Source organism: Vibrio sp. ArtGut-C1 (assembly GCF_002105475.1).
Taxonomy (GTDB): domain Bacteria; phylum Pseudomonadota; class Gammaproteobacteria; order Enterobacterales; family Vibrionaceae; genus Vibrio; species Vibrio diabolicus.
Genome location: NZ_NCTH01000009.1, coordinates 1 through 57,671, shown reverse-complemented (window position 1 = coordinate 57,671; position 57,671 = coordinate 1). Strand labels below are relative to the sequence as shown.

The following is a 57,671-nucleotide window of genomic DNA, read 5'->3' as shown; positions in this document are numbered from 1 at the left end:
GCGTGTGCTTGAGGAACAAACCGGTAAACACCGCGGCGACAATACCAAGTAGGTAAAGTGCAAACACAATGTTTTGACCAGAGCCTGGGAAGAAAGCGGCAGCAAATAAAGCGTACACAGGTAAGCGAGCACCACATGACATAAACGGTGCCATCGACGCAGCCAACTTGCGCTCACGCTCTTGGTCTAGCGTGCGCGTTGCCATGATTGACGGAACGTTACAGCCAAAACCAAGAACCAAAGGGACAAACGCTTTACCCGGCAAGCCGATTTTCTGCATCACTTTATCAAGCACAAACGCAGCGCGTGCCATGTAACCCGAGCTCTCAAGCACAGCAAGGAATAAGTACAAACACGCAATGACCGGGATAAAGGTCGCAACTGTTTGAATACCGCCGCCTAAACCATCAGCAATCACCGTAACTAGCCATACGGGGAGGTGACCATCTAATAAGTGGTGTCCACCATCAACCAGCAATGCGCCTACACCAATGTCAAAAAAGTCGATAAATGCACTACCGATGTTAATCGAGAACATAAACATCAAGTACATAACCACAAAGAAGAATGGGATCCCAATCCACTTGTTCAAAATAAATTGGTCGAGTTTTTCAGTCACGCTACGGCTTAGCTTGCCTTCGCTTCGGCGAACTTTTTTACACTGTTCATGCAGGTATGTGTACTTGGTATCCGCGACATGTAAATCGATATCCAAATCTAAAGTCGCAATGACTTCCAATACTTTGCTTCTATCAATATCGGAAAGGCTATTGAGAACCATCGTGTCTTTTTCAAGCGCACGAATCGCTAATGCACGATGGGCGACGGTTTGATCGTTAAAAAGTGCGGAAACAGTTTGAATCGCCGACTCCATCTTTTCACCGTAATGCAAAGATAACTCTTTAAGCGCGACCCCTTGAACGATGGACTTATGAAGTTTTTCTTTAAACTCTGCAACTTGAGTTTTATTGGTTGCAGATAAACTTACTACAGGACAACCTAACGTTTTCTCAAGCTCTGAAACGTTAATCATTTGACGTTCACGTTTTAGTGCATCCATTTTGTTGAGAACAACAATCATAGGACGGCCAAGTTCGCGAAGTTGTAACGTCATATATAAGCTGCGCTCTAAACTCGTGGCATCAACCACGTTGATAATGAGATCGGCAGGATGAGTTAGAACCGCACGCGATGCAATGGATTCGTCAATACTATTGCTATCATTACCACTGTCTAACGAGTAAATACCAGGAAGGTCAGTGAGCAAAAACTCGTCACCCGCATGTTTGAATTGTCCCGTTTTCTTTTCAACGGTGACGCCTGCCCAGTTACCAACTTGCTGTTTTGCGCCAGTCAAACCATTAAATAGCGTCGTTTTACCACTATTAGGATTACCTACGGTAAGCACTTGATATTGCATTACACTCGCTCCACTTCAATTTTCTGAGCAATGGTTTCTCGCAATGCGACAGACACACCACGGACTTCGACTTGTAAAGGATCGCCCATTGGAGCACGTCGAATCACTTTGACTTCTGTATTGGGAAGCAGCCCCATTACCATGAGTTTCTTTCTGATATCTGATGAAAGACCATCTAACAACCGAATCGTCACCGTATCGCCAGGATTAATCTCTGATAACTTCATAGTGGCCCTTAAGAGTATTGCTAATGAGAAATATTATTATTTAATAAGTTTAGGCTGCCAATATTACTCTCCTATAACCATTCAATCCTTGTGTGAAATCAAAGATTTCATAAATGTTTTCATGCTTTCAAACGTCAACTCCGTAAATTTCCTCTCGTTATTTACGTCAAAATTAACAATTAAAAATCACGACCAATGAAATAAAAATGTCACAAACAAATGGCAAAGATAAAAACTTGCATACAAAACAACAGGTTAGATTGCATTTAAAACTTGTCGTTTTTCTCATATCAACATGGCGTTATTTTTATAAGAAAAATAAGTAACCTCTCGTATAGTTACTCCATCGAGAGGGCAACCTCTCAAATGAATTCCAGAGGTGGCATGGCAACATGTCACTCCGGCAGCAAGCGAAGGTGTCATTGACACCCGTGGTATAGTCCCCCCGGCTATACCACGATATTTTTTTTCATCTCTCTAAACTCTTTATCTTATCCACCTTTTTAGCACAGTTCTGTTTTCACGAATTTCACATGCCCCCACTACTCAAATGAACCAACACACTCTAGATACAAAAATACAACCATTCATCTATTTGTCGCCGTAGGTAAATCCGTCCTCTTAAGCCATGTATGGTTATAGCTAAGAACAGCGCTACTAACAGATAGAGCGTGACCGTGCTTACGTATTGAGAATGGATTTGTAGGCTAGATGTGATGAAGAAGCAATGAGAATCACTGCATTGGTAGCTCTAGAATAGTAGAGCGCTATGAGCAGCTCCCCAGTCTTTTGAATATTCACTAGGGAGTGTGTAATGAGGGTTTTTAGTTGGTTTCTTGGCTTTCTTGGCTTTCTTGAGTCAAAGCAAACTTGGAAGGAGGCAAACCAAAATGCAATTTAAACTTTTGGCTAAAGTAAGAAGGATCATTAAAGCCGCAGTTAAACGCTACTTCGCTGATTTTCTCGCCCGCTAATAACTGCTCACACGCCGTTTCTAAACGAACTTCGGTTACATAATCTTTTAACGTTCTTGACGAGGCTGATTTAAAGCGCCTCTGTAAAGAGCGTTCTGACATGAACAGCATTTTAGCCGCTAAAGCAGTACCAAACTCAGGGTCATGGTAATGCTCAGCCACCAGCTGATAGACTTTTTGCAACCATTCTTTCTCTGGGGTCACTTTATCTTCGACGATAGGTTCAGACTCAAATTCTTGCAAAGATTCATCCACATAACTCATTTCCTTCGCAGTTGGCCATGTAATTTCGATTTTATTTTGAGCGTCGGAAGTAAACACCGCCAAGTATCCTCCACTCGTTGTCACTAACTGGGCAAGATGATCAATACTCAATTCAGAGTGGTTCATATTAGATGGACGCCCGGTCGTGACTTTATTAGGCAGTTGCGTCCCATAATCAAGAAAACTCAATGAAACAATATCATTGCCCTCTTCTAGCATGATTCTCACCGTTTGGCCTCGGAAAGAACGCTTGATGATATTGGCAAAAATGCTGTTGAAGATAACATCAAGGTTAAAGCTTTCCAGAGCAATTCGACTTGTTTTTCTCTCATCTTCAAGCTCCACCATAATCCCAGCCTTCGCAAAATCATCTTGCCATACATCAACCACCGATTGAGTTATCTGACTCAAATTGTAATTGTGACTACCGCCGCTAGCTTCGCCAGGAACACTTTTTAACTCATTTAATTGCCATGTCGTTTTCGCCAGATGATCTTCCGTAGCTGCATCCAAAGGTATGGGTAATTTTGACGCTATAAAATCCACACTGGACTTAATAGATTGCGCCACGTGATCAACCAACAGGTTTCTGACTTGAATCTGTTTACGTAGCTGTTGGTTACTCGTCAACAACACTCGGCTTTGATGCCTCAACTGGTTAGTTTTGAGTGTCACTTGCGCAGCTAAATCACGGTTAGCCTGTACAACATAGCGAGAACGCCAGTACATAAGTAGTGCAACCATGGCAATACTCGCGACCACAAAACCTAAAATTGCGAGTTGCGATAAATACCAAGGATTAAGCACAATAAAATACGACTCGAGCCCAACCAATCCAGCAGCGACTTGAGACTCATTACTTACCTGTAGGTGGTATTCACCGGAATTGAGATGCTCTAGAGTCAGTTGGCCTCCCTCTAGCGCTTGCCAAGGATCATCGCTATTCAATCGATAATACAAATTTTGGCTGTCTGGTTTTGGCATCACGCCAAATAAGAAACTTAGAGAAGAGCCATACGGTAATTTTATTCCATTCAAATCGGCGCTACCAACTTGTAGAACCTCGTTTTCAAGCACAACTTGGCTCACGATAAACTTCGACTCTGGAGGGTTGGACACAAGCAGCTTGGATGCTTCAGCTTTTACCAACCCGTATTTCGACCCTAGGACGAGCTCTCGCTCACCATCTTCTGTGTACTGTATAACACTGCAAATTCCTGGTAGAAACTCGTTGTTCATTAAGCCAGACGCTGATGAATAATGTTTCACTAATTCACCCGAAAGGTGGTAATAGCTTAGTCCGACAGAAGAGGCTAACCACACGCCTTGCCTGTCTCTGATCAAGCAAGCAGGTCGCGCGTTGGGCACACTCATTTCAATAACACGTTTCTCGTCACTTCCTTTAATCGTTTTAAAAACGCCGTAAGATGACGCAAACCACTGACTGCCATCAACCGCCGTGACCATGTCTAATGATTCACCAAACTTTTCGGAATAGCGGATGAACTGGATGTTTTCATTGCTGTATTGATAAACCCCATGATCGGTCCCTATCAATAGAGAATCTTCAGTGTCGTATAAACGCGTAACCTTAGCTGGTAAGTACTGACTTACTAGCCACTCACTTCCAAAGTTTCTTACGCTTTGCTTGGTTATATCAACATTGTAAAGATGGTATCCACTTGATACCCAGAGACGATCATTACCATCTACAGTCACGTGCTCCACTGCGTGTCCAGCCATAACCTGTAAATAAGGAAATGTCACTTTGTTAAGACCATTCAGCTCGAATATTTCGAGCCCTTTAGAGGTCGCAAGCCAAAGCATCCCACCTTGAAATGCAAATTCATTGATCTGCGAATCAAGCTCCAAGACTTTGATGTTGCCACTCTCACCTGTCCGGTAAAGCTTTCGGTCATCCGCGAACCAAAGCGCATCATCAGGTCCTGTGGAAGTTTGTCGAATTCGCCCTGATAAGGTTTGCGAGTCGTAACTACTGAAGGTTACTCGTTCAAACTTTTTACTAAACAAGGAGTAATAGCGAATGCCTTGGTTAGTCGCGATCCACATCCCTCCCATGTTGTCACTCAGTAGCGAATAGATCTTTGTATTATCCAGCTCCAGTTCAAGAAAGCTTGCAGGCTCGACTTCTGTCACTTCACCTGACAAGAATGAGTATAAATACAGACCATGCTCAGTCCCCACCCAGTACTCTTGATTTGTCTCAGCGAAAGTCAACACATGAGAGCCGCCAATCTTAATCACCTCTTTATCAGGTTGATAAATATTGAAAATTAATGCCCCACGCAACGTTCCTACCAGAATTTCTCTGCGCGTGTGTGAGTAGTAGATCTTTTCAATGTAGTTCTGACCTGAAGCGACTACATGGTCAAACTTATCTCCTTCTGAAAGATAAAAGCCAGAAGTTGTAGCAAGTGCCCACTTCTCTTCGAGCAGAACTGCATCGTTAATATAAACATAGCTATTGTTGCTATGTTGATAGAGCTGCAACAAAGAAAAGGACTTTAACTCGTTAGTATCGATGTTGTAAGTATAGAAATGTGCGCCATCACTAACCCAAATATAATCTTCAGAAGAACCGATTTTTCTTATTTGCGACCCGGGGTTTAAGCTAAAGACTAAACGTCTTTCTTGATTTGGATAAGTTTGATACACCTCATTCTCAACAAAGGTCCAGAACGAGCCTTCATGATAAGCCAGTTGCTTGGCAGACATTTGTAAAAAACTGCCTGATTTAGGTAGGATATTTTGGCCATCATAAAACAACACCCGCCCATGCACGTCGTGAATCCACAAGCCCCCTTGCTCACCCAAGAACAATTTTTTAGCCGCAATAAAAGTACCCTTAACCTGAGTCGGCAAAGGGTAAAAGATGGCATTCGCATTATGAAGAGCAAATGCTTGGAAAGATAGGAAAAAGCCCAACAAGACAAGGGCTAATTGGCGTAGCAAGACGAAAACCTTTTATATCAATTTATGCTCGGCGCTCACCGTCCATATCTTCTACAACATGGACTTATACGGTTATTTTGAGCTGCTAATTATTGATAATGATATCTCAATTACTGTTTGAGAAAAGGCTCGCCTTGCCAAAGGTTGTAATTCTTACTACTGGATCACGTTAAAAGGACTATTCCTACACAACAACACTACTTAATCCGTCTTTTGGCTCAAGCACTGCTCAAAATTATTCGCCATATTGTTGAGAAAAGTAAAGTAACTGCCCGGTTTTGCTTCAATTGTGCTCCCTAATGGGTCAAGTTCACCTTTGGCAACTTTGCTACCTCGCATCACGCTCTGAACGACAGCTGGAGTAAACTGAGGTTCAGAAAATACACAAGCCACATCTCCACCACTTAGCTTTTGACGAATTTGAATTAAGGTCTTCGCTCCTGGCTTGCGTTCTGGGCTCACAGTAAAATGCCCCATTTGATTTAGTTCATAGCGATCTTCGAAATAACCGTAAGCATCATGGAATACAAAGTAACCTTTGTTTTTTACTGGTGCCAGCTTCTGCTTTATCTGTTGGTCAGTGTCTTTTAGCTCGAGTTCAAACTTTTTGAGGTTCGCTTGATATTGAGCTGCATTTTTCGGATCAAGTGATACAAGTTGATTCACAACAGCCTTGGCCACTTGTTGTGCTTGGCTTACACCTAGCCAAAAGTGCGGATCATGTGAGCCATGATCGTGCCCATCATGGTCATGGTTGTGCTCACTATCAAATTCACGCAATTCTAGATTTGGAATTTGACTAATAGTTAAAGTATTCGATCTATCCGAAACAACTTTCTCTAGAAACGGTTCGAGATCATGTCCGTACCAGATAACCAAATCAGCCGAAGCGACCTTTTTAACATCCGATGGACGCAAAGCATAGTCATGGGGTGATGTGTTAGACTGCAATAGCACGTCTGGTGAAGTTACTCCTTGAGTAAGCTCTGTTACTAACAACTGAATAGGTTTGATACTCGTCAGTACCGTTACTGCCTGTGCTGGAAGTGTTAACATTGCTGAGGCAGCAAGAATTAATGCTCTTTTCATAGTTTTACTTGGGATATGGCGTGGAAAGTGAGATAATGTTACATTATAACATTATTGATTTGCAAATGAGTTTCATTCATGTCTTCCTTAGTCCATCTTGAGCAGTTATGCGTCGAGTTCGATGGCCGCAGAGTTCTCGATAACATTAGTATGGAATTAGAAAAGGGCAAAATAACTACCCTAATTGGTCCCAATGGAGCGGGAAAATCAACGTTAGTCAAAGTTATCTTAGGTCTTCAAAAGCCGACTAGCGGCAAGTTGAACCGACAAAGAAAACTGAAAATTGGTTACGTTCCTCAAAAGTTGAAGCTCAATGACTCCCTTCCATTGAATGTAACCCGCTTTCTAAATTTAGCAGGAAAATACAGTAAGCAGGAGTGCATTGATGCATTAAGGCTTGTTGGCGCTGAACATTTACTTAATAGTAATATGCATCGCTTATCCGGTGGTGAAAACCAACGAGTGTTACTGGCTCGTGCTCTGCTTCAACGTCCTCAGCTGTTGGTATTAGATGAACCAGCTCAGGGAGTGGATATCCAAGGTCAAATCGATCTCTATGACTTAATTGAGAGCATTCGTCACCGCTTTGATTGTGGCGTATTTATGGTATCGCATGACTTACATTTAGTGATGGCGAAAACGGACGATGTTATTTGTCTGCATCACCATGTTTGCTGCTCAGGTTCACCTGCCACTATTACTCAGCACCCTTCTTACATCGCACTATTTGGCAATGCTGCGAGGGAGTCTCTCGCGTTTTATCATCACGACCATGAGCACCATCATCACGATTTATCCGGAACGCCAGTAAGCGGTGATGCAACATCATGCTCCCACCATAAACACGGACATCACCATCATGATTGAGTTTCTCCTACCTTCTATTCTTGCTGGTATTGGTATCGCGATCATTGCCGGTCCACTTGGGTCATTTGTCGTTTGGCGTAAAATGGCTTACTTCGGAGATACCCTAGCTCATGCATCGTTAATGGGCCTAGCGCTGGGCTTCTTGCTCAACGTAAATCTCTACCTTGCGCTACTCGTCTGCTGTTTAGCTCTGGCCGTTTTGCTTGTCACTCTGCAAAAGCAACAACTTGTGGCTACAGACACGTTGTTAGGTATCTTGGCACACAGTGCACTCTCTATCGGTTTAGTATCGGTTAGCTTTTTGGAAAACGTGCGCGTCGATTTAATGAGCTACCTATTTGGGGACTTACTTGCCGTCTCTCCACAAGATCTGATGTTTATTTACGCAGGTGTTGTTGCGGTAAGTGCGTGTTTGTACATCTTCTGGCGCCCACTGCTTTCTAGCACTGTCAGTGAAGAACTTGCCGCTGTTGAGGGCGTGAATACAGACTTAGTTAGATTGGTGTTAATGCTAATGGTGGGTGTAGTAATCGCAGTAGGTATGAAGTTCGTTGGCGCGTTGATCATGACTTCACTCCTAATTATCCCAGCCGCAACAGCACGTAAAGTCTCTTCATCACCAGAGCAAATGGCATTGTTCGCATCCATTATTGGCTCAGTGGCAGTACTGATGGGGCTTAGCCTATCATGGCACTTCGATACACCGGCCGGCCCTTCTGTAGTGATCAGCGCAACATCCTTATTTATGCTGAGCCAGCTGATTAAAAGCAAAGCATAATCGCATTGAGCATTAAACGCGAAAGGCCTTGCTAACAACAAACATAAATCCACTGAAACGGAAAAAGAAAAGCCTGCGAAATCGCAGGCTTTTTAATACTTATTAAGCAGTGTGGTCGATTACCAACCCGTCACTTCACGTAGACCTTGGCCAATCTCTGCTAGAGATTTCACAGTTTTAACGCCAGCCGCTTCTAGTGCAGCGAATTTGTCTTCAGCAGTACCTTTACCACCAGAGATAATCGCACCAGCATGGCCCATACGCTTACCAGGAGGCGCAGTTACACCAGCAATGTAAGAAACCACTGGCTTCGTTACATTTTCTTTAATGTATGCTGCTGCTTCTTCTTCTGCAGTACCACCGATCTCACCGATCATAACGATCGCTTCTGTCTCAGGGTCTTCTTGGAACAGTTTTAGGATATCAATGAAGTTTGAACCCGGGATTGGGTCACCACCGATACCAACACAAGTAGACTGGCCGAAACCTTCGTCAGTGGTTTGTTTAACTGCTTCGTAAGTTAGAGTACCGCTACGAGATACAATACCTACTTTGCCTTTCTTGTGGATGTGACCAGGCATGATACCGATCTTACACTCATCAGGAGTGATAACGCCCGGACAGTTAGGACCAATCATGCGAACGCCAGTTTCTTCTAGCTTCACTTTCACGTCGATCATATCTGTAGTAGGGATACCTTCAGTAATCGTTACGATTAGCTCGATACCCGCGTCAATCGCTTCTAGGATTGCATCTTTACAGAAAGGTGCTGGTACGTAGATGACTGTCGCTGTTGCGCCAGTCGCTTCTACTGCTTCGCGTACTGTGTTGAATACAGGTAGACCTAGGTGAGTTTGGCCGCCTTTACCTGGAGACACACCACCAACCATTTGCGTACCGTATGCGATAGCTTGCTCTGAGTGGAAAGTACCTTGACCACCAGTGAAACCCTGACAGATTACTTTAGTGTCTTTGTTAATTAATACAGACATTATTTAGCCTCCGCAGCAGCAACAACTTTCTGAGCAGCGTCAGTTAGCGACTCAGCAGCAATGATATCAACATCAGAATTAGCAAGAACTTCGCGACCTAGGTCAGCGTTAGTACCTTCAAGACGAACAACAACAGGTACGCTTACACCTACCTCTTTAACCGCACCGATAATACCTTCTGCGATCATGTCACAACGTACAATACCACCGAAGATGTTAACAAGTACCGCTTTCACATTGTCATCAGATAGGATGATCTTGAATGCTTCAGCAACACGCTCTTTCGTCGCGCCGCCACCTACATCTAAGAAGTTAGCTGGTTTGCCGCCGTGTAGGTTTACGATATCCATCGTACCCATTGCTAGGCCTGCACCGTTAACCATACAGCCAACGTTACCGTCTAGTGCTACGTAGTTCAGCTCCCACTGAGCTGCGTGTGCTTCACGCTCATCTTCTTGTGAAGGATCGTGCATTTCACGAAGCTTAGGCTGACGATACAGTGCGTTTGAGTCGATGTTGATCTTACCGTCAAGACATAGCAAGTTGCCTTCGCCAGTAATCACAAGTGGGTTGATCTCTAGCAGAGCAAGATCGTACTGAGAGAACATAGTGCCAAGACCCATAAAGATCTTAACGAATTGTTTTATTTGGTCGCCTTCAAGACCAAGTTTGAACGCTAGCTCACGACCTTGGTAAGCTTGTGGACCTACTAGTGGGTCAATTGCTGCTTTGTGGATGAGTTCCGGCGTTTCTTCCGCAACTTTTTCAATTTCCACACCACCTTCGGTAGAAGCCATGAAAACGATCTTACGGCTAGCACGGTCAACTACCGCACCTAGGTATAGTTCGTTCGCAATATTTGAAGCTTCTTCAACAAGGATTTTTGTTACTGGCTGACCGTTAGCGTCAGTTTGGTAAGTTACTAGGTTTTTACCTAACCACTTCTGTGCAAACTCTTTAACGCCTTCTTTTGTATCGTGTAGCTCTACGCCACCCGCTTTACCACGGCCACCAGCGTGAACCTGACATTTAACTACTTTCTTGGCTGTACTGATACGGCCTGCGGCTTCAAAAGCTTCTTGTGGTGTATCACACGCGTAGCCTTCTGGCACAGGCAAACCGAATTCTGCAAACAGCTGTTTGGCTTGGTATTCATGCAAATTCATTTCGATATTCCGTTTGTTTTTCCCTTAAGGGATTTATTATTTCCATAACGCTGCAGTGTTGGCTGCTTGTACGTCTGTAGGGTCTTCTCAAATCAATCCCTCATCACGAGTACTCATGGTGTGGGATTCAAATGAAGGCCAGACGTTGAGCTAGTCTAGCCATTGAAATTTTTAACGTCTAGCTACCTACGATAACTAGACGTTTTAGCGATATTAAACGTCCAATAGGAGACGTGCTGGATCTTCTAGCAACTCTTTAATAGTCACTAGGAAGCCAACAGACTCGCGACCATCAATTAGGCGGTGATCGTAAGACAGCGCTAGGTACATCATCGGTAAGATTTCAACTTTGCCATCCACTGCCATCGGGCGCTCTTGGATCTTATGCATACCAAGAATCGCTGATTGAGGTGGGTTGATGATTGGTGTAGACATTAGTGAACCGAACACACCACCGTTTGTGATAGTGAAGTTACCGCCCATTAGCTCGTCTACCGTTAGCTTGCCATCACGACCTTTGATAGCCAGTTCTTTGATGCCTTTTTCAACATCAGCGAAACCAAGCTTGTCACAGTCTTTTAGGACTGGTGTAACTAGACCACGTGGCGTTGATACCGCCATGCTAATGTCGAAGTAGTTGTGGTAAACAATGTCATCGCCATCAATCGAAGCATTTACTTCTGGGTAACGCTTAAGCGCTTCTGTTACAGCTTTCACGTAGAAAGACATGAAGCCTAAACGAATACCGTGACGCTCTTCGAACTGATCTTTGTACTGTTTACGAAGGTCCATGATTGGTTTCATGTTCACTTCGTTAAACGTCGTTAGCATTGCCGTGTTGTTCTTCGCCTCTAGCAGACGGTTAGCGACTGTCTTACGCAGGCGAGTCATTGGAACACGTTTTTGGCTACGAGCCGCTGCCGGCACGTCAACCACTGCTGGTGCTTCTTCTTTTGGCGCAGCTTTAGCGTTCGCAAGATGCGCTTCAATATCTTCGCGCGTAATACGACCACCAACACCAGTGCCTTTCACTTGGCTTGCTTCTAAGCCATGCTCAGCCAATAAACGACGTACTGCTGGGCTTAGTGCATCATTGCTTTCTTCGCTAAGCGCAGCTTTATGACGTTTATCAGGAGATGCTTCCGTACCTTCTGTTTTGTCTGCGGTAGGCTCACCTGCAACTGCACCTGGCTTCAATTTAGCAATGATTTGTTTAGAAAGTACTGTCGCACCTTCTTCTTCAACGATAGCTTCCAAAACGCCTGCTTCCGGAGCTGGCACTTCTAGAACGACTTTGTCTGTCTCGATGTCAACCAAAACCTCGTCACGCTCTACTGCGTCGCCTGGTTGTTTGTGCCATGTCGCTACGGTTGCATCAGCAACTGATTCAGGTAAATCTGGAACCAGAATTTCAATTGTCATATCTGTTTCTTCCTTTAACTTCTAGTTCTTAATTCGAAGTTTTTGAGTTCACGTTCAGAGCGTCTTCAACCAACGCTTTTTGTTGTTTCAAGTGCACCGACATGTAGCCAACTGCTGGCGAAGCAGAAGCTGGGCGACCTGCGTATTTAAGATCTGCACCTGCAGGAATAGCGGCACGGAAGTTGTGTTGGCTACAGTACCAAGCACCTTGGTTCTGAGGCTCTTCCTGACACCACACGAAGTCTTCAACGTTAGTGTATTGAGCAATCGCTGCTTGTACTTCTTCCATCGGGAATGGATAAAGCTGCTCGATACGCACGATAGCGACATCGTCTTGCTCGTTGTTACGGCGCTGCTCCAGTAGGTCAAAATAAACCTTACCTGAACAGAACACGACGCGTTTTACTTTGCTTGGGTCTAAATCATCTACTTCTGGAATTGCAGATTGGAATGTACCGTCCGCTAAGTCTTCAATTGTCGAAGTACATAGAGGATGGCGCAGCAAAGATTTTGGCGACATAACAATCAGAGGTCGACGCATTGGGCGTACAACTTGACGACGAATCATGTGGTATACTTGAGCCGGTGTTGAAGGAACTACAACCTGCATATTTTGCTCAGCACACAACTGAAGGTAACGCTCTAGACGTGCAGAGGAGTGCTCAGGGCCTTGACCTTCGTAACCGTGAGGTAAAAGCATTGTGAGACCACATAAGCGTGCCCATTTCTGCTCACCTGACGAGATGAATTGGTCAATCACAACCTGCGCGCCGTTGGCAAAGTCACCAAACTGCGCTTCCCAGATAGTCAAACCACCTGGCTCTGCTGTTGCGTAACCGTATTCAAATGCCAATACCGCTTCTTCTGACAGTACTGAGTCAAACACTTGGAATGGGCCCTGATTGTCATGAATATTCGCTAATGGAATGTACGTACTTGCATCTGTTTGGTTATGAAGAACCGAGTGACGGTGGAAGAAAGTACCACGACCCGAATCCTGACCAGAAAGGCGAATACGCTTACCATCATCAACTAATGTTGCATACGCCAATGTTTCGGCCATACCCCAGTCGATTGCTTTTTCACCGGTCATCATTGCTAGGCGATCGTTGTATAGCTTATTAACACGGCTTTGTAGTTTATGGCTTTCTGGATACTGACAAAGACGATTACCCAACTCGATAAGACGCGTCTTGTCATATTTTGAATCCCACTCCATATCCCATTCATGCCCTAAGTAAGGGGACCAGTCCACAGAGTGCAACGCCATTGGACGCCATTCTTTAACCACCACTTCACCGCGGTCTAATGCGTCGCGGTACTCATTGACTAACTGAGTCGCTGTCTCGATATCTGATTCGTTTTTATCGATCAGAATATCCGCATACAATTTGCGTGGTGTAGGGTGTTTTTTGATTTTTTGGTACATCAAAGGCTGAGTCGCGTTTGGCTCATCGGCCTCGTTGTGACCGTGGCGACGGTAACACACCAAATCAATCACGACATCGCGCTTGAACTCGTTGCGGTAATCCAAAGCAATACGAGTAACAAAAGCAACCGCTTCTGGGTCATCGGCATTCACGTGGAAAATTGGCGCCTGAACCATCTTCGCGATATCTGTACAGTACATCGTTGAACGCGTGTCACGAGGGTTAGACGTCGTAAAGCCAACTTGGTTGTTAATCACGATACGCACCGTACCACCGACTTGGAAACCACGAGCCAGTGACATGTTGAACGTTTCGGCAACCACACCCTGACCAGCGATTGCAGAGTCACCGTGGATAGTGATAGGAAGCACTTTGCTACCTTGATTATCACCCAAGCGATCTTGACGTGCTCGCACCGACCCCATGACTACTGGGTTGACGATTTCTAGATGCGATGGGTTAAATGCAAGAGCTAAGTGAACATCACCACCTGGGGTAGCAAAGTCGGCAGAGAAGCCTTGGTGATATTTCACATCACCCGTACCCCAAGTTTCGTCGTGTTTACCGGCAAACTCATCGAACAGATCTTGAGGCTTCTTACCAAGCACGTTCACCAGCATGTTCAAACGACCACGGTGAGCCATACCGATAACCACTTCACGCATCCCACTAGTTCCCGCGTGACGGATCAACTCTTTCGTCATCGGAATCAGTGCGTCACCACCTTCTAGAGAGAAACGTTTTGCACCTGGGAATTTCGCCCCGAGGTAACGCTCCAAACCTTCAGCGGCTGTTAGCTCTTCTAGGAATGTGCGCTTCTCATCTTTGTTGAATGATGGCTGGCCTACGACAGACTCAAGACGTTGTTGGATCCAACGTTTTTGCTCTGTGTCAGTCATGTGCATGTATTCAGCACCGATGGAACCGCAGTAAGTTTTGTTGAGGGCTTCATAGATGTCTTTCAACTTCATGGTTTCTTGCCCAACAGCAAAAGAACCTACGTTGAAAGTTTCTTCGAAGTCATCTTCGGTAAGATTATGAAAAGCAGGGTCTAACTCCGCCACGGTTGGGCGTTGCCATAGACCTAGTGGGTCTAATTCTGCAGCTTCATGTCCGCGGAAACGGTATGCGTTGATTAGCTGTAGAACTTTTACTTGTTTTGCATCGACATCTGGGTCACTAACTTGGACATTGTAATGCTTTGTTTCTCTAGCGAGTCGACGGAAGTAGTCACGGACACGTGAATGTGGTTGTTCTGCCACTTCTTCTGACGGCTTAGGTAAGCCTTCAAAAACACGTTTCCACTCCTCACTTACCAGATCGGGATCACTTAGATACAGTTCGTAGAGGTCCTCTACATACGTTGCATTGGCGCCAGCCAAGTGTGAAGACTCGAGCCATGCCTTCATCACGCCGTTGTGCATATTTTCCCTTAACCAGTAGTTTTCACGTTTGCTTCGGTCTTTGCCGAGCTATAAGAGCCGACCAGAACTAGTCGGCAATTTTTGTATTCTTTACTCGAAATATTCTTGAAGCAGTGAAGCGGTCATATCGGGTGATCCGCAACACTGCGACATTCCTAAGAGCGAGTAAATTAAACCGAGCGATTAACCAGCATCGACTTAATATGGCCGATGGCTTTCGTCGGATTTAATCCCTTAGGACAAACACTTACACAATTCATGATGCCATGGCAACGAAAAACGCTAAATGCATCATCAAGATCAGACAAACGTTCATCTGTTGCCGTATCGCGGCTATCAATTAGCCAACGGTACGCCGCAAGAAGACCAGCTGGACCGATGAATTTGTCAGGGTTCCACCAGAATGATGGGCAAGACGTTGTACAACATGCACACATGATACATTCGTACAATCCATCTAAATGCGCACGATCATCAGGCGATTGTAGGTTCTCGCGTGATGGTGGTAATGCACCATCATCAATCAAGAATGGTTTAACTTTCGCATAGTTATCATAGAACTGCGTCATGTCAACGATAAGATCGCGCACGACAGGTAACCCTGGCAGTGGACGAATAACTATCTTATCGCCTTGTAGAGCAGATAACGGTGTGATACACGCTAGACCATTTTTACCATTCATGTTCAAACCATCAGAACCACATACCCCTTCACGGCATGAGCGACGGAACGCGATGCTTGGATCTTGCTCTTTTAGCAGAATCAATGCATCAAGCACCATCATGTCTGAGCCTTCGTCTACCTCAAGGGTATACTCTTTCATGTAAGGCTTGGTATCCACATCCGGATTGTAACGGTATAAAGAGAAGTTCAATTTCATAGTCGTATCCTCCCTTTAGTATGTACGTACTTTCGGCGGGAAAGCTTCACGATGCGTTGGCGTCATGTTCACATCACGCTTAGTCATCGCTTCTGTTTCCGGGTTGTAGATAGAGTGGCATAGCCAGTTCTCATCATCACGCTCAGGGAAATCGAAACGAGCATGTGCGCCACGGCTTTCAGTACGGTAGTTCGCCGCTACGGCTGTAGAGAATGCTGTTTCCATCAAGTTGTCTAGCTCTAGACACTCAATACGTTGCGTGTTGAATTCAGAAGACTTGTCCGCTAGATGTGCATCTTTCAGACGCTCGCGAATCACTTTTAACTCTTCTAGACCCGTTGCCATTGCATCGCCTTCACGGAATACCGAGAAGCTGTTTTGCATGCAAGCTTGTAGGTCTTTACGGATTTGAACTGGATCTTCACCGCCAGTACTATTTTCCCAACGCATGGTACGCGCTAGAGATGCTTCAATATCAGATTCAGTTGCAGGGCGTGCCTCAGCTTGCGCTGCGAGCGTTTCGCCAAGGTGCAAGCCAGTCGCGCGACCAAATACGACTAAGTCTAGTAATGAGTTGCCGCCTAGACGGTTTGCTCCGTGTACTGATACAGAAGCAATCTCACCACATGCATATAGACCTTGTACTTCCATCTCGCTGCCGTCAGCCTTTTGCTTGATTGCTTGGCCAGACACTTGAGTCGGTACACCACCCATCATGTAGTGACAGGTTGGAATCACTGGAATTGGCTCTTTCACTGGATCAACGTGCGCGAAAGTACGAGACAGCTCACAAATACCAGGCAGACGTGACTCAAGCACTTCTTTACCAAGGTGATCCAACTTCAGCTTAATGTGTGGACCCCAAGGACCATCACAACCACGGCCTTCACGAATTTCGATCATCATTGAACGTGCAACTACGTCACGACCAGCAAGGTCTTTCGCGTTAGGAGCATAGCGCTCCATGAAACGTTCGCCATCTTTATTTAGAAGGTAACCACCTTCACCACGACAACCTTCTGTTACAAGAACACCTGCACCAGCGATACCCGTTGGGTGGAACTGCCACATTTCCATGTCTTGCATAGGTACACCCGCACGCAATGCCATACCTACACCGTCACCAGTGTTGATGTGTGCGTTAGTGGTCGACGCGTAAATACGACCTGCACCACCTGTTGCTAGGATAGTTGCTTTCGATTTGAAGTAACAAATCTCGCCTGTTTCCATACAAATCGCAGTACAGCCCATTACGGCGCCGTCTTGGTTTTTCACCAAGTCTAGTGCATACCATTCCGAGAAAATGGTGGTTTTGTGTTTCACATTTTGTTGGTAAAGCGTATGCAGAAGCGCGTGACCTGTACGGTCCGCAGCTGCTGCTGTACGTGCAGCTTGCTCACCACCAAATTCTTTTGACTGACCACCGAATGGACGTTGGTAGATAGTACCGTTATCAAAACGAGAGAATGGAAGACCCATTTTTTCTAGTTCGATAACGGACTCAGGGCCATTCTTACACATGTATTCAATCGCATTTTGGTCACCGATGTAATCGGAACCTTTAACGGTATCGTACATGTGCCATTGCCAATCGTCTTTGTGCGAGTTACCCAGAGCAACGGTAATACCGCCCTGTGCAGACACAGTATGAGAACGTGTTGGAAATACTTTTGACAACAAAGCACATGATAGGCCTTGTTCTGAAATTTGTAGTGCAGCGCGCATACCTGCACCACCAGCGCCGATTACTACGGCGTCAAACTCACGAACTGGAATAGACACTTACGCACCCCACAGAATAAATAGACCAGAGAAGACATAGCCGAATAGCACGGCAATAACACCAAGTTGCAGTGCGCCACGCAGTTTCGCGCACTTAATGTAATCCGTTAATACCTGCCACAAACCGACCCATGCGTGGATCAGGATCGAGACAAGTGCCAACATGGTGAATACTTTAGTGAAGGTACCACCAAAGAATTGGGTCCAAGATGCGTAAGAGATATCTGAAAATGCACAGAAGCTAATCAGATAAATCGTGTATAGCGTCATAATGATTGCAGTTGCACGAATCAGTAGGAAATCGTGTACACCATTACGACCAAATGAAGATACGTGTTTTACCATACCAAGATCCCCGCCAATAATGATAATACTGCTGTTGCACCAAACGCGACTTTAGCGCTCATCGTGCCAGAATCTAGCTCTTCAAAGTGACCTAGATCCATCAACAAGTGACGGATACCACCTGCAATGTGGTAGGCAAGTGCAGTAAGAATTCCCCACAGGATGAATTTTACGAAGAAGCTATCGACGATGTCAGCGGCTTCCATAAAACCCATTGGGGATGACAGAGAAATGGACAGTAACCACAGTAGTATACCCACCGCAACAAACGTAATTACCCCAGACACACGGTGTAGGATGGATGCGATTGCTGTGATAGGAAAGTGGATGGTCTGTAAATCTAAATTAACAGGTCTTGACTTTCTTTCTTTCACGGGCTTGCTCACTCAGCTCCATTGAGCATTTATTGTTATAACCAATTTCAGCTTCCAAACGTACAAAAGTTAACATATATTTAACAAATATCGCGAGTAACCACCCAGATAATTGTAAACAACTTGTTAACAATCGGAGTCCAGCAACAAACCTCACTCTTTGTTTCTAGCCCCGAATTTATAAGGATTTAACTAAAATTTTCTTAGCCAATATACGGCGAGCAACATTCTAATACAATTGGTGTAACAAATTATGCTACATAGAACAGATTTTTAACGATTTTCATGAGAAAAATCATAACAAGTGCACACAAAGATGGAGAAAAATTGACTTTAAGCTTTAACAACAGTACAAAAATGGCACATAAACATCCTGGACGGATTAAATAATAAACAAAGGAGATTGTTATGGCGGATAAGAAAGCGACCCTTCATGTTGAAGGTCAAGCGCCAATCGAACTGCCAATTATGGACGGTACGCTAGGTACACCTGTAATTGACGTTCGTAAGCTGGGAGCCAATGGTTACTTTACTTTTGACCCAGGTTTTCTTGCCACTGCATCTTGTGAATCATCAATCACGTACATCGATGGCGGCAAAGGTATTCTTTTGCACCGCGGTTTCCCGATTGATCAATTAGCCAATAACGCAGATTACTTAGAAGTATGTTACATCCTTCTTTATGGTGAAGCCCCTACCCGAGAACAATACGAGCAATTCAAGACGACCGTAACGCGTCATACTATGGTCCACGAGCAAATCGCAAGCTTTTTCCATGGCTTCCGACGTGATGCTCACCCGATGGCAGTAATGTGTGGTGTAGTCGGTGCACTTGCAGCCTTCTACCACGACTCTCTTGACATCAACAACGACGAGCACCGTGAGATCGCGGCGTACCGTCTGCTATCGAAGATGCCGACACTGGCTGCAATGTGTTACAAATACTCTATCGGTCAGCCATTTATCTACCCACGCAACGATTTGAGCTACGCAGAAAACTTCCTACACATGATGTTCGCAAACCCTTGCGAAGAGTATGAAGTAAATCCTGTCGTTGCGCGTGCGATGGATAAAATCTTCACTCTACACGCGGATCACGAACAGAATGCGTCGACGTCAACTGTACGTCTAGCTGGCTCTTCTGGTGCTAACCCATTTGCATGTATTGCCGCTGGTATTGCATCACTTTGGGGACCTGCTCACGGTGGTGCAAACGAAGCGTGCTTGAGAATGCTAGAAGAGATTGGCAGCGTCGATAACATCCCTGAGTATGTAGACCGCGCGAAAGACAAAGATGACCCATTCCGCTTAATGGGCTTTGGTCACCGCGTTTATAAAAACTACGATCCACGTGCGACAGTAATGCGCGAAACGTGTCATGAAGTTCTCAAAGAGCTAAACATTCAAGACCCTCTACTAGATGTAGCAATGGAACTTGAGCGCATTGCGCTTTCTGATGAGTACTTCGTTTCTAAGAAGCTGTACCCGAACGTAGACTTCTACTCAGGTATCATTCTTAAAGCGATTGGTATTCCAGTTTCTATGTTTACGGTTATCTTCGCGATTTCTCGTACCATCGGCTGGATTGCTCACTGGAACGAAATGCACAGCGATCCACTGAACCGCATCGGTCGTCCTCGTCAGCTATACACTGGTGAAACACAGCGTGAGTTTTCTCCACTTCACGAACGTGAATGATCTTTTTAGTTAGAAGATAAACAAACAAAAGGGTTGAGATTTTGTCTCAACCCTTTTTTCTTTTCAGCGTTTCACGATATGAATAGCGAACACTAAACCGGATTATCAATATCGATAAACTCGACATGTAGGCCGTATTCATCCGCTAGCCATTTTCCTAAAGCCTGAACACCATAACGCTCAGTAGCATGATGACCTGCAGCAAAGTAATGAATGTCCATTTCTCGCGCAGTATAGGTTGTACGCTCAGAAATTTCGCCAGAGATAAACGCATCTAATCCGTGTTGTACAGCAAGCTCAATAAAATCCTGCCCTCCACCAGTGCACCAACCGACCGTCTCAATCATCTTATCGGTATTCTCTGGAGCAATATGCAGTGGTTCTCTATCAAGAACTTGATTGATCTTGCTCGCAAACTCAGCACCAGACATCGGTTTTTTCAAGCGTCCAAACATGGCTACTGATTGAGGATGTCCTTCAAGTCCACCTTCTACTTCGATTTCAAGTAAGCGAGCTAATTCGGCGTTGTTGCCTAGCTCTGGGTGAATATCCAGAGGAAGGTGATAACCATATAAGTTGATATCGTTTTTGATCAGACTACGAATTCGTTTACCTTTCATACCACGAATTGGCTCAGGTTCACCTTTCCAAAAATAGCCGTGATGAACGAGTAATGCGTCTGCATTAAGCTCAATCGCTTTATCGATTAAGGCTTGGGAGGCAGTTACGCCAGTGATAATACGCTTTACGGCTGGCGTCCCTTCTACCTGTAACCCGTTTGGTGCGTAATCTTTAATTAACTGCGGTGACAGTTTGTCATTAAGAATCTGTTCTAGCTTTAAGTTATTCATTATTACTTCCAATTTCTAGCGCATGTAAACCTAAATAACCTCTCGATGAAATCAGACCGAGAGTGTGCAACCTAGTTGATACAACAACGTTTTGACATCTGGCACCTTGATATCATTTAGGTACTTAAAGTGTATCTCGAACCCTAATATCGATGCTAGCCACCCTACCCTCAAAAGCAAATTTAGTTACAATAACAAAGCTTGTCGCCTCACCATACATATAGGGATACGGATGAACCAACTGCAACGCTTTTACCAATGGATCGCCACTTCACCTCCTCTTTTCAAGTTACGCCCTCCGTTTACAACCTTAGAGGATCTTTCGGTAACGCCTTTAAATAACGCTGAGCAATACAATGGTAATCCAAGATTGGGCTTTTTATATCAGCACTTATGCACTGCAGTTCTCTCTAGTTCAGAACGATATCAGGTTATCGCGGAAGAGGTTCAGTTAAACGACATCGAAGGTAAGACTATTGGTGCTATCGACTTGGTGTTGCGGAATACAGAATCAAATCAAATAGAACACTGGGAAGTAGCGATTAAGTTTTATCTTCTTTATAACGGCGTTTGGTATGGTCCGAATGCTCACGACCAGCTGCATACAAAACTGAATAGAATGCTTACTCATCAGTTGAAAATGAGCGATCGCCCGGAATTTCAAAAAATAATTCCGTTAAACGACGCTCCACAAGAACGTCTATTGATGCAAGGACGACTCTATATTAATCCGTTTACTCCAGAGCCAACTCCTAGCGAGTGCTTGGGTTATGAACTAAATCCAAGTCAGATTAGTGGTTACTGGTGCTACCAGAGCCAATGGGAGTTAATCGGTAAGCCACTTTATCATTTACACAAACCATGCTGGGCGATTGGTACGGACGATTTATCTCAACCCATTGAAAAGCCTTCAGACCGATTTGTACATGCACAAACGGAGGACGGTCAATTCTGGTTTGTGGTACCGGATTCCTGGCCCGGAAACAACTCAGTTCAGGAATATTAAAACGCAAAAGGGTTGATGCTTGCACATCAACCCTTTGTTTTCTAAATCGACTATTGAATGGTTTACAGGCCGGCAGCTGCAAACACTTGATTAACGATCTCTTGTGCTTCTGCTTCGATTTGTTTTAGGTGCTCTTCACCTTTGAAGCTTTCACAGTAAATCTTGTAGATGTCCTCTGTGCCTGATGGACGAGCAGCAAACCAGCCGTTGGCAGTCGTTACTTTTAGACCACCGATTGCAGCACCATTACCAGGCGCATGCGTGAGACGAGCCGTAATTGGATCACCCGCTAGTGTTTCAGCCACGACCATTTCTGGTGACAACTTCTTCAGTACGTCTTTTTGAGGGCCATTCGCTACAGCTTGAATACGGTTGTATTTCGACTCACCGTGTTTCGCCGCTAGCTCTTCATAGTAGTCTTGTGGGTTCTTACCCGTTACCGCAGTGATCTCTGCCGCTAGAAGACATAACAAGATGCCGTCTTTGTCTGTTGACCAAGGCGTACCATCTTTACGAAGAAAAGATGCCCCGGCACTTTCTTCGCCACCGAAGCCGAATTTACCAGTGTACAGACCATCAACAAACCATTTAAAGCCTACTGGTACTTCACATAGCTCACGACCTAGATCCGCAACAACACGGTCAATCAGTGCACTTGATACTAGTGTTTTACCAACAGCTACATCTTTACCCCATGCGTCACGATGGCGGTATAGGTAGTCGATACAAACGGCTAAGAAGTGGTTCGGGTTCATCAAACCTTTTGGCGTAACGATACCGTGACGGTCGTAGTCAGGATCGTTACCAAATGCTAAATCGTATTCGTCTTTCAGTGCCAATAGACCCGCCATTGCGTAAGGAGAAGAACAGTCCATACGTACAACGCCGTCTTTATCGAGAGACATGAATTGGAAAGAAGGATCAATCGCTTCACTTACTAGCGTTAGGTCTAGGTTGTATGCCTGACCAATTTGACGCCAGTAATCGATGCCGCTGCCACCCAATGGATCTACACCAATCTTCAGATTTGCTTTTTGGATTGCTTCCATATCGATAACGTTCACCAGATCATCGATATAGGGTTTAACCAAGTCCATCTCCACAAACAGATCCGATGCTTTTGCTTCTGCTAGTGGTAAGCGTTTAACACCTTGTAAACCTTCGGCAATCAGTGCGTTCGCACGATCTTCGATAGCTTGAGTCAACTCAGCTTCTGCTGGACCACCGTGAGTCGGATTGTATTTGATACCGCCGTCTTGTGGTGGATTATGAGATGGTGTAATCACAATACCGTCTGCTTTTTCATCGTGCTTGATGTTGTAAGTCAGAATTGCGTGCGAGATACCTGGTGTTGGCGTGTAGCCGTTATCCTGCTGTACGATGACTTTTACGCCATTCGCAATCAAAACTTCAATCACGCTAGAAAATGCAGGTTCAGACAAAGCATGCGTGTCTTTACCGACAAACAAAGGACCTGTGGTCCCTTGCTGGGCACGAACTTCTGCAACCGCTTGAGCAATAGCCAAAATGTGGTTTTCGTTAAATGTATGCTTATCAGCGGTACCACGGTGACCTGATGTGCCGAATTGAACCTTGTGATCGGGGTTCTTAGCATCAGGTTGAAGCAAGAAGTAATTGGCAACAAGTGCCGGAATATTATGAAGATCTTCCTGCTGCGCTTTTTGCCCAGCACGAGGGTGCATAGCCATGTTTGACATCCTTTCTTTAAATACAAATAAAATTAAAAAAGCCTCATAATATCCGCTAACTGCGACACATTATGAGGCTTCTATCAGGTTTCTTAGATTGAACCTGTTACTTTTTCTATTAAGTCAGGTTGGTACCCCATGTGTGTCATCACTTGTTCAACCATCTGTCTTTTACGACTGGTATTGTTGTTCGTGATAACCCAAAACGGTGTGCCAGGAATGGCTTTTGGCTTGGTCGTGTTGCCATTTGCCAACAAGGTTTCTTCATTATCTGCAAAGTACACGCGTTTGCGTCCCTTTACATTCGTAGCCTGCGCGAAACCTTCTGGATTTAATTTATGTAAGGTCGATAGTACTAACATAAAGCGATCAATCGCTTTTTTTAGACCGGCAAACTCATCAGAAATAAGCAGCGAACGCATTTCTTTCACTACATCAACAGATTCCGTTTTACCCGCATCTTTACTTACTACAATCCCTTGTGGCTTCTCTACTACAGGCGCGGCTTCAGCTTCCTGCAACTGACCATCAAGGTTTAAAAGGCGTCGCAAAATATCCGAGGCGCTTTCACCGATATGCTTAGTTTGGCTAGCAATGTAACGGTATAGATCCTCATCAACCTCAATTGTTTTCATTCGCTTTTCACATTCTCAATGTTTAAACTCTGGGGGATTATAACGAGATCCTCTCGGATACTCCACGTTAAACCCATCACGAATAAGATAAAATGTCAGCATTACTCAACTATAAGCAGGAAGGCCAAGGCCAAACAGTTGTTTTGATTCACGGATTGTTTGGTAGTTTAAGTAATCTGGGTCTATTAGCCCGCGATCTTATTAAAGATCACACGGTGATCAGTATTGATCTGAGAAATCACGGCCTCTCTTTTCACTCAAACATTCATAATTACGCCGACATGGCAAAAGATGTGGCACAACTCCTACAACACTTAAATGTTGATCCATCTATTATTATTGGGCATTCAATGGGTGGAAAGGTCGCGATGACACTGGTGGACATTGCTCCAGAGCTCGTCAAACAGTTGGTTGTACTCGACATGGCACCTGTCGCCTACACAGCAAACCGTCACGACAATGTGTTTAACGGTTTACACGCCGTAATTAACGAAAAGCCAGCAAGCCGTCAACAAGCGATGGATATCCTAGCTCAACATGTTGAGATCGACGGTGTAAGACAATTTCTCTCTAAGTCACTATACAAAAATGGCGATAAAATGGACTGGCGGTTTAACGTACTGAGCCTTTTTGAGAATTACGCACAAATTATCGGCTGGCAGGAAATTGCCCCAACAGACATACCCACTCTGTTTATTAAAGGTGGTGATTCCGATTACTTAATGCCAGAGCACCAACCTGCGATGCAAAAACAGTTCAAACAAGCAAAAGCACATATTATCGCTAATACTGGCCACTGGCTTCACGCCGAAAAACCGGCTGAAGTAATGAGAGTCATTCGGAAATACATTTCGAGTTAACAAATTCGAAAAGCAACAATAGATTATTGAAATAACCCTTCTTGTAGTGCATTAACTTTACCGTTTAACAGTGGTATAGTGCGCCCAAGATTTTTCGGCATGAAGGACTAAAATGCTTTACGACTATATGGATATGCTCGAGTCTATTGGGCTCGATCTTCTTTTTGCTGCTATCTTCTTTTTCATCGGGATGGCGATAAAAGATGTGCTAAAGCAAGGCAATGTACCTGTTTTTGGTCGTCGTATTGTATGGTTAGTCCTTTTCCTAGGCTGTGCTGGCTTTATTGCAAAAGGTGTAATTCAGCTAACTTGGGAAGGCTCTGGGTTAGGTTAAACCCTTAGTACCATCGCCAATAACAAACAATGTAAAGGTATAGACTCTATGGCAAGTGTAGGTATCTTCTTCGGTAGCGACACAGGTAATACTGAAGCCGTTGCAAAGATGATTCAAAAGCAACTAGGTAAGCATCTAGTTCACGTTCAAGACATCGCGAAAAGCAGCAAAGAAGACATTGATAACTTCGATCTTCTTCTTCTAGGTATCCCAACTTGGTACTACGGTGAAGCACAATGTGATTGGGATGACTTCTTCCCTGAACTTGAGCAAATCGACTTCTCTACTAAGCTAGTGGCTATCTTTGGCTGTGGCGACCAAGAGGACTACGCAGAATATTTCTGTGACGCGATGGGCACGGTACGTGATATCGTTGAGTCTAAAGGCGGCACAATTCTTGGCCATACTTCAACAGAAGGCTACGAATTTGAAGCGTCTAAAGCACTTGTTGAAGGTGACGACAGCCAATTCGTAGGTCTATGTATCGATGAAGACCGTCAACCGGAACTGACTGACGAACGTGTTGAGAACTGGGTTAAACAGATTTACGAAGAAATGTGTTTAGCTGAGCTTGAAGGCTAAATAAATCGAATTATACAAAGACCTCCGGTTGGAGGTCTTTTTGTATATTTTCACAAAGCATCGGTGAGCACTTCCTCTTCGCGATACTGAGGTTTCTTTCTTACATAAAGCTTGCGTTGAACCTCTGAAACCACATTCCCCTGCTTATCTTTTACATGGGTAATAAATTCAGGAAAACACTTTTCTCCATTCCGTGTCATTTGATAAATGTTTTCTAGCATTCCTTCAGTGACCTCAAATTCTGCAAATAAATCACTTTGCCCTGGCTTAATAAAGTTAATACTCGCCTCTTTATCCAACACGTAATACTCCTCGCGTAGAATCCCCATCAGCATCAACGAGTAAATGGGATCAGTTAAAGAGAAAATACTGCCACCATACTGAGTACGATTGGCGTTTTTATTCCACCAGCGAAGTTTCAAACGCACCTTGACGGTACGAAAGTCTTCAGAAATATGTAAGATTTTAATACCAGCGCCCCAAAAAGGTGGCCAAATATTGAGTGCGAATTTTACAATTCCTGGTTTGTATATCTTCGCAAGTCGCTTATTCATCGCAGTCCGTGCCCTCTCTAAGCTCAATGTTACATAATTGTAACTGGTCAGATCTGTAATATAATCGACCTATTTCTAATTTACAAAAAGATTCTATTAACCCTTTGAAGTTCGTGGTTTAATGTTCTGAGCGCTTATCCTATAATGGTAGGAAGATTGAATTCTGTTAAATCGCTGCAGATGATCCAACGGGAAAGTATATGTCAGATAATAATCAGGCGCTGAAGGATGCGGGTTTAAAAGTAACCCTTCCAAGGCTAAAAATTCTAGAAGTACTTCAGCAGCCAGACTGCCAGCACATCAGTGCTGAAGATTTGTACAAAAAGTTGATTGATCTAGGTGAAGAGATTGGCCTAGCAACTGTTTACCGAGTTCTAAACCAATTCGATGATGCTGGTATTGTAACTCGTCACCACTTTGAAGGTGGTAAGTCAGTCTTCGAATTATCGACTCAACATCACCACGACCATCTAGTGTGCCTAGACTGTGGTGAGGTAATTGAATTTTCTGACGATCTTATTGAAGAACGTCAAAAAGAGATTGCAGCTAAGTACAATGTCACGCTAACAAACCACAGCTTATACTTGTACGGCAAGTGCAGTGATGGTGGTTGTAAAGACAATCCAGATGCACACAAACCAAAAAAATAACGGTTTGTTGATTTAAAATAAACGTCAGCTCATGCTGGCGTTTTTTGTTTCTGAGGGCGATATCTTTCAATAGCTGAATTGCCGTACCAACTTTTGTAAAGCGTCGATTAGACTTACCAATTCAAACCTTAATAAACATCATTGTTTTGCTTCCAAACCGAACATTTATCAAACGTCCCTCGTTCTTAAGCAACTCCCTACACTACCTATAACCGCCGCATTACGATAATGAGAATAAAAAAATGCCAGCATTTGCTGGCATTTTTATCGATTTTTGCATTAATCGAGATTATTGGTTCTCAATTTTTGCCCAAGTATCACGTAGGCCAACCGTGCGGTTGAATACTAGTTTATCTGCTGAAGAATCTTTCGAGTCTGCGCAGAAGTAACCCATACGCTCAAACTGGTAGCCTTTTTCTGCTTCTGCTGACGCTAAGCTAGGCTCTACAAAACCATTGATCACAACTAATGATTCAGGGTTGATTGTAGAAGCAAAGTCTTCTGCTGCACCCGGGTTTGGAACCGTAAATAGACGATCGTACAGACGGATTTCCGCTGGTAATGCTTTATCAGCTGATACCCAATGAATCACACCTTTTACTTTACGGCCATCAGCAGGGTTCTTACCTAGTGTGTCTGCATCGTAAGAACAGAAGATAGTCGTGATGTTGCCTTCGGAATCTTTTTCAACGCGCTCTGCTTTGATCACGTAAGCACCACGTAAGCGAACTTCTTTACCTAGCACTAAACGCTTGTACTTTTTGTTCGCCTCTTCACGGAAGTCTTCACGCTCAATCCACAACTCACGAGTGAATGGTACTTCACGCACACCCATCTCTGGTTTGTTTGGGTGATTAGCGACCGTCAAGTTTTCTACTGCACCTTCTTCAAAGTTTTCGATAACAACTTTAACAGGATCCAACACAGCCATTGCACGCGGAGCGTTCTCGTTTAGGTCATCACGAATACAAGATTCTAGTGAGCTAAACTCGATCATATTTTCTTGCTTCGTTACACCAATACGCTTACAGAACTCACGGATAGATGCTGGCGTGAAGCCTCGACGACGCAGACCTGAGACTGTTGGCATACGTGGGTCATCCCAACCGTTAACCAGTTTTTCAGTGACGAGTTGATTAAGCTTACGTTTAGACATCACTGTGTACTCAAGGTTTAAGCGACTAAACTCGTATTGATGCGGACGGCTTTCGATCGTGATGTTGTCCAGAACCCAGTCGTACAGACGACGGTTATCCATAAACTCAAGCGTACAGATAGAATGCGTAATGCCTTCTAATGCATCAGAGATACAGTGCGTGAAGTCGTACATTGGGTAAATGCACCACTTATCACCAGTTTGGTGGTGGGTAGCAAAACGCACACGGTATAAAACTGGATCGCGCATAACCATGAATGAAGAACCCATGTCAATCTTGGCACGAAGACACGCTTTACCTTCTTCAAATTCACCAGCGCGCATTTTTTCAAATAACGCTAAGTTCTCTTCAACAGAACGGTCACGGTATGGGCTTGGTTTACCTGGCGCCTTTAGCGTGCCACGGTATTCACGAATCTGCTCTGGACTTAGCTCATCTACATACGCTAAGCCTTTGTTAATCAATTCAATTGCATATTCGTAAAGCTTATCGAAGTAGTTTGATGAGTAACATACTTCACCACTCCACTCAAAGCCCAACCAGTTTACATCTTTCTTGATAGACTCAACGTATTCGATGTCTTCTTTTTCAGGGTTCGTATCGTCGAAACGTAGATTGCATTGACCCTGGTAGTCCTGAGCAATACCGAAGTTCAAACAGATAGACTTAGCATGACCGATATGCAGGTAGCCATTTGGCTCCGGCGGGAATCGAGTATGCACGCTAGTGTGTTTACCATCCGCTAGATCTTTATCAATGATCTGGCGAATAAAGTTTGATGGACGAGCATCAGCTTCACTCATCTATAGCACCTCAAAAATATTAGTATTGTCAGAGAAAACGGAACTCTGCATCCAAGTATGGTTTTGCAGAGTACATTGTTTCTAATGATCCACAATTCTAAGCAATTAGACAACAAGAACTCGCGCTAAAACGACAATATTTATCGAGTTAGTGCGAAAGCACAGCAGATTCAAAGTGCCAAAACAAAAAAAGACCTCCCGAGGGAGGTCTTAGTCAGATATCAGTTCGATGTAATTAAGGCAGTTTTACATTCGATAGGTCTTCATTAGCACCGATTGCTTTCATTTCGCCAGCAACGATTTCAGCTAGAGGACCAAGGATAACTTGAAGGTTGTTTTCACCAAGTTTAACCACACCTTTCGCACCCAATTTCTTCAGTACTTCCTCATCAGCGACTGAACGATCTTTTAGCGTCAAGCGTAGTCGAGTGATACATGCGTCGATTGAAGTTAGGTTGTCATGACCGCCAAGTACTTTTAAGTATTGGCGAGCTAGGTCACCACTTTTCTTCTCACCAGCAGGCGCTGCTGCTTCGCTGTCGTCATCTTCACGACCAGGCGATTTCAAGTTGAATGCGCGGATTGCGAAGCTGAATGTGAAGAAGTATAGAGCACCAAAGCCAAGACCAACTGCACCAAGTAGTAGCGGTTTAGTTGCTAGACCGTAGTTCAACAAGTAGTCAATTAGACCAGCTGAGAATGTGAAGCCGTGTAGCGTACCAAGCATGTTCGCAACAACAAGCGACAGACCAGTGAACACTGCGTGAATCGCGTATAGTGCAGGCGCTAGGAATACGAACATGAACTCTAGAGGCTCTGTGATACCAGTTAGGAATGAACAGAATGCAACAGAGAACAATGCACCACCAACTTGGCTGCGTTTCTCAGCAGGAGCCGCTAGGTACATAGCAAGCGCCGCACCAGGTAGACCGAACATCATTACTGGGAAGAAACCGTTCATGAACACACCAGCGCTCTTATCGCCGCCGAAGAAACGGTGTAGGTCACCAGATTTAACTGTTTCAGTTACTTCCTTCACTGTTGCAGTGATTTCAGGAGTGACAGAGTTAGCGAATTCAAATGTATGAGTTTGACCAGCCACAAGCGTTTTCGCTAGCGCAGGATCAACACACAGTTGTTGTAGAGCAGGAAGCGCTTGACCCGCAGCATTTGCACCAGTTACTAGCACTTCTTGACAAGACCCCATACCAAACCAGAAGAATGAGTTAAGTACGTGGTGTAGACCTACAGGAATAAGGGCTCGGTTCAGTGTACCGTAGATAAACTGACCAATAGCGCCAGAAGTTGAGATGCCATGAGCAAGCGCATCTAGACCACCTTGAATTGTTGGCCATACAATGCCACCAACTGCACCAGCAACTAAAGCGAATAGACCTGCCATAATCGGCACTAAACGTTTACCAGAGAAGAAAGCAAGCCACTCAGGAAGACGTGTAGCATGGAAAGCGTTGTAAGAGTGGCCAGCAATAATACCTGCGATGATACCACCAAAGAACGACATGTTTACTGATGCATCAATTGTTGACGCTGTCGCTGTCAGTACAAAGTACGCAACTGCACCAGCAAGGCCAGCTGCACCTTGACCGTCTTTAGATAGACCGATCGCAATACCAAGGCCAAACAACAATGGAAGGTTAGAAAAGATTGAGTTACCTGCTTGTGCCATAAATGCGATGTCAAAAACATCCGGCTGGCCCAAGCGCAGTAACAAGCCTGCGATTGGCAAAGTCGCAATAGGAAGCATAAGAGCTTTACCTAACTTCTGCGCGTATCCGAGAATATTCACCTTAAGTTCCCCCTATAGGATTAGATGTTATGTTGAATGACTTATTTCAGTCGTCCAATTTAGTCATCCTCAGTTTATGACATTAATTTTGCTCCGCAAATTAAAAGCTCACCGTTTGTGATCATAATCACCACAATTTGCCCTTTCGGAAGGTTTTTGCTAGCGAGATCATAAAACTTATTTTATTATACGAAAAAATGGCGTTTTAAAGATAATATTCTCGCACTTTATGCAAGGCAGAATCAGTGTTATTTTGGTATCTAGGCGGGTAAATCACTGTAACTTTGCTCTGAAAAAGAATCATAAAAAACCATACAATTATTACTTTTCAGTTAGTTACTATGACAATAACATCGATAAAACGCGACTTGCTGTATGTGACTCGTTATCTAATTCAGTGATACAAACTAAGTACCCATATGACTAAAGCAGTCTCCACTTAGGTAACGATATAGAAATTGAATTCTCATCTATAAGGACTAGCTGACTATGTACGCGCTAAGTAACTGTAAAATTTATACCGGTAGTGATGTTCTTACCGATCATGCGGTCATCATCGAAAACGACCTTATTCAATCTATTGTGCCGGTTGCAGAGCTACCTCAGGGCATCGAAGTGAAAGACCTCGCAGGCGCAAACCTAAGTCCGGGCTTTATCGACCTGCAACTGAATGGCTGTGGCGGTGTAATGCTAAACGATGCAATCACACCGGAAACCATGCAAATCATGCACGAAGCAAACCTCAAGTCCGGCTGTACTAGCTTCTTACCAACGCTCATTACTTCATCAGACGAAGATATGCGAACTGCAATTTCTGCCGCTCGTGAATATCATAACCAATATCAAAACCAATCACTTGGTCTACACCTAGAAGGCCCTTATCTTAACGTCGCGAAAAAAGGTATCCACAACGTCGATTTTATTCGCCCGTCAGATGAAAGCATGATTGATCTGATCTGCGCAAACGCCGATATCATCGCTAAAGTAACGCTTGCACCAGAGCAAAACGATCCAGAGCATATTGCACGATTAAAAGCAGCCGGCATCGTAGTTTCTATTGGTCATACAAATGCGACCTACGCCGAAGCGCGTAAAGGCTTTGAAGCAGGTATTACTTTTGCCACACACCTATTTAATGCGATGACACCTATGGTTGGTCGTGAACCTGGAGTTGTTGGTGCAATTTATGATACGCCTGACGTTTATGCTGGCATTATTGCTGATGGTTTCCACGTAGACTACGCAAACATCCGAATTGCTCATAAAATCAAAGGTGAAAAGCTTGTTTTGGTGACGGATGCCACAGCTCCAGCAGGTGCTAACATTGATCACTTTATTTTTGTCGGTAAGAAAGTATATTACCGAGATGGTAAGTGTGTTGATGAAAACGGCACACTAGGCGGCTCAGCTTTGACAATGATAGAAGCAGTTCAGAATTCAGTTGAGCACGCGGGGATCGCTTTAGACGAAGCTCTACGAATGGCCACGTTATACCCAGCAACTGCAATTGGTGTTGAGGATCGCCTTGGCCGAGTTCGAAAAGGGATGGTTGCAAACCTAACCATTTTCGATCGTGACTTCAAAGTAAAAGCGACGGTTGTTAACGGACAATACGAGCAAAATTAAGCATGAATGGCGGACAGATTGGTAATGTAGATTTAGTAAAACAGCTTAACAGCGCTGCGGTATATAGGCTGATTGATCAGCAAGGTCCTATCTCCCGTATTCAAGTCGCAGATGTGAGCCAGCTCGCACCTGCTAGTGTTACCAAAATAACCCGCCAACTTTTAGAGCGCGGCCTTATTAAAGAGGTCGCCCAGCAAGCTTCAACTGGTGGTCGTCGTGCAATCTCTCTGACCACCGAAGTCAAACCCTTTCACTCTATTGCGGTTCGTTTAGGTCGAGATTACGTACAATTTTGTTTGTACGATTTAGGTGGCACTGCACTTGCGGAAGATCAACACGAATTGCATTACACCAACCAAGCTGACTTGATCGCTGGGCTTATCGATTTACTTAAAGAATTCGTAAACCGTTGCGAAGACAAAATTGATCAGCTCATCGCAATTGGTATTACGCTACCGGGCCTTGTAAACCCAACAACAGGCGTAGTTGAGTACATGCCGAATACCGATATCGATAATCTGGCGCTGGGTGAAATTGTTGGAGAGAAGTTTAATACCGCATGCTTTGTTGGGAATGACGTACGTGGCATGGCGTTAGCGGAGCACTACTTTGGGGCAAGCCAAGACTGTCAGGACTCCATTTTAGTTAGCGTTCACCGCGGTACTGGCGCAGGTATTATCGTTAACGGCCAGGTTTTTCTTGGTTTTAACCGCAACGTCGGTGAAATTGGTCATATCCAAATCGATCCGCTTGGTGAACAGTGCCAATGTGGGAACTTTGGTTGCTTAGAAACCGTAGCAGCGAACCCAGCCATTATCCAACGAGTAAAACAACTGATTGCTCAAGGCTATGAGTCAAGTTTGACTGACCTTGAAAACATCACGATTGAAGCAGTGTGTCAGCATGCAATGGATGGTGACGAACTTGCAAAGCAGAGTTTAGTGCGAGTGGGTAACCAGTTAGGTAAAGCGATTGCAATTACCGTTAACTTGTTTAATCCTCAGAAAATTGTCATTGCGGGCGACATTACTGCCGCACAAGACATAGTCTTCCCTGCAATTCAACGCAATGTCGAAAATCAATCTCTCAAAACTTTCCATAACGACCTTCCTATCGTGGCTTCACACATTGATAAGCAGCCAACGATGGGCGCATTTGCGATGATTAAACGCGCAATGCTAAACGGAGTTTTGTTACAAAAGTTACTTGAAGACTAAGTTTATACAACTAATTGAGTTACAATCTCGGGCTGTGTTTTCACAGCCCGTTTTTGTATATCAGGAATACAGCTCAACAGTATGGAAATTATTCTAATTACAACAGCTTTTTTAGCTGGCTTTATTGCGCTTAAATGTAGCCTCCCTCCCCTCGTTGGTTTTCTACTGGCAGGATTTGGTTTGCATGCATTTGGCTATCAAAGCAATGACGTTATCGTCACTCTTGCAGATCTTGGTGTCACTCTTCTTTTATTCACGATCGGACTCAAACTTGATGTCAAAACGCTACTGTCCAAAGAAATATGGGGAGGAGCGACCGCCCACAACATACTGTCTACCGCTTTTTTTGCACTAGCGCTATCAGGTTTAAAACTACTGGGCTTAACTTCGCTCGCCAGTATGGATAGCGGTCAAATCCTACTTTTAGCGTTTGCACTATCGTTCTCCAGTACCGTTTTTGCCGTAAAAGCATTGCAAGAAAAAGGGGAAATGAACGCGACCTACGGCACACTCGCGATCGGTATCTTGGTTATGCAAGATATTTTTGCCGTGGTATTCCTGACTGCTTCAACCGGAAAAGTCCCAGAATGGTATGCCATTGGTTTGTTCGCATTGCCTTTCCTTCGTCCACTATTCTATAAACTGTTAGATAAAGTTGGCCACGGCGAAATGCTGGTGCTGTTCGGTATTTTCTTCGCGCTTGTTGTTGGGGCAGGGCTATTCGAACTGGTCGGAATGAAACCAGACTTGGGCGCGCTGATTTTAGGCATGCTACTCGCTGGCCACCCTAAAGCTTCAGAGCTATCCAAATCGCTATTCAATATGAAGGAGCTGTTCTTAGTCTGCTTCTTTTTAAACATTGGCTTGTCCGCTTCATTGAGCGTCAATGGCGTCGTACTCGCCCTACTATTTATCTTACTGTTGCCAATAAAAGGGCTTTTGTACTTCGTCACGATTAATCACTTTAAGTTTCGAGTACGTACCTCTTTGCTCGCCTCTTTATCGCTGTTCAACTACAGTGAGTTTGGCCTTATAGTCGCAGGGTTGGCCTATAAAATGGGCTGGATGCCAAGCGATATGCTCGCTGCGATTGCGGTTGCGGTGTCTGTGTCCTTTATTATTTCTGCGCCACTTAACCGCCTTAGCCACAAAATTTATCAACACTCCGGCAAGTGGCTGCAAGAGACAGCCGCAGAAAAGCTTAACCAGCGTGACCAACTCATTAACCCTGGGCATGCCCAGGTATTGATCTTAGGCATGGGTCGCATCGGGACAGGGGCCTATGATGAATTACGTGCGCGCTATGGCAAAATTTCACTAGGCATAGAAATTCGTGAAGATGCAGCACATCAGCACCGTTCAGAGGGAAGAAACGTGATCGCTGGCGATGCCACAGACCCAGATTTTTGGGAACGAATTTTAGATACAGGTCATGTCAAACTGGTGCTGCTTGCCATGCCCCATCATCAAGGTAACCAAACCGCACTTGAGCAGCTTAAACGCAGAAAATATAAAGGGCAAATAGCTGCTATCGCCGAGTACCCAGATCAGTTAGAAGGTTTGCTGGAAAGCGGAGTTGACGCCGCATTCAATATATACAGTGAAGCAGGTAGCGGTTTTGCTCGACATGTGTGTAAACAACTTGAACCTCAGTTCACACCAATAAAATAAGCAACCATACTAATATTTTTTAAAAGCCTTTCTATCAATAGAAAGGCTTTTTTGTATGGTTTTTATACCAAACCTTGATTCCATTCACCAAACCAGCCATTAAATTAAATAATATTTATACAACAAGGCTTTTTATCATTTTTATAATCACAAAACGTTGCTTTTTTTACTAGTAATGGCAAATTGAAGCCATACCGATTAGAAATTATTTAGTTTAGTAAGGATGTAGTATGTGTTCAGTATTTGGCATTTTAGACATTAAAAGCGATGCAGCCGCATTGCGCCCTATCGCATTAGAAATGTCGAAAAAACTTCGTCATCGTGGCCCTGACTGGTCTGGGATTTACTCTTCAGAGCGTGCTATTTTAGCGCATGAGCGCTTGGCGATTGTTGGTCTAAATAGTGGTGCACAACCGCTATACAGCCCTGATAAAAAGCTCATCCTTGCAGTCAATGGTGAAATCTACAACCATAAAGAAATTCGTGCTCGTTACGAAGGAAAATACGAGTTTCAAACCGATTCAGACTGTGAAGTCATTCTTGCACTGTACCAAGATATGGGTGCAGATCTCCTTGAAGAACTAAACGGTATTTTCGCTTTTGTTCTGTACGATGAAGAAAAAGACGAATACTTAGTCGGTCGCGACCACATTGGCATTATCCCTCTTTATCAAGGTCATGATGAGCATGGCAACTACTATGTTGCATCAGAGATGAAGGCACTTGTTCCAGTATGTAAAACAGTGAGCGAGTTCCCTCCAGGTAGCTACTACAGTTCAAAAGATGCCGAGCCAACGCGTTACTATGTTCGTGACTGGAACGAATACGCTGCCGTTCAAGGTAACACCACCAGCAAAGAAGAACTGACTGAAGCGCTAGAAGCAGCGGTTAAACGCCAACTAATGACGGATGTTCCATACGGTGTTTTACTATCAGGTGGTTTAGATTCATCCATCACCTCTGCTGTGGCTAAACGTTTTGCTGCAATGCGAATTGAAGACGATGAAAAGTCAGAAGCTTGGTGGCCACAACTGCACTCTTTTGCTGTTGGCCTAGAAGGCGCGCCTGACCTGAAAGCCGCTCGCGAAGTTGCCGACCAAATCGGTACCGTTCACCATGAAATGACTTATACAATTCAAGAAGGTCTCGACGCGATTCGCGACGTGATTTACCACATCGAAACGTACGATGTGACCACCATCCGCGCATCCACACCTATGTTCTTAATGGGTCGCAAGATCAAAGCGATGGGCATTAAGATGGTACTTTCTGGTGAAGGTGCAGATGAGATCTTTGGTGGTTACCTATATTTCCACAAAGCACCAAACGCGAAAGAGTTCCACGAAGAAACAGTACGTAAGCTGCTTGCTCTGAACATGTTTGACTGCGCGCGCGCAAACAAATCGCTAGCGGCATGGGGGGTTGAAGGCCGAGTACCGTTCCTTGATAAAGAGTTTATTGATGTTGCAATGCGCCTAAACCCAGCAGATAAGATGTGTGGCAACGGCAAAATGGAAAAACACATTCTACGCGAGTGTTTTGAGCATTACTTGCCAGAGTCGATCGCATGGCGTCAAAAAGAGCAGTTCTCTGATGGCGTAGGTTACAGCTGGATTGATACGTTGAAAGAAGTCGCAGAGCAAAAAGTGACGGATCAGCAGATGGAAACGGCTCAATACCGCTTCCCATACAACACGCCAACCACCAAAGAAGGTTACGTGTACCGAGAAATCTTTGAAGAGCTGTTCCCACTACCTTCAGCGGCTGAGTGTGTGCCAGGTGGTCCTTCAGTAGCTTGTTCATCAGCGAAAGCGATTGAATGGGATGAGTCATTCCAAAACTGTGTAGACCCGTCAGGTCGTGCGGTGCAAACCGTCCATAACGACGCTTACTAAGCGACTAAGTAGGGTGTCATGCCCTACCTAATCGGTAATCATCGTTGTTTTGCTAAGCTCGCTAAACAGCGTCCCACTGCTGGTGATCACCAGCAAGATTAAAAAAGAGGTGCCAAAGCACCTCTTTTTTTGTTTGTACGCATTAGCTATTTCAAGTCTAAATCGCTGTTGTCAATGCTGACAGGCACTCGTTTAGTGATCATCTGCACTAACATGATTGAGCGTTTCTCACCATCTTGCTCTTGGAAGATAGCATCTATACCTGCAAACTGACCGCTCTTAACTCGGATTTGATCACCTGGTTTTGGCATACACTCAGAAGCGGTATTTTCATTACAGCATTTTTCTAGCTGCATCAATTCAAAGACTAAGTCACCTTGGACTTCTTTCGGTTGAGCACCAAAACGCACGAAATCAACAACCCCTCGAGTGGAGCGGACTGAGGTGAAGTTAGGTCCCTGTTCATAATCAAAGTAAGCAAACACATAACAAGGAAACAGCGGCTCTTCGACTTTTTGTCTTTTCCCGCGCAAAATCTTCTCAACTTCTACAGTTGGATAAAAGCACTCTACACCTTGGTTTTCAAGGTGCTGTTTCGCCCTAACCTGCTCCCCACGTTTACAATAAAGTAGATACCAACGTTTCATCTTTTTTACTAGCCAATTCTATTTTGTTTTTATCCTAGCATTAAGCCAAAGTTGAGTCATTGACATTCAGTTTATCTATAAAAGTATGATTATACATCGCTCGCATTAACGATATCTTTTCAATAGCTTACGAGAAGAAGTCCATAGACAAAAATGGAAATTAAGTTTGTAACACAGCCAACACACCATCATATCATCTGCAAATTCACCCAAAAACAGTCACTTAACAAGCAACTTTAGTCGTAATGCAAAATTTTATTGTTTGTCACTCATTAAATTGCAATGTATACGTAGAAGTCGTTAAAAAATGTAATAACTATTATTAGAAGAGCTTATGTCAAACCAACATCAATATTTCGGCCACCCTCGTGGCTTGTTCTTATTGTTCGGTACTGAACTGTGGGAACGCTTTTCTTACTACGCAATGCGCGCCATTCTAGTACTTTACCTTACAGATACAACGATGAATGGCGGCCTTGGCTGGTCAACTAAAGACGCACTAGACCTATACGGTATTTATACTGGTCTTGTGTATATCACACCTCTCATCGGAGGTTACTTAGCGGATAACTATCTAGGTCAACGCCGTTCAATTTTGCTTGGTGGCGCGTTAATGGCTATCGGCCAGTTTACACTCGCACTTCCTGCTGACGCTCTGGGTATTGGTTCGCTACACAGTTTCTATTTAGGTCTTGGTCTGCTTATCACTGGTAACGGCCTCTTTAAGCCGAATATCTCAACCATGGTTGGCGATTTATATAAAGAGGGTGACAACCGTCGTGACGGCGCATTCACTATCTTTTATATGGGTATCAACTTAGGTGCGTTACTTGCCGGCGTCGTTTCTGGCTCTGTGACAACCTCGTACGGTTGGAAAGCTGGTTTTGTGGCCGCAGGTGTAGGTATGATTATTAGCCTAGTGATGCAAATGGTGCTAGCTCAGTCTTGGCTTGGTGACATCGGTCGCGAGCCCGCAGCAAAACGAGATCTAAGCAACAAAAACTCAACCACGAAGCAACCCTTAACGAAAGAAGAAGTAAACCGACTAAAAGTAATTTTGGTCATGAGCTTATTCACTATCGTCTTCTGGGCTGGCTTTGAGCAGGCCGGTGGCCTGATGAACATCTACACTCAACAATATACTGATCGTATGATTGGTGGCTTTGAAGTACCTGCTGCGTGGTTCCAATCGCTAAACCCATTTTTCATTATTACCCTAGCACCGGTTCTAGCGGTCCTTTGGGTAAAACTGGGTAAACGCGAACCTACGTCGCCAGTGAAATTTGCAATGGCACTATTTTTCTTGGCAATTGGCTTCCTATGTATGGTTGGCGCTGTGCTAGAACAAGGTGGAGACACAACGGTAAAAACATCAATGTTGTGGCTGGTGGGTGCTTTCTTCTTCCATACATTGGGCGAACTGTGCTTATCTCCAATTGGTCTTTCACTGGTGACCAAGTTAGCACCGCTTCGCTTAGCTTCACTCATGATGGGTGCATGGTTTGGCTGCAATGCGATTGCAAACTACGTTGCGGGCTATGTGGGATCTCACGTAGGAGAATTGGGCGCAATGGCTATCTTTAGTGGCATTGCAGTCAGTGCTACCGTGAGTGGTGTCATCCTACTTCTGTTCTCGAATACGCTCGTTCGCTGGATGCATGGTGCAGAGAATACTCACAGCACAGCAGAACAAGTAGAAGAGCAGCAAGTACAAGTCGCTTAATCGCTCTACAAAAAATGAAAGGGTCGCTTTTGCGACCCTTTTTGTACCTAAAGCTTAGAGTGAACTAACTCAGCCATCATTTCTATATGAAGCTCACTATCGTTCAAACAAGGAATGTAAGTAAAGCTTTCACCACCTGCTTCAAGGAAAATCTCTTTACACTCTTCCGAGATCTCTTCCAACGTTTCTAAACAATCCGAAGAGAATGCTGGTGTCACTACATTGATATTTTTTACCCCTTTTGCAGGAAGTGCCTCTAGGGTTTTATCGGTATAGGGCTGTAACCACTCTTCTCGGCCAAATCGAGACTGATACGTCATACCTATCTGTTGCTCGTTTAACCCTAACGCTTCAGCGAGTAAGCGAGTCGTTTCTTCACAGTGCTGAGGGTAAACATCTCCATTATCAGCGTAACGTTTTGGAATACCGTGATAAGAACATAGCAAGTAGTCTCCCTTACCATACTCTTGCCAATGTTCACGAACTGAATGCGCTAACGCTTCAATGTATTTCGGGTGATTGTAGTAATCCCGAATAAAGCTAAAGCCCGGTATCACGGGCAGGTTTTTAAACGCTTTAGTGATTCCGTCAGAAACCGCTGCCGTTGTTGTGCCCGAGTATTGCGGATACAAAGGTAAAACGATGACTTCCCCTACCCCTTGAGCCAACAGCGCTTCAAAACCTGATTGCAAACTTGGATTTCCATAAGTCATGCCAAGTTCGACTGGCATATCAAGCTTTTGAGCCAACTTTTCTGTTTGACGCTTAGAGTACACCATCAGTGGCGAGCCCTCTTCCATCCAAACTGATTGATAGAGTTTAGCAACCTTGGGAGCTCGGATTGGAAGGATAACGCCGTGCAATAGCGGACACCAAAGCCATCGAGTCATGTCTACCACTCGGTGATCATGAAGAAACTGACTTAAAAAGCGCTTTACGGCAGGAGCGGTTGGTGCGTCAGGAGTACCCAGGTTCACTAGTAGTACACCCTGTTTATTATTCTCTTTCATAACATCCTATTCATGGTAAACGGCTTGGTTCATATACTTAAATAGCCTCACAGCGCTGCATCGCTGCAGCTTGAAGTTATTTAGATATATGTTTACGAGTAAACTAAAAAAAGCGACCACTTGGGTCGCTTTCAATATATCAAAATATTAAATTTTTGACTTCAGCAAATTAAGAAAGTGCTTTCTCGATATCTGCACTAACTTCAGCTACTTGCTTAGTACCATCAAACTTAAGGTATTTAGTGTTGCCTGCTTCAGCTTCTTTACCGTAGTAGTTGATTAGTGGTGCAGTTTGCTCGTGGTAAACACCTAGACGTGCACGTACTGTTTCTTCTTTGTCGTCATCACGAACAACAAGATCTTCACCAGTTACGTCATCTTTACCTTCCACTTTAGGTGGGTTGTAAACAACGTGGTAAGTACGACCAGAAGGAAGGTGAGCACGACGACCTGCCATACGCTCAACAATCACATCATCTGCAACGTCAAATTCGATAACGTAGTCTACATCAACGCCCATTTCTTTTAGGCCGTCAGCTTGAGGAATAGTACGTGGGAAACCATCCAGTAGGAAACCGTTTGCACAGTCTTCTTGAGCGATACGCTCTTTGATAAGGCCAAGGATGATTTCATCAGAAACTAGCTGACCAGCGTCGATAACAGCTTTAGCTTGTTTACCAAGCTCTGTACCTGCTTTGATAGCAGCACGAAGCATATCACCAGTAGAGATTTGTGGAATACCGTATTTTTCCATGATGAAGTTTGCTTGTGTGCCTTTACCTGCACCTGGAGCACCTAGAAGAATGATGCGCATGATTTATCCTCTTTAATATTTAAGATTTATACCGAAGCTCACAATAGCTGGGCTTCTTAGACACCAAACCCGAGAAGCACTCGCAACGATAAGTTTCGGTATAACGTATATAGGCGAGCAAAAATACACGCCTTATTACTCACATTCAAGTCGCAGATTCTATCACAGGTTCGCCGCGCAAAGAGTGTATTAAGACTAAAGAATGTTAACGATACCCTCTTTCACGCCCTATTGATTATTAACTCAACACCTGAGATGCAAAATTTTGCGACAACAAACAAAAAGCTCGCGAAATGCGAGCTTTTTGATGTACTGAGGTTATTACACCTTAGTCAAAAGTTTATTAACAGCTCCTAAGAACTCCGTTGGGTCCTCAATTGAGCCTCGCTCTGCAAGCATTGCTTGACCAAGCAGGACTTCTACCCAACGACCAAATGCCTCTTCATCCGCTTCGTCAGCCATGCGCTTAACCAGCTCGTGCTCAGGGTTTAGCTCAAAGATGTACTTCACTTCTGGCACTGCCTGACCCGCCGCTGCAAGAAGCTTCGCCATTTGAGTGCCCATTTCGTAATCGTCCGTTACCACAACAGCAGGTGTAGACGCGAGTTTAAAGGTCGTACGAACTTCTTTCACACGATCGCCTAGGTAAGACTTCGTGCGTTCTACAACCGACTTAAACTCTTCTTCAGTTTCTTTCTGCTTCTCTTTTTCTGCTTCATCTTCAAACTGACTTAGATCGAGCCCAGCTTTTGTGATTGACTGGAACTGCTTGCCGTCAAACTCAGTTAAGTAGTTCATCAGCCACTCATCAATGCGGTCGTACATCAAGATAACTTCAATGCCTTTCGCTTTGAACTGCTCTAAGTGAGGGCTGTTTTTCGCAGCTGCATAGCTGTCTGCCGTCAAGTAGTAGATCTTATCTTGACCTTCTTTCATGCGCTCAACGTAAGCAGCTAGACCCACGGTTTGCTCCGCAGAATCCACTTCAGTTGAAGCAAAGCGCAATAGGCCTGCAACTTTCTCTTTGTTTGCGAAGTCTTCTGCCGGACCCTCTTTCATCACAAGACCAAACTCTTTCCAGAATGATTTGTATTTCTCTTCATCATTCTTAGCCATGCGCTCTAACATCGTTAGCACACGCTTAGTACAAGCATTACGTAGAGACTGAGTCACTTTGTTATCTTGTAAGATCTCACGCGATACGTTAAGTGGCAGATCATTGGAGTCTATTAAACCTCGTACAAAACGTAGGTAAGACGGCATGAACTGCTCTGCATCGTCCATAATGAACACGCGTTGTACGTACAGTTTCAAGCCTGATTTGTGGTCGCGGTTCATCATATCCCATGGCGCTTTAGATGGGATGTAAAGCAAGCTCGTGTAATCGTTTTTACCTTCTACACGGTTATGGCTCCAAACCAATGGATCGGCAAAGTCATGTGATACGTGCTTGTAGAACTCTTGATACTCTTCATCTGAGATATCCGATTTATTACGCGTCCACAGTGCTTGAGCTTTGTTGATTTGCTCCCACTTCTTCTCATCCGTTTCTTTGCCTTCGTCATCGCGAACAACAGTTTGGATTGAAACTGGGATGCCAATGTGATCCGAGTACTTACTGATCACATCACGTAGACGCCATTCATTTAGGAATTCTTTACCTTCTTCACGCATATGAAGAATGATGTCAGTACCACGCGATTCTTTAGTGATGTTTTCGATGGTGTACTCACCTTCACCGGCTGAGTGCCATTGTACTGCTTCATCAGCGGCTAGGCCCGCAGCACGAGTACGTACGGTGACGGCATCAGCAACGATAAACGCCGAGTAGAAACCAACACCAAACTGACCAATAAGCTGAGAGTCTTTGCTCTGCTCTTCAGACAGTTTCGAGAAAAACTCTGCGGTCCCGGATTTTGCAATCGTACCTAGGTGCTCGATCACATCATCGCGGCTCATACCGATACCGTTATCAGAAATGGTTAAGGTATTTGCGCTTTCATCAAACGACAGTTTCACGCAAAGATCTGCATTACCTTCATATAAGTCTGGGTTAGATAGCGCTTGGAAGCGCAGCTTGTCCGATGCATCTGATGCGTTAGAAATCAGCTCGCGCAAAAAGATCTCTTTATTTGAATAAAGAGAATGGATCATTAAATGCAGTAGTTGTTTTACTTCTGATTGAAAACCACGAGTTTCTTTGTTTTGAGATACGGTTTCGCTCATGTGTGCTCCATAACATCTAAACTAATTGGCTTTTTCATGGAGATAAGTTTGTGACTTTCCCCTTGAAATTACCTTACTGAGATGTCATTTAACATGTGGCTGACAAATGTAAATTCAAGGTCAATATTGCTAAAAACGGTGTTTTTTTAGAAAAATTTAATTATCCTACCAGCCTAAAAGCATCTAAAATGTCGTGCGCACTCCATGCGCTTCGGTAATTTTGTGACATAAATCACTATAATTACAACATCATCCATCTAAGAAGAACTAAATGACTAACATCGGCACCAAATTTCTACTTGCTCAAAGGTTCACCTTTGATCCAAATAGTAATTCGCTCGCTGACCAACAAAACGGCAACGACGTTGTACGATTAGGAAGCAACGAAAGCCGTATACTTCTGATGTTGGCAGAGAGACCAAACGAAGTTTTAACCCGTAACGAGCTTCACGAGTTTGTTTGGCGTGAGCAAGGTTTTGAGGTGGATGACTCAAGCCTGACTCAAGCGATCTCTACTCTGCGTAAGATGTTGAAGGACTCAACAAAATCTCCAGAGTTTGTTAAAACGGTTCCTAAACGCGGTTATCAACTCATTTGTTCAGTGGAACGCTTAAGCCCATTATCTGCTGACTCTAATACTGACGTTGAAGAAGCCACTTCTGAAAATGAAGCGCACGCTGCGGAAATAGAAACAAGTGACGCGCCGTCAACAGAAGCGGCGGCAGACACCACGACTGAAGTAGAGCCTCAAGTAGAACTACCTAAGGCACAGCCAAAACCAGCAGCTAACACTAATAACTGGCTGCCGCGTATGATCGTTCTTTTGTCTCTACTGCTTCCTATTTGTGTATTGCTATTCACCAATCCTGCAGAATCCCAATTCCGTCAGATTGGTGAGTATCAAAATGTACCTGTGATGACGCCAGTGAACCACCCGCAAATCAATAGTTGGTTGCCGTCCATTGAGCAGTGCATTGAACGCTACGTAAAATACCATGCAGAAGATTCAATGCCGGTAGAAGTGATTGCTACAGGTGGCCAGAACAATCAGCTGATTCTGAACTACATTCATGACAGTCAACATTCATATGAGAACGTGACATTGCGTATTTTCGCAGGTCAAAATGACCCAACCGATATCTGTAAATAAGGAGGCCAGAATGAAGATAAAATTAGCATCTGCGGTTTTGGCCGTATCCGTTCTTTTCAGTGGTTGGTTATATTGGGGTAGCGACCTAAAAGTGGAACAGGTCCTCACTGCCAATGAGTGGCAGTCAACCATGGTGACGGTCATTACAGACAGCTTGCCTGACGATCCTGTCGGCCCACTGCGTCGTGTTAATGTTGAATCAAATGTGAAATATCTCCCTAATGGAGACTATATTCGCGTAGCAAATATCAAACTATTCGCTCAAGGTTCAACGGCAGAATCCACGATTAATATCTCGGAAAAAGGGCGCTGGGAAGTAAGTGACAACTATTTGTTGGTTTCGCCTTCTGAGTTTAAAGATATTTCATCTTCTCAATCAAAAGACTTCTCCGAAGCACAGCTACGTTTGATCACTCAAATCTTTAAGCTTGATGCCGAGCAAAGTCGCCGTATTGATGTCGTGAACGAAAAAACGCTATTGCTCACTAGCTTGAACCACGGTTCTTCGGTGCTGTTTAAAAACTAACTTTGATTTGATGATAAGGGGGCAAGACGCCCCCTTTATTTTGCTTATGGATTGGCTAGATACCCTCACCCTCTTTTTCGGCTCACTTATCGCCAATACTCTGGCTTCGCTTTCTGGCGGCGGTGCAGGCTTACTTCAATTCCCTTTGCTCATCTTTCTCGGCTTGCCATTCTCGGTTGCGCTGGGGACACATAAAGTGGCTTCCGTCGCTTTAGGCTTAGGGGCAGCAAGCACACACTTAAAAGCAGGCACAATTAAATGGAAGATCGCGCTCTACCTTATAGTCTCTGGCAGCATTGGCGTAGTCTTAGGGGCGAACTTAATTGTCCAAATACCTGATGGTATGGCGGAAAAAATGCTAGGGAGCATGATTCTCGCGCTCGGCATCTATTCACGATTTAAGAAATCGTTAGGCCAATCAGAAATAATACGTAACCGTCACCCAATCGGTTGGGTCATCGGCGGTGTCGGACTAATGCTCATCGGTATCATCAACGGGTCGCTGACCGCAGGTTCTGGTCTGCTCGTGACATTATTTTTAGTTCGCTGGTTTGGGTATAACTATAAACAAGCCGTTGCTTACACCATGATTTGTGTCGGCCTGTTTTGGAATGGCATTGGAGGCATTGCCGTCGTCCAAGCTGGCGCTCCGATACATTGGGCTTGGTTGCCTGTTTTATTGTTAAGCTCATTTCTAGGCGGCAGTTTAGGCGCATGGGCCGCGACTCGATACAGCAACCGAGTGATTAAAATTGCATTCGAAATTCTCACGTTTTCCGTGGGCATCAAGTTGCTAGTTTAAACCGATTAAAAGGAAAGTTTCATGGATAAAGCAATCATTGATATTTATTACTGCCGCCAATGCAACTGGATGTTGCGTTCAACTTGGCTATCGCAAGAACTACTGCATACTTTTAGCGAAGAAATAGAAACGATCAGCTTACACCCAGATACGGGTGGTCGCTTCGAAATTTTCTGCAATGGCCAGCAAATTTGGGAACGGAAAAAAGACAGCGGCTTTCCTGAAGCAAAGGTGCTAAAACAGCGCGTAAGAGACATTATCGACCCAGAACGAGATCTAGGCCATTCAGACACAAAATAAGGGAGCAATTCGCTCCCTATTTTTTTACTTAGTAAAACCGTTAAATCATGGTTTGTGCTAATACTTCGCCTTCTGGCGTTTTTACCGTTAGCGTATTGTCTTCTAAAGTACCAAAACTTCTTGGTAAACCATTACGTGGAAATGTCATCGAGCCTGGGTTAAATATAATGGCCCCATCTTGCATCTCTGCGACAGGAACATGCGTATGACCGTGGGCGATGATATCACCTTCACGCAGTGGCGGCCGTTTTTCAGAGTTATACAAGTGACCATGAGTCAAAAAGATTCTCTTGCCAGATTCAAGTAGCACCCACGAGTAATCCATCATCATTGGAAACTTCAATAGCATTTGGTCCACTTCACTATCGCAGTTACCACGCACAGATATAATTTGATCACTGTATTGGTTCAATAGCTCCGCCACCTGCGGTGGGTTGTAACCTTCTGGAATCGGGTTTCTTGGCCCGTGGTTTAGCGTATCCCCCAACAAAATCAGGTGCTCCGCACCAGAGGCTAAAAATAGCTCAATAGTTTCTTTAGTTGCTGGCAAAGAGCCATGCAGATCTGAGGCAAAAAATAGTTTCACGACATCGTCTCCTCACAAAGTACGAGGTCATTCTACGGCATTTTTATGACAGCTCAACCAACGACTACTGATAGCGCAATGACTCAATGACCATAGGCAAAATATAGAACCATGCGGCATACGCAGTTCCAACCAACACCAGTATCCAAAACACCATCGACATAAATTTTGACTTAGCTAGGTGGTGCAGCGGGTCTGGCTCTCCGCATCCTGGACATGCGTGAGCGCGCTTTGAGATTTGTTTCTCACACACAGGGCAAGAGACTAAAGGCATGATACAAATTCCTCGACAATAGACTTAGGGCGCAAAGAATAATGGTGAATCAACACATATGCAACCTAACATATATTAAATATTTTAGTTCTTTGTAACAGTCGCTGACTTGAGAAAAAATGCGTTGATTTTTCATTTATATCAACCTATTACACTTCTTCTCGCACCATGCCATTGATGACAATATTGTTATAACTCACCATGCCAATGACCTCCCCATCTTCAATGACCGGAGCTCGGCTAATGCCAAATCGTTCAAATAGGCGCGCACAATATTTCACATTCATATCAGGGTCGACACACAAAGCGGGCTTGGTCATGATCTCATAAATATTCGTGCGCTGTGGAGAGCGATTATTCGCCAACACCTTTTTGGCGATATCATTCATCAAGACGATGCCATATTCATCGTTGTCATCTCGCTTTTTCACCACCAGCGCTTTGACTTGGTATTTTTTAGCCAACGTTATGCCTTCATAAACTGTCATTAGCCCATCAACCATGACATAAGTAGCCGCCATTACATCTCGAACTCTAATTATCGTTTGACTGCTCATAACTCATCCTCAACCACTTTGGTCAACGTCTCTACTTGATGCGCGACACCGACTGCATCCTCAATATCGATCTGAATAGCAATGCCCTGCCCCGACTCTCGGTCGAACTCACCAACTTCATTGATGGTTTCTAATATGTGTCGAGAAAGGTGCTCCTCAACGACAAACAGCAGCACATCTTTTTGTACTTCCAGCGTTAAGCCAAAAAACGTTCGCTTTTGATTTAAACCTTGTCCACGAGCGTTATTAATCACCGTCGCACCAGTCGCGCCAGCTTCGCGAGCAGCGTCCAGTACCTTGTCTGTTTTGCTATCTTCAACAAACGCAAGTATCAATTTAAAGCGCATTTTCTTCGTCCTCCGAGACATCTTTATTCAGCCATTGGGTTATTTGCGCATAGCCCATCACAGAGATCATAGGAAACAGACTGGCAAAAGCGATCAAGCCAAAGCCATCAATCATTGGGTTTCTTCCTGGGACGGTAGAAGCAAGCCCCAGCCCTAGTGCGGTTACAAGCGGAACAGTGACAGTAGAAGTCGTGACGCCTCCAGAATCGTAGGCGAGCGGAACAATAAGCTTTGGCGCATAAAACGTTTGAATCACAACCACGATGTAACCCGCAATGATGTAATAGTGAATAGGGTCACCGACAACAATCCGATAGCTCCCTAGCGCGATGCCAATGGCCACCCCAAATGCAACGGCCACGCGTAAGCCGTTAATACTGATACTGCCACCAGAAACTTGGTTTGCTTTTATCGCTACGGCTATGAGAGAAGGCTCAGCAATCGTGGTACTAAAACCGATAAAAAAGGCGAAGGTATACACCCAATAGTAGTCGACCCACACTAAGGCTTTTCCCACAGAAACTTTAAACTCTTGTAAAAATTCCGGCGCCGTCAGTTGCACGGCCATGGTCTCTCCGAGCGGAAACAGAGCCATTTCTAATCCGAGCAAAAAAAGAGCGAGCCCAAGAATCACATAAACAAACCCAAGCAAAACCCTCTTAAGGTTGTTAACTGGACGCCTTAACACCGCTAACTGAAAACCAAAAATAATGCTGGCGATGGGAATGACATCTCGAACGGTCGATAATAAAGTGTCTAGGAAATGTTCAATTGAAATCATGTTACGACCATTCCGTAAACCATCACAAACATCATCGGTAGAAGCGAGGCAAAAGCGATCAAACCAAAACCATCCACCATGGGGTTGCGCCCTTTAATCGCCGATGCTAAACCAACCCCTAGTGCAGTGACCAAAGGCACGGTGATAGTCGACGTCGTCACACCTCCAGAATCATAAGCAACGCCAATAATGGCTTCCGGTGCAAACCACGTCAGGACTACAACGCCGACGTAGCCGCCGATGATCATGTAATGAATTGGCCACCCTTTTAAGATGCGCAGAACGCCAATAACGATGGCGATTCCCACAGAAAGCGCTACCGTTACTCGTAGCCCTTGTCCATAATCCTGCATCGATTGCTCTGAGTTTGGGATCATCCCGCCTTCTGCCGCGACTTCTGATGCTTCTTCTGCTACGGCCGTTAATGCAGGCTCGGCGATCGTGGTGCCAAAGCCTAGACAAAACGCAAAAACTAACAACCAGAATACGCTGCCTTTTTTTGCAAAGGCTTGAGCCATACTCTCTCCGATAGGAAAAAGACCAAGCTCTAGACCAAAAATAAAAAACGTTAACCCTAAAACCACAAGCAATAAGCCAAAAAGAATGGAGATGAGATTAGGAAGTGGCTCTTGCAAAACAACTAATTGAAAAAAAGTGATAACAACAACGATGGGTAGCAGATCGCGAGCACTATTAAGGAGCGCTCGAAAAAGAGCAACAAATGCTTCCATACCTATCCTCCTTGATGGTGCAAACTGATTACGCTTGTTCCGGTAGCGATGTTTTTAGTCTGGCATAGATTTAGTTCTCCTACCGTGAACGAATTAGCGCCATACATAACATTTAGTTACATTTTTTCAATATGTGAAGTCAGTAGCCTCGCTACAGGCTTGCCACTATCCTAGAAATAATAGTGTTGAGATGATCAAGCTCAGCACAAAACGACTATAATGTTCTAATACGTGTACATTCAAAGAGATAACATGAAGATATTACTCACAGGTGGCACTGGGTTTATTGGTTCGGAGTTGCTCAAGCTGCTATCCACTCACCAAGTTATGCTACTTACACGCTCTCCAGAGCAAGCAAAACAACGCCTCCAACACGCTGATTTGGGTAATATCGAATACCTTGACTCGCTTGAGTCATTCGCCGACCTCAATAACATTGATGCCATAATTAATCTTGCGGGTGAGCCTATCGCAGATAAAAGATGGACCAGCGAGCAGAAAGAAAAAATCTGCAAAAGTCGCTGGAAAATTACCGAACAAATCGTTGAGCTGATCCACGCCAGCACAGAGCCTCCCGCAGTTTTTATTAGTGGCTCGGCCGTTGGTTACTATGGCGATCAACAAGACCACCCGTTTGATGAGTGCCTGCATGTTAACAGTGAAGACTTTCCTCACGAGGTTTGTGCAAAGTGGGAGCAAATAGCCAAACGCGCAGAGTCTGAACAAACACGTGTTTGTCTATTGCGAACTGGCGTAGTACTCGGCATTAATGGCGGGGCTTTGGCGAAAATGCTCTTACCTTACAAACTTGGCGTAGGCGGCCCGCTCGGGAACGGTAACCAGTACATGCCTTGGATTCACATTCTGGATATGGTCCGCGCCATCATGTACTTGCTTGAAACACCACATGCCCACGGTGCATTCAATATGTGCGCACCTCACCCTGTGACTAACCGTATCTTTAGCGGCACGTTGGCAAAAACGCTCAAACGACCACATATCTTGTTCACGCCTAAATGGGCAATGGAACTCCTAATGGGTGAATCTTCCTGCTTATTGTTCGATAGCATGAGAGCAAAACCCAAAAAGCTCACCGAACTTGGCTTCAAATTTAGCTACTCCAGAATAGAGCCAGCACTCAAGCACTTGCTTCATGACCGGAGCTGATGAATGATGACCTCATTCAATGTTTCTTGAGGCTTAATTTATGAAAAAGTCGATTCTTATTACGGGTTGCTCAACCGGTATCGGTTACGTGTGCGCTCACGCCCTGCAAAACGAGGGATTTCATGTCATAGCATCTTGTAGGAAAGAGCAAGATGTCCAACGTCTAATTAATGAAGGGCTAACCTGCATCAAGCTAGACCTAAACAGCCCTGAAAGTATTTCTTCGGGCGTGAAGCAAGCATTAGAGCTAGCAGAGGGTAAGCTTTATGCCGTGTTCAATAATGGTGCCTATGGCCAGCCCGGTGCATTGGAAGACTTGCCCACCGAGGCTCTTCAAGCTCAATTTCAGACCAACTTTTTTGGTTGGCACCAGTTAGTCAGAGAAGTGCTTCCTCACATGCGCATACAAGGCGAAGGACGGATAATACAAAACAGTTCTGTTCTTGGCTTTGCTGCAATGAAATACCGCGGCGCCTACAATGCGTCAAAGTTTGCCCTAGAAGGCTGGACTGACACACTACGGCTAGAGCTTGCGGATACGAATATCAAAGTGGCATTGATAGAACCTGGGCCTATCGAAACTCAATTTAGAAACAATGCATTAAAAGCCTTCGAGAAGTGGATTGATATTGAATCCAGCCCTCACCGCCTCGCCTATGAAGGACAAAGAGAGCGACTCAACAAAGACAAATCTAATAATCGATTTGTTTTACCTGCAGAGTCCTGCGTCGCACCTGTTCTTCATGCATTAACTAGCGCTTCACCTAAAATTCGCTATCGAATTACTACGCCGACTAAATTATTCGCAATCTTGAAAAGGTTATTACCAACCCGTGTGCTTGATAAAATTTTGCGACAAGCTGCATAAAAAAGTTTTGTCACAATGTAATTTCATCGTAACAATGTGATGTCATTATGAGCATGTAGGTTAAAAAAACCTCAAGCAAACGAATCAATTTCTACGCAATTCAGTGAGCACTATTCAACCTAAAGTGAATGAGTTGCTTAGATTTGGTATCGCCACCCATTACGTTTTGTAGCAATGTTTTTACTACTGCGAGGCAACAATGACATTAAATCAGCTTAACTGGCTTAGTGTGGGTGTAGTGTTGACCATGTTCATCCTATTTTGATACCGCACTAACAAATAGCATTAGAACTGCGCTGCTTCGGCAGCGTTTTCTTTTTGCCTTACACCTATTCAGCAGTAACACTATTCTCTTACCGCATCCTTTCACAAAATAGAATGATTCATTATTGATGACGATTAGCAACCATCGCTTGAATTTCCCTTAAATCAACTCCATATCTATTATCAACGACAAGACACAAAGCAAGGATACTCTGATGCAATCCCCATTTATCGTTGAGATAACAGAACAGAACTTTCGCGAAACTCTTGAAGGATCAATGAACACGCCCGTTCTGATCCACTTTTGGGCCAATGCTCAACCAGAAAGCGCACAGATACTCCCTGAGTTGCAATCTCTTGCTCAACAGTACAACGGTGCATTTACGCTTGCTTTATTAAATTGTGAAGATCAGCCGGCTCTAGCGTCTCAATTTGGTGTGCAAGTATTGCCAACTATCGCGCTGTTTATAAATGGTCAAGCCGTCGATGGATTGGGTGGCCCTCAGCCAATTGATGCCATTGCAACCATGCTACAAAAGCATTTGCCAAGCCCAGATGAACAACTATTAAAACAAGTCAGTGAACTTCTTCACCAAGGTGAGCATGCTCAGGCTTTGAGCATCATCCACACTTTGCCGCCAGAGCTGCAAGAGCGTGGTGATGTGAAACTCGCGATGGCAGATTGTTTATTAGAAACCAAACAATTTGATGTCGCCCAAGAGCTATTGAATGCTATCCCTCTTGAGTATCAAGATAACTACTACAAGAGTCTAATAGCCAAGCTCGAGCTGCATTTGCAGGCTGCAGATAGCCCTGAGTTACAACGACTAGAACAAGCATACGCAGCAGACATGGCAAACTTCGAACTCGCTTGTGAATTGGCGGTACAGTACAACCAAGTGGGTCGTGATGAAGAAGCGCTGGAACTGCTGTGGAATATTCTTAAAAAAGACTTGGGCGCCCAAGACGGTGAAGTGAAGAAGACTTTTATGGATATTCTCAGCGCGCTAGGTCAAGGCAACGCATTAGCAAGCAAATATCGCCGTCAGCTGTATTCGATTCTGTACTAACTCGCTGAAAAGCGAAACTTCAACTAAAGGCCGGATATTCCGGCCTTTGTTATATAAAAAACCAATAACCTCTTAAGGTTCTCAGAACTTCAATTGTCTATTGTCTATAAATAGGTAAAAATGAATCGGACATTATGCACTTAAGGGAATAACTCATGCCAATTGATTCACTGATTACCATCGGTATTTTCGTCGTTCTTGCTGTAGTTATCTTATCTTCAGCCATTAAGACGGTGCCACAAGGAAATAACTGGACAGTCGAACGCTTCGGACGCTACACCCATACGCTAAAACCCGGCTTAAACTTGATCATCCCATTTGTTGATAAGATAGGGCAAAAAGTCAACATGATGGAGCGCGTTCTTGATATTCCAGCGCAAGAAGTTATTTCAAAAGACAACGCCAACGTGGTTATTGATGCGGTCGGATTTGTTCAAGTCATCGATGCTGCCAAAGCGGCTTATGAAGTCAACGATTTGGAACATGCCATTAGAAATTTAACTCTCACCAATATCCGTACCGTTTTAGGCTCAATGGAGTTGGACGAAATGCTGAGTCAGCGTGACATGATCAACTCCAAGCTGCTGGCAATTGTTGACCAAGCCACCAACCCGTGGGGTGTAAAAGTCACGCGAATTGAAATAAAAGATGTCCAGCCACCATCCGATCTAACGGCAGCGATGAATGCTCAAATGAAAGCCGAGCGAAATAAACGTGCGGAGATTCTCGAAGCAGAAGGGGTACGCCAAGCTGAAATTTTAAAGGCTGAAGGTCATAAGCAATCGGAGATATTAAAAGCTGAGGGCGAAAAGCAGTCTGCGATTCTCCATGCTGAAGCTCGTGAACGCGCCGCGCAAGCAGAAGCAAAAGCGACTTATATGGTTTCTGAAGCGATTGCCAAAGGCGATATGCAAGCCGTCAATTACTTCATTGCTCAGGGCTATACCGAAGCGATCAAAAGCATTGGTCAAGCCGAAAACGGCAAAATCATTATGCTTCCATTAGAAGCGACCGGACTAATGGGCTCGGTTGCAGGGATAGCAGAGATGTTTAAACAACAAGATAAAGAATAACTTATGGACTTTTTCAGTTTGCTGGAAGGCGTCTCTTTCTGGCATTGGCTAGCCTTCGGTTTTGCACTTCTAGCGGTAGAGCTACTTGGGACGGCGGGATATTTTCTCTGGCTCGGAGTTTCTGCACTTATCGTTGGGGCACTAATGACCGTTTTGCCAATGAGCTGGCAATTACAATGGCTTTGCTTTGCAAGTTTCAGCTTAATCACCACTTGGTTATGGTGGCGACGACAATGGTCTCAAGACAAGAAAGAAGACCAAGAAAGAGATCTGAACCAAAAGTATAAGCAGTTAATCGGACGCACACTTACCATTGAAGAGGACTTTTCTGTTGGGCTCAATCGTATCAAGGTTGCCGATACCACGTGGTCGGCACAGTCGGATCAAGCACTTCCAGCAGGAACGCGCGTTAAAATAAAAGATATCGATGGTATTATTTTAATCATTGAGCCTGATTCTAAGTAATTTATGCCAAAGTAATGGAGCAAACTATGCTCCATTACTTTAATCTAAACAACCGCTTTAATTTCATTGATTTAATTAAAATCGAACAAAAAATAAGTAGCAGCAATATTATTAATATCCTACCATCTTCTTCCAATTATTTAATTCTTCATCATACGTTAATCAATAAGATAGAAATATATCGATATAAATTATCTTTCTAAATTTATTTTAAAAAATAAAACTTTATTGAATTATTTTTTGATCTTTTTGCCCCCCCATACATACTTAACGCATAAGCATTTAAGTTGAATGCTTTTTATTTGGTAAGTAAGAGGATGTACTATGAAGAAACTTCTCTTTTTAATGTTATGCGGTATTTTTTCTTTTTCTTCCTTTGCCTACACCAACGGAAATGGTGGTACAACTAATTTAGGACCGATAGTCGAATGTAAATTGCCAAGTGGTGATGTCACTAATATTCCAAGTGAAATGTGTCGATTTAGAGGCGGAGAATGGAACTAATATAGAAGTCAGTAGTTAGTTCGATATAAGTAAACTATTGATACCTTACTTTTCAGTAAAGTCATTATTTACCCAAGCAAGTAGATATTCAATGTCTACATTAAGGTGATGATTATGAGATTTTTAGCTGGTCTATTGTTAGCATGTTTTGCCCTAGCTCCATTAACTACTCATGCCAATGGTGCTTCAGGTGGACGTACGCTAGCCCCAGAGATAAAGTGTGAGTTACCAAACGGTAACGTGCATATGTTACCGCCGTTATATTGCAAAATATATGATGGTCGAGAAGTAAAATAAAAAAGGAGCCTAGCGGCTCCTTTTTATCATCTCACTAAGTATTAGTGGAAGCTGTAAGGGATAAGAACTTGTAGACGTAGGTCTGTTTCATCCGCATCACCAGCACCAGCGTACTCATCGCGCTCTAGGATTGTACCGTGTAGACGGATCGTAGAACCTTTCAGTGCGCCACTCTGTAGAGAGTAAGATACTGTCGCGTTAACTGCGTATTCACTTTCGTAATCCCAGTCACCTGATGCACCGCTTGCTGCAGAATCAGCACCAGTACCGTAACCAAAGCCTAGGTAGTAGTTCCAGCCGTTACCTTGGTTGTAAGATAGACGGTTGTACCACGCTAGCTCACCCGCTTTGTTCCAGTCAGACAGTGCATCCCACCACTGAGACCAAGTACCGTTGTTCATACCGTAAGTATGAATTGTACGTGGAACGAAGTCAGCACGGTTGTCTGTGTCTGTGTAGCGTAGCTCAGACATCCAAGCTAGCTTGCCGAAAGATTGATTCAAAGATAGACCAGTGTGGAAACCTAGACCATCGTATTTCACATCATCGTCAACACCGTAGAAATCAAATGCTAGAGTTGTACGGTCACTCACAGTGTACTTCAAGTAAGCCTTGTAAGAAGTGTTGTCAGTTTCGTTGTGGTAGCTAGTTACTTGACCTGCACCCCAGTCGATACCATTTGCATATTGAACGCCAGTAGCTTGACCCAAACCAAGTTGCATAAACAAGCTGTCAGTTAGGTTACCGTTTAGGCCTAGAGAGTGTAGGTAGCTCCATGAAGTGTCAGACCAAAGCGCTGGCGCGTAGTCATCTTCGTGAAGTAGCCAAGGTGCTGTAAATTGGTCTGCACCAAAGTAGCTTAGGTTGAAATCACCTAGTTTAGCGTTCAGTTCGAAACCACGGTAAGTACCAGGTACGAAACTCCAAACGTTACCAATAGTACCGTTACCACCCGCTTGTAGCATACCAAAGCGCGCGTTGAAGCTTTCGTTTGCTTTGAACTTCAGTGCTGCTTTGTAAACTTTAAGCTGTTGACCATCACCTGCACCCCAGTCTAGGTTGTTACAAGTTGAAATTTCGTTACATAGGTAGCCTTCGTTTGAATTGTAAAGGCTATCGTTGTAAAGGTCGCCAGAATAGTAAGCCGCAACATCTGCACCAACCCAACCATCGTGGTAGCCAGAAGTAAAGTCTAAAATTGCGTTGTAAGAAGAGTAGTTTAGACGACTCCAACGGTCACCGTTTTCACCGCCTGGCTTACCTGTTGTACGAGTACGAGAACGAGTATCAACTAGAAATAATGCATTAAGACTAGAGTCTTGCATAAATTCGTTCACTTTCTCGACGTACTCGCCACCTGCTGCACTTTCAGTAGACGCTGTAGCTGGAGCAACAGCAACAACACCAAACATTGCTGCGGTTAACGCTGAAACCTTAAAAAATTTGTCCATGGAAAAACTCCTAAAAATGGATATAGCTGTATTTTTCTATCTCACCTTTAGTTGGCCGCCGAAGGAGAGAAGTAAATTCCTGATCAAACCTCATTATTTCTAATTTGGCTTTTTTTAGTTCCTGCATACACACTGTGTATCCACGTGATTAAGACTAACTTCGCAGCTAAAAACATCCAAACGGAACTTATTTTTTTTCTAAAAAAATATGAGCCAGTCCAAAGTTCCATATAAGTTATTGATCCAGATCTTACTTTTAACAACACCAACACAAAAAAGACAGTTAAACATTAAATATCAATAACTTAAATCACACCCTAGAACTCCAACTTGAAGTCACTCGCAGACTAAAGAAGTAAAAAAACTTAATAATTCAATGGGAGATCTTGATCACTGAAAAGATTAAAAGCATAAAAAACTCAATAAAAAAGCACTTAATTATGGGCAAAAAAAAGCCCGACATGCTTACCATGTCGGGCTTTTATACCGAATCAACTTGAAGATGCAGGCTTGAGAACCTGAAAATTATCATTAATTCGAGATGCCAAAGAGCCTGCGATCTCTGGAAGAGTCAC

General features: G+C 44.2%; 52 protein-coding genes (1 of these 52 running past the window's edge). 23 read left to right on the top strand and 29 right to left on the bottom strand.

Going from position 1 to position 57,671, the window contains the following annotated elements; translation table 11 throughout:
• The 4 genes from feoB to znuA all read right to left on the bottom strand — a co-directional run.
• A protein-coding gene (gene feoB, locus B7360_RS10110; RefSeq protein WP_005396059.1) for a Fe(2+) transporter permease subunit FeoB crosses the window boundary here: on the bottom strand, positions 1-1,420 show its 5' portion. The gene continues 857 nt to the left of window position 1, outside the view; only the first 1,420 of its 2,277 coding nucleotides appear in the window; its start codon is at positions 1,418-1,420; the stop codon falls past the left edge of the window.
• On the bottom strand, positions 1,420-1,647 hold the full coding sequence (locus B7360_RS10105; RefSeq protein ID WP_005382190.1) for a FeoA family protein: 228 nt from the start codon (positions 1,645-1,647) through the stop codon (positions 1,420-1,422). Before B7360_RS10105 ends, feoB begins: the two co-directional genes overlap by 1 nt.
• 824 nt (positions 1,648-2,471) lie before the next feature.
• Positions 2,472-5,858, bottom strand: coding sequence for an AraC family transcriptional regulator (locus tag B7360_RS10100; RefSeq protein ID WP_085343428.1), 3,387 nt, complete (start codon positions 5,856-5,858; stop codon positions 2,472-2,474).
• Positions 5,859-6,059: 201 nt separating this feature from the next.
• Positions 6,060-6,947, bottom strand: coding sequence for a zinc ABC transporter substrate-binding protein ZnuA (gene znuA, locus B7360_RS10095; protein WP_085343427.1), 888 nt, complete (start codon positions 6,945-6,947; stop codon positions 6,060-6,062).
• Positions 6,948-7,025: 78 nt separating this feature from the next.
• Here znuA and znuC point away from each other — a divergent pair, with 78 nt between their 5' ends.
• Positions 7,026-7,814 carry a zinc ABC transporter ATP-binding protein ZnuC gene (znuC, locus tag B7360_RS10090; protein ID WP_005382185.1) on the top strand — a complete coding sequence of 263 codons (789 nt, stop codon included), beginning with the start codon at positions 7,026-7,028 and terminating at the stop codon, positions 7,812-7,814.
• Positions 7,807-8,592 (top strand): zinc ABC transporter permease subunit ZnuB, encoded by a 786-nt coding sequence (gene znuB / locus B7360_RS10085; protein ID WP_085343426.1) that lies wholly within the window; start codon positions 7,807-7,809, stop codon positions 8,590-8,592. The genes znuC and znuB overlap by 8 nt, the downstream gene beginning before the upstream one ends.
• 119 nt (positions 8,593-8,711) lie before the next feature.
• On the opposite strand, the gene sucD is transcribed toward znuB, so the two are convergent.
• From sucD to sdhC, 8 genes are all read right to left on the bottom strand, one after another.
• Positions 8,712-9,584 carry a succinate--CoA ligase subunit alpha gene (gene sucD / locus B7360_RS10080; protein WP_005382181.1) on the bottom strand — a complete coding sequence of 291 codons (873 nt, stop codon included), beginning with the start codon at positions 9,582-9,584 and terminating at the stop codon, positions 8,712-8,714.
• Entirely contained in the window at positions 9,584-10,750 is a 1,167-nt protein-coding gene (gene sucC / locus B7360_RS10075; protein WP_005382179.1) for an ADP-forming succinate--CoA ligase subunit beta, read from the bottom strand. The genes sucD and sucC overlap by 1 nt, the downstream gene beginning before the upstream one ends.
• A gap of 213 nt (positions 10,751-10,963) precedes the next feature.
• Complete coding sequence (gene odhB, locus B7360_RS10070) at positions 10,964-12,172, bottom strand: 2-oxoglutarate dehydrogenase complex dihydrolipoyllysine-residue succinyltransferase (RefSeq protein ID WP_005393012.1); 1,209 nt, start codon at positions 12,170-12,172, stop codon at positions 10,964-10,966.
• Positions 12,173-12,200: 28 nt separating this feature from the next.
• The gene (sucA, locus tag B7360_RS10065; protein WP_005393014.1) at positions 12,201-15,026 is read right to left on the bottom strand and encodes a 2-oxoglutarate dehydrogenase E1 component; all 2,826 of its coding nucleotides are present in this window, start codon (positions 15,024-15,026) and stop codon (positions 12,201-12,203) included.
• Positions 15,027-15,196: 170 nt separating this feature from the next.
• A complete protein-coding gene (locus B7360_RS10060) occupies positions 15,197-15,907 on the bottom strand; it encodes a succinate dehydrogenase iron-sulfur subunit (RefSeq protein WP_005382174.1) in 711 nt (236 codons plus the stop codon).
• Between the two features lie 15 nt (positions 15,908-15,922).
• On the bottom strand, positions 15,923-17,689 hold the full coding sequence (sdhA, locus tag B7360_RS10055; protein ID WP_005393016.1) for a succinate dehydrogenase flavoprotein subunit: 1,767 nt from the start codon (positions 17,687-17,689) through the stop codon (positions 15,923-15,925).
• Positions 17,690-18,034, bottom strand: coding sequence for a succinate dehydrogenase, hydrophobic membrane anchor protein (gene sdhD, locus B7360_RS10050; RefSeq protein ID WP_005382169.1), 345 nt, complete (start codon positions 18,032-18,034; stop codon positions 17,690-17,692).
• The gene (gene sdhC, locus B7360_RS10045; protein ID WP_017634811.1) at positions 18,028-18,420 is read right to left on the bottom strand and encodes a succinate dehydrogenase cytochrome b556 subunit; all 393 of its coding nucleotides are present in this window, start codon (positions 18,418-18,420) and stop codon (positions 18,028-18,030) included. Before sdhC ends, sdhD begins: the two co-directional genes overlap by 7 nt.
• A 396-nt stretch (positions 18,421-18,816) precedes the next feature.
• On the opposite strand from sdhC, the gene B7360_RS10040 reads away from it, so the two are divergent.
• On the top strand, positions 18,817-20,106 hold the full coding sequence (locus B7360_RS10040; protein WP_005382163.1) for a citrate synthase: 1,290 nt from the start codon (positions 18,817-18,819) through the stop codon (positions 20,104-20,106).
• A 92-nt stretch (positions 20,107-20,198) separates the two neighbouring features.
• On the opposite strand, the gene B7360_RS10035 is transcribed toward B7360_RS10040, so the two are convergent.
• Positions 20,199-20,957, bottom strand: a complete 759-nt coding sequence (locus B7360_RS10035) for a Nif3-like dinuclear metal center hexameric protein (protein ID WP_005393019.1) — start codon at positions 20,955-20,957, stop codon at positions 20,199-20,201.
• Between the two features lie 232 nt (positions 20,958-21,189).
• Here B7360_RS10035 and B7360_RS10030 point away from each other — a divergent pair, with 232 nt between their 5' ends.
• Positions 21,190-21,963 carry a DUF1853 family protein gene (locus B7360_RS10030; protein ID WP_005393022.1) on the top strand — a complete coding sequence of 258 codons (774 nt, stop codon included), beginning with the start codon at positions 21,190-21,192 and terminating at the stop codon, positions 21,961-21,963.
• A gap of 62 nt (positions 21,964-22,025) precedes the next feature.
• Here B7360_RS10030 and pgm read toward each other — a convergent pair whose 3' ends face one another.
• Together pgm and seqA are read right to left on the bottom strand one after the other, a co-directional pair.
• Complete coding sequence (pgm, locus tag B7360_RS10025; RefSeq protein ID WP_005393024.1) at positions 22,026-23,672, bottom strand: phosphoglucomutase (alpha-D-glucose-1,6-bisphosphate-dependent); 1,647 nt, start codon at positions 23,670-23,672, stop codon at positions 22,026-22,028.
• 92 nt (positions 23,673-23,764) lie between these two features.
• Entirely contained in the window at positions 23,765-24,307 is a 543-nt protein-coding gene (seqA, locus tag B7360_RS10020; RefSeq protein ID WP_005393026.1) for a replication initiation negative regulator SeqA, read from the bottom strand.
• 92 nt (positions 24,308-24,399) lie between these two features.
• On the opposite strand from seqA, the gene B7360_RS10015 reads away from it, so the two are divergent.
• The 3 genes from B7360_RS10015 (at position 24,400) to fldA (ending at position 26,083) form a co-directional block, all read left to right on the top strand.
• Complete coding sequence (locus B7360_RS10015; protein WP_085343425.1) at positions 24,400-25,167, top strand: alpha/beta fold hydrolase; 768 nt, start codon at positions 24,400-24,402, stop codon at positions 25,165-25,167.
• Positions 25,168-25,279: 112 nt separating this feature from the next.
• A complete protein-coding gene (locus B7360_RS10010; protein WP_005393038.1) occupies positions 25,280-25,501 on the top strand; it encodes a DUF2788 domain-containing protein in 222 nt (73 codons plus the stop codon).
• A gap of 48 nt (positions 25,502-25,549) precedes the next feature.
• On the top strand, positions 25,550-26,083 hold the full coding sequence (gene fldA, locus B7360_RS10005) for a flavodoxin FldA (RefSeq protein ID WP_005393040.1): 534 nt from the start codon (positions 25,550-25,552) through the stop codon (positions 26,081-26,083).
• A 50-nt stretch (positions 26,084-26,133) separates the two neighbouring features.
• Here fldA and B7360_RS10000 read toward each other — a convergent pair whose 3' ends face one another.
• A complete protein-coding gene (locus B7360_RS10000) occupies positions 26,134-26,637 on the bottom strand; it encodes a DUF4442 domain-containing protein (protein WP_085343424.1) in 504 nt (167 codons plus the stop codon).
• 200 nt (positions 26,638-26,837) lie between these two features.
• Here B7360_RS10000 and fcrX point away from each other — a divergent pair, with 200 nt between their 5' ends.
• On the top strand, positions 26,838-27,287 hold the full coding sequence (gene fcrX / locus B7360_RS09995) for a ferric iron uptake transcriptional regulator FcrX (protein ID WP_005382141.1): 450 nt from the start codon (positions 26,838-26,840) through the stop codon (positions 27,285-27,287).
• A gap of 289 nt (positions 27,288-27,576) precedes the next feature.
• Here the strand turns inward: fcrX and glnS are convergent, their stop codons facing one another.
• Positions 27,577-29,247 carry a glutamine--tRNA ligase gene (gene glnS / locus B7360_RS09990; protein ID WP_085343423.1) on the bottom strand — a complete coding sequence of 557 codons (1,671 nt, stop codon included), beginning with the start codon at positions 29,245-29,247 and terminating at the stop codon, positions 27,577-27,579.
• A 235-nt stretch (positions 29,248-29,482) separates the two neighbouring features.
• Positions 29,483-31,054 (bottom strand): N-acetylglucosamine-specific PTS transporter subunit IIBC, encoded by a 1,572-nt coding sequence (nagE, locus tag B7360_RS09985; RefSeq protein ID WP_085343422.1) that lies wholly within the window; start codon positions 31,052-31,054, stop codon positions 29,483-29,485.
• A 489-nt stretch (positions 31,055-31,543) separates the two neighbouring features.
• Between nagE and nagA the strand changes: the two genes are divergently transcribed.
• The 4 genes from nagA to asnB all read left to right on the top strand — a co-directional run bounded on the left by nagA (position 31,544) and on the right by asnB (position 37,463).
• A complete protein-coding gene (gene nagA, locus B7360_RS09980; protein WP_047009534.1) occupies positions 31,544-32,680 on the top strand; it encodes an N-acetylglucosamine-6-phosphate deacetylase in 1,137 nt (378 codons plus the stop codon).
• Positions 32,681-32,682: 2 nt separating this feature from the next.
• Complete coding sequence (locus tag B7360_RS09975) at positions 32,683-33,897, top strand: ROK family protein (RefSeq protein WP_005393050.1); 1,215 nt, start codon at positions 32,683-32,685, stop codon at positions 33,895-33,897.
• A gap of 81 nt (positions 33,898-33,978) precedes the next feature.
• Positions 33,979-35,568 carry a cation:proton antiporter family protein gene (locus tag B7360_RS09970; RefSeq protein ID WP_006742714.1) on the top strand — a complete coding sequence of 530 codons (1,590 nt, stop codon included), beginning with the start codon at positions 33,979-33,981 and terminating at the stop codon, positions 35,566-35,568.
• 230 nt (positions 35,569-35,798) lie between these two features.
• On the top strand, positions 35,799-37,463 hold the full coding sequence (gene asnB, locus B7360_RS09965) for an asparagine synthase B (RefSeq protein WP_005393054.1): 1,665 nt from the start codon (positions 35,799-35,801) through the stop codon (positions 37,461-37,463).
• 146 nt (positions 37,464-37,609) lie between these two features.
• On the opposite strand, the gene rfaH is transcribed toward asnB, so the two are convergent.
• On the bottom strand, positions 37,610-38,110 hold the full coding sequence (rfaH, locus tag B7360_RS09960) for a transcription/translation regulatory transformer protein RfaH (RefSeq protein ID WP_005393056.1): 501 nt from the start codon (positions 38,108-38,110) through the stop codon (positions 37,610-37,612).
• 334 nt (positions 38,111-38,444) lie between these two features.
• Between rfaH and B7360_RS09955 the strand changes: the two genes are divergently transcribed.
• Positions 38,445-39,833 (top strand): peptide MFS transporter, encoded by a 1,389-nt coding sequence (locus B7360_RS09955; RefSeq protein ID WP_005393058.1) that lies wholly within the window; start codon positions 38,445-38,447, stop codon positions 39,831-39,833.
• 47 nt (positions 39,834-39,880) lie between these two features.
• Here the strand turns inward: B7360_RS09955 and hemH are convergent, their stop codons facing one another.
• The 3 genes from hemH to htpG form a co-directional block, all read right to left on the bottom strand.
• Positions 39,881-40,843 (bottom strand): ferrochelatase, encoded by a 963-nt coding sequence (hemH, locus tag B7360_RS09950; protein WP_085343421.1) that lies wholly within the window; start codon positions 40,841-40,843, stop codon positions 39,881-39,883.
• A 169-nt stretch (positions 40,844-41,012) separates the two neighbouring features.
• Entirely contained in the window at positions 41,013-41,657 is a 645-nt protein-coding gene (gene adk / locus B7360_RS09945; protein ID WP_005393061.1) for an adenylate kinase, read from the bottom strand.
• 321 nt (positions 41,658-41,978) lie between these two features.
• The gene (htpG, locus tag B7360_RS09940) at positions 41,979-43,883 is read right to left on the bottom strand and encodes a molecular chaperone HtpG (RefSeq protein ID WP_085343420.1); all 1,905 of its coding nucleotides are present in this window, start codon (positions 43,881-43,883) and stop codon (positions 41,979-41,981) included.
• 271 nt (positions 43,884-44,154) lie between these two features.
• Between htpG and B7360_RS09935 the strand changes: the two genes are divergently transcribed.
• From B7360_RS09935 to B7360_RS09920, 4 genes are read left to right on the top strand one after another with little or no spacing between them, the layout of a single operon-like run.
• Entirely contained in the window at positions 44,155-45,033 is an 879-nt protein-coding gene (locus tag B7360_RS09935) for a transcriptional regulator (RefSeq protein WP_005393065.1), read from the top strand.
• A 10-nt stretch (positions 45,034-45,043) separates the two neighbouring features.
• Entirely contained in the window at positions 45,044-45,559 is a 516-nt protein-coding gene (toxS, locus tag B7360_RS09930) for a transmembrane regulator ToxS (RefSeq protein ID WP_005393067.1), read from the top strand.
• A gap of 46 nt (positions 45,560-45,605) precedes the next feature.
• On the top strand, positions 45,606-46,361 hold the full coding sequence (locus B7360_RS09925) for a sulfite exporter TauE/SafE family protein (protein WP_085343419.1): 756 nt from the start codon (positions 45,606-45,608) through the stop codon (positions 46,359-46,361).
• A gap of 21 nt (positions 46,362-46,382) precedes the next feature.
• Complete coding sequence (locus B7360_RS09920) at positions 46,383-46,661, top strand: SelT/SelW/SelH family protein (RefSeq protein ID WP_005382088.1); 279 nt, start codon at positions 46,383-46,385, stop codon at positions 46,659-46,661.
• Positions 46,662-46,701: 40 nt separating this feature from the next.
• Here B7360_RS09920 and yfcE read toward each other — a convergent pair whose 3' ends face one another.
• The 6 genes from yfcE to B7360_RS09890 form a co-directional block, all read right to left on the bottom strand.
• Positions 46,702-47,247 carry a phosphodiesterase gene (yfcE, locus tag B7360_RS09915; protein ID WP_005393071.1) on the bottom strand — a complete coding sequence of 182 codons (546 nt, stop codon included), beginning with the start codon at positions 47,245-47,247 and terminating at the stop codon, positions 46,702-46,704.
• 64 nt (positions 47,248-47,311) lie between these two features.
• Positions 47,312-47,521: a hypothetical protein gene (locus B7360_RS09910; RefSeq protein ID WP_005393073.1), complete on the bottom strand. Its 210-nt coding sequence runs from the start codon at positions 47,519-47,521 to the stop codon at positions 47,312-47,314.
• A gap of 149 nt (positions 47,522-47,670) precedes the next feature.
• Positions 47,671-48,078, bottom strand: coding sequence for a CBS domain-containing protein (locus B7360_RS09905; RefSeq protein WP_005393075.1), 408 nt, complete (start codon positions 48,076-48,078; stop codon positions 47,671-47,673).
• Positions 48,075-48,425, bottom strand: a complete 351-nt coding sequence (locus tag B7360_RS09900; RefSeq protein ID WP_005393077.1) for a P-II family nitrogen regulator — start codon at positions 48,423-48,425, stop codon at positions 48,075-48,077. Before B7360_RS09900 ends, B7360_RS09905 begins: the two co-directional genes overlap by 4 nt.
• Positions 48,415-49,206, bottom strand: coding sequence for a DUF1538 domain-containing protein (locus tag B7360_RS09895; protein ID WP_005393079.1), 792 nt, complete (start codon positions 49,204-49,206; stop codon positions 48,415-48,417). The genes B7360_RS09900 and B7360_RS09895 overlap by 11 nt, the downstream gene beginning before the upstream one ends.
• On the bottom strand, positions 49,203-49,937 hold the full coding sequence (locus B7360_RS09890; RefSeq protein WP_005393081.1) for a DUF1538 domain-containing protein: 735 nt from the start codon (positions 49,935-49,937) through the stop codon (positions 49,203-49,205). The genes B7360_RS09895 and B7360_RS09890 overlap by 4 nt, the downstream gene beginning before the upstream one ends.
• A gap of 252 nt (positions 49,938-50,189) precedes the next feature.
• Here B7360_RS09890 and B7360_RS09885 point away from each other — a divergent pair, with 252 nt between their 5' ends.
• From B7360_RS09885 to B7360_RS24490, 6 genes are all read left to right on the top strand, one after another.
• Positions 50,190-51,104, top strand: coding sequence for a TIGR01777 family oxidoreductase (locus B7360_RS09885; RefSeq protein WP_085343418.1), 915 nt, complete (start codon positions 50,190-50,192; stop codon positions 51,102-51,104).
• Between the two features lie 40 nt (positions 51,105-51,144).
• Complete coding sequence (locus B7360_RS09880) at positions 51,145-51,972, top strand: SDR family oxidoreductase (RefSeq protein ID WP_047009542.1); 828 nt, start codon at positions 51,145-51,147, stop codon at positions 51,970-51,972.
• 479 nt (positions 51,973-52,451) lie between these two features.
• On the top strand, positions 52,452-53,306 hold the full coding sequence (locus B7360_RS09875) for a co-chaperone YbbN (protein ID WP_006742720.1): 855 nt from the start codon (positions 52,452-52,454) through the stop codon (positions 53,304-53,306).
• Between the two features lie 155 nt (positions 53,307-53,461).
• The gene (locus B7360_RS09870; protein ID WP_005393087.1) at positions 53,462-54,379 is read left to right on the top strand and encodes an SPFH domain-containing protein; all 918 of its coding nucleotides are present in this window, start codon (positions 53,462-53,464) and stop codon (positions 54,377-54,379) included.
• Between the two features lie 3 nt (positions 54,380-54,382).
• On the top strand, positions 54,383-54,844 hold the full coding sequence (locus tag B7360_RS09865; RefSeq protein ID WP_005393089.1) for an NfeD family protein: 462 nt from the start codon (positions 54,383-54,385) through the stop codon (positions 54,842-54,844).
• A gap of 324 nt (positions 54,845-55,168) precedes the next feature.
• Positions 55,169-55,348: a hypothetical protein gene (locus B7360_RS24490; protein WP_074191004.1), complete on the top strand. Its 180-nt coding sequence runs from the start codon at positions 55,169-55,171 to the stop codon at positions 55,346-55,348.
• Positions 55,349-55,686: 338 nt separating this feature from the next.
• On the opposite strand, the gene B7360_RS09855 is transcribed toward B7360_RS24490, so the two are convergent.
• Positions 55,687-57,096, bottom strand: a complete 1,410-nt coding sequence (locus tag B7360_RS09855) for a hypothetical protein (protein ID WP_006742721.1) — start codon at positions 57,094-57,096, stop codon at positions 55,687-55,689.
• Positions 57,097-57,671: the final 575 nt, after the last annotated feature.

Coding starts and splice junctions, on each gene's coding strand:
- asnB (WP_005393054.1), top strand. CDS start 35,799: ATGTGTTCAGTATTTGGCATTTTAGACATTAAAAGCGATGCAGCCGCA.
- znuC (WP_005382185.1), top strand. CDS start 7,026: ATGTCTTCCTTAGTCCATCTTGAGCAGTTATGCGTCGAGTTCGATGGC.
- B7360_RS09935 (WP_005393065.1), top strand. CDS start 44,155: ATGACTAACATCGGCACCAAATTTCTACTTGCTCAAAGGTTCACCTTT.
- fldA (WP_005393040.1), top strand. CDS start 25,550: ATGGCAAGTGTAGGTATCTTCTTCGGTAGCGACACAGGTAATACTGAA.
- B7360_RS10000 (WP_085343424.1), bottom strand. CDS start 26,637: ATGAATAAGCGACTTGCGAAGATATACAAACCAGGAATTGTAAAATTC.
- nagA (WP_047009534.1), top strand. CDS start 31,544: ATGTACGCGCTAAGTAACTGTAAAATTTATACCGGTAGTGATGTTCTT.
- B7360_RS09925 (WP_085343419.1), top strand. CDS start 45,606: ATGGATTGGCTAGATACCCTCACCCTCTTTTTCGGCTCACTTATCGCC.
- znuB (WP_085343426.1), top strand. CDS start 7,807: ATGATTGAGTTTCTCCTACCTTCTATTCTTGCTGGTATTGGTATCGCG.
- B7360_RS09910 (WP_005393073.1), bottom strand. CDS start 47,521: ATGCCTTTAGTCTCTTGCCCTGTGTGTGAGAAACAAATCTCAAAGCGC.
- sdhD (WP_005382169.1), bottom strand. CDS start 18,034: ATGGTAAAACACGTATCTTCATTTGGTCGTAATGGTGTACACGATTTC.
- B7360_RS09955 (WP_005393058.1), top strand. CDS start 38,445: ATGTCAAACCAACATCAATATTTCGGCCACCCTCGTGGCTTGTTCTTA.
- B7360_RS09885 (WP_085343418.1), top strand. CDS start 50,190: ATGAAGATATTACTCACAGGTGGCACTGGGTTTATTGGTTCGGAGTTG.
- toxS (WP_005393067.1), top strand. CDS start 45,044: ATGAAGATAAAATTAGCATCTGCGGTTTTGGCCGTATCCGTTCTTTTC.
- B7360_RS10060 (WP_005382174.1), bottom strand. CDS start 15,907: ATGAAATTGAACTTCTCTTTATACCGTTACAATCCGGATGTGGATACC.
- B7360_RS09865 (WP_005393089.1), top strand. CDS start 54,383: ATGGACTTTTTCAGTTTGCTGGAAGGCGTCTCTTTCTGGCATTGGCTA.
- B7360_RS09880 (WP_047009542.1), top strand. CDS start 51,145: ATGAAAAAGTCGATTCTTATTACGGGTTGCTCAACCGGTATCGGTTAC.
- B7360_RS09895 (WP_005393079.1), bottom strand. CDS start 49,206: ATGATTTCAATTGAACATTTCCTAGACACTTTATTATCGACCGTTCGA.
- glnS (WP_085343423.1), bottom strand. CDS start 29,247: ATGAGTGAAGCTGATGCTCGTCCATCAAACTTTATTCGCCAGATCATT.
- seqA (WP_005393026.1), bottom strand. CDS start 24,307: ATGAAAACAATTGAGGTTGATGAGGATCTATACCGTTACATTGCTAGC.
- B7360_RS10030 (WP_005393022.1), top strand. CDS start 21,190: ATGAACCAACTGCAACGCTTTTACCAATGGATCGCCACTTCACCTCCT.
- adk (WP_005393061.1), bottom strand. CDS start 41,657: ATGCGCATCATTCTTCTAGGTGCTCCAGGTGCAGGTAAAGGCACACAA.
- B7360_RS09890 (WP_005393081.1), bottom strand. CDS start 49,937: ATGGAAGCATTTGTTGCTCTTTTTCGAGCGCTCCTTAATAGTGCTCGC.
- B7360_RS10105 (WP_005382190.1), bottom strand. CDS start 1,647: ATGAAGTTATCAGAGATTAATCCTGGCGATACGGTGACGATTCGGTTG.
- B7360_RS10035 (WP_005393019.1), bottom strand. CDS start 20,957: ATGAATAACTTAAAGCTAGAACAGATTCTTAATGACAAACTGTCACCG.
- B7360_RS09875 (WP_006742720.1), top strand. CDS start 52,452: ATGCAATCCCCATTTATCGTTGAGATAACAGAACAGAACTTTCGCGAA.
- odhB (WP_005393012.1), bottom strand. CDS start 12,172: ATGACAATTGAAATTCTGGTTCCAGATTTACCTGAATCAGTTGCTGAT.
- sucA (WP_005393014.1), bottom strand. CDS start 15,026: ATGCACAACGGCGTGATGAAGGCATGGCTCGAGTCTTCACACTTGGCT.
- B7360_RS09855 (WP_006742721.1), bottom strand. CDS start 57,096: ATGGACAAATTTTTTAAGGTTTCAGCGTTAACCGCAGCAATGTTTGGT.
- B7360_RS09920 (WP_005382088.1), top strand. CDS start 46,383: ATGGATAAAGCAATCATTGATATTTATTACTGCCGCCAATGCAACTGG.
- znuA (WP_085343427.1), bottom strand. CDS start 6,947: ATGAAAAGAGCATTAATTCTTGCTGCCTCAGCAATGTTAACACTTCCA.
- B7360_RS09970 (WP_006742714.1), top strand. CDS start 33,979: ATGGAAATTATTCTAATTACAACAGCTTTTTTAGCTGGCTTTATTGCG.
- pgm (WP_005393024.1), bottom strand. CDS start 23,672: ATGGCTATGCACCCTCGTGCTGGGCAAAAAGCGCAGCAGGAAGATCTT.
- sucD (WP_005382181.1), bottom strand. CDS start 9,584: ATGTCTGTATTAATTAACAAAGACACTAAAGTAATCTGTCAGGGTTTC.
- B7360_RS09975 (WP_005393050.1), top strand. CDS start 32,683: ATGAATGGCGGACAGATTGGTAATGTAGATTTAGTAAAACAGCTTAAC.
- sucC (WP_005382179.1), bottom strand. CDS start 10,750: ATGAATTTGCATGAATACCAAGCCAAACAGCTGTTTGCAGAATTCGGT.
- B7360_RS09905 (WP_005393075.1), bottom strand. CDS start 48,078: ATGAGCAGTCAAACGATAATTAGAGTTCGAGATGTAATGGCGGCTACT.
- rfaH (WP_005393056.1), bottom strand. CDS start 38,110: ATGAAACGTTGGTATCTACTTTATTGTAAACGTGGGGAGCAGGTTAGG.
- B7360_RS10010 (WP_005393038.1), top strand. CDS start 25,280: ATGCTTTACGACTATATGGATATGCTCGAGTCTATTGGGCTCGATCTT.
- htpG (WP_085343420.1), bottom strand. CDS start 43,883: ATGAGCGAAACCGTATCTCAAAACAAAGAAACTCGTGGTTTTCAATCA.
- B7360_RS24490 (WP_074191004.1), top strand. CDS start 55,169: ATGAAGAAACTTCTCTTTTTAATGTTATGCGGTATTTTTTCTTTTTCT.
- fcrX (WP_005382141.1), top strand. CDS start 26,838: ATGTCAGATAATAATCAGGCGCTGAAGGATGCGGGTTTAAAAGTAACC.
- B7360_RS09870 (WP_005393087.1), top strand. CDS start 53,462: ATGCCAATTGATTCACTGATTACCATCGGTATTTTCGTCGTTCTTGCT.
- B7360_RS09900 (WP_005393077.1), bottom strand. CDS start 48,425: ATGCGCTTTAAATTGATACTTGCGTTTGTTGAAGATAGCAAAACAGAC.
- hemH (WP_085343421.1), bottom strand. CDS start 40,843: ATGAAAGAGAATAATAAACAGGGTGTACTACTAGTGAACCTGGGTACT.
- B7360_RS10015 (WP_085343425.1), top strand. CDS start 24,400: ATGTCAGCATTACTCAACTATAAGCAGGAAGGCCAAGGCCAAACAGTT.
- B7360_RS10040 (WP_005382163.1), top strand. CDS start 18,817: ATGGCGGATAAGAAAGCGACCCTTCATGTTGAAGGTCAAGCGCCAATC.